A 57408-nucleotide genomic window follows, 5' to 3' on the forward strand; every position below is an offset into this window, starting at 1 on the left:
CAGCAAACCCCCCCCCCCCCACCCCCCAACCCCCCCCACCCCCCCCCCCCCGGCCTCCGGGCCCTTCGCATGTGTTGATCAAGAGGTTCGCGTCAAGAACCGCTCGATTTCTGACGCGAACCTCTTGATCACCGCGCCCGGGCGTCGGAATATGTAGCTAGACTACGTGTAGGGTTGCTACGACAAGGGAGCCAACAGCTAGGAAAGAGCCGGCCATGGACACGCTGCTCCTCGCTCGCCTCCAGTTCGCCACCACCACGTCGATCCACTTCCTGTTCGTGGTCGTCACGCTCGGCCTCGTCACCCTGCTGGTCGGCATGCAGACCGCCTGGGTGCTCACCGGCAATCCGAAGTGGGAGCGACTGACCCGGTTCTGGGGCCAGCTCTACGTGATCAACTACGTGCTCGGCATCGCCACCGGCATCGTGATGGAGTTCCAGTTCGGGCTGAACTGGAGCGGCCTGTCGCGCTACGTCGGCAACGTCTTCGGCGCGCCGCTGGCGATCGAGACACTCGTGGCGTTCTTCCTGGAGTCCACGTTCCTCGGCATGTGGATCTTCGGCTGGCACCGACTCGGCAAGGGCGTCCACCTGGCGCTGCTCTGGGGCGTGGCGCTCACCGCGTACGCCTCGGCCTTCTGGATCATGGTGGCGAACTCCTGGCTGCAACACCCCGTCGGGTACGAGGTCCGCGACGGCATCGCCCACCTCACCGACTTCGGCGCGCTGCTCACCAATCCCAGTCTCGGCATGGCGTTCGGGCACGTGGTCTCCGCCGCGCTCCTGGTCGGCGGGATGCTGATGGCGGCGGTCAGCGCGTGGCACCTGATCCGACGTACGCCCGACTTCGCGCTCTTTCGCACCTCGCTGCGGATCGGCCTGGTCACCTCGGCGTTGGCGATCAGCCTCGTGCAGGGCTTCGGGTTCGCCCAGTTCGGGCCGGTCGGCACGGTGCAGCCGACCAAGTTCGGCGGGAACAGTCCTGAGGCGCAGGCGCTGATCGGCGAGTGGACGACGCGGTTCGGCCCCGGCGACTACACCCCGCCGGCCCTGGCCAGCGTCGGGCTGGGCTTCATGATCCTGATCGGCTTCACGCTCGGCTGCGTCTGGTTCCTGCTGCCGCTGCTCTTCCGCGACTGGGTGATCCGGCTGCGCTTCCCGCTCTGGCTGATCCTGCTCGGCGCGCCGCTGCCGTTCGTCGCGGTGATCCTCGGCTGGATCGCCCGGGAGGTCGGCCGCCAGCCCTGGGTGGCATACGGGCTGCTCCCCACCGAACAGGCCGTCTCCGGGGTCGGCGCGCCGGTGATGCTCACCTCGCTGATCGGCTTCAGCCTGCTGCTGGGCACCCTCGCCGTCACCAACTGGGTGCTGCTCGCCCGGCACGCAAGCCGCGGCGCTGCCGACCCGGCTCTCGGCCGTCCGCCGGCACCACCCACCGAACCGGCTCAGCCGGAACCCGTGCTCGCCTGAGGAGATCACCCGTGGACCTCGCCTGGTACGCCCTGCTCGGCCTCTTCTTCGCCAGCTACCTCGTGCTCGCCGGCTACGACTACGGCGTCGGGCTGCTGCTCGCCCGGGGCGGCACCCCGGCCGGACGGCGGGCCGCGCTGACCGCCCTCGGCCCGTTCTTCCTCGGCAACGAGGTCTGGCTGGTCGCCGCCGTGGGCATCCTGTTCGGCGCCTTCCCGGTGTTGGAGGGCGAACTGCTCGCCGGCTGCTATCCGGCGGTCGCCGGCGCGCTGGTCGGGGTCGTCCTGGTCACCGCCGGGGTGCAACTGCGTAGCCGACCGGGCGACGAGCGGGTCCGCGCCCGCTGGGACCGCGTGATCGTGGTTGGGAGCGCGCTCGCCGCGCTGGGTTGGGGGGTGGTGCTGGCCGCGCTGTTGCAGGGCGTACCCCGCCAGGCCGACGGGCACGTCGCCGGGGTGTCGCACCTGGCCACCCCGTTCGCCGCCACCGCCGGGCTGGCCATGCTCGCCCTGGTCGCGGTGCACGGTGCGACGTTCCTCACGCTGCGCCTGCCATCCGACGCCGCCGCCGTGGCCGGACGCACGGCCCGTCGGCTGATGCCGGTGGCACTCGCCGCGGTCGGCCTCGCCACCGTCGTCGGCCTGCTCTCCGGCCGGGTACGCGACGCAGTCCAGCGACCGGCGGTGGCCGTACTCCTGCCGGTGTTGCTGGTGGCGGCGCTGCTGGCGGCCCGGACGGCGCTGGCGCGGCGGCGGCCGGGGTGGGCCCTGGTCGCCACCGGCGCGGCGCTGGCGCTGCCGGTGGCGCTCGTCGGCGCGGCCCTCTGGCCCTACGTACTGGTGTCCACGGCCGACCCGGGCGCCTCACTGACGGTGGCCGACGCCGCCGCCAGTGCGCCGACGTTGCGGCTGCTCGGCTGGGTGGCGCTGCCGCTGCTGCCGGCCCTACTAGGCTTCCAGGCGATGTGCTGGTGGGTTTTCCGGGGACGGACCGACGGTAGGGCACCGGTGTACTGGTGAACCGCCGTCCGTTCGACCCGCGTCTGCTGCGTCGGGTCCCTGCGGCCCGGCGCGACCTCGCCGTGCTCGCGCTGCTCGGCGTGGCCGCCGCCGCGTTGATCGTCGCGCAGGCCACCGCCCTGGCGACGGTGCTGGCCACCGCCTTCGACGGGCGCCTGAACCGGCCGGCGCTGGCGGGCTTCGTGCTCGCCGTCGCCGCCCGTTCGGCGCTGGTCTGGGCGCAGGGCACGGTGTCCGCGCGGGTCGCCGCCACGGTCAAGGCCACCCTGCGGGCCGACCTGCTCGGCGCGGTGGGCCGGCACGGGCCGGGCTGGGTGGCGGGGCAGCGGGCGGGCGAGCTGGCCACCCTCACCGGGCGCGGGCTGGACGCGCTGGACGCGTACTTCACCGGATACCTGCCGCAGCTGGTGCTCAGCGTGACGGTGCCGGTGGCGGTGCTGGCGCGGATCGTCCTCGCCGACTGGAGCTCGGCGCTGATCATCGCGTTGACGCTGCCGCTGATCCCGGTCTTCGGCGCGCTGCTGGGCTGGCAGGCGCAGGCCGCCACCGAGCGGCAGTGGCGGCGGCTCGCCCTGCTGGGCGGGCACTTCCTGGACATGGTCGCCGGGCTGCCGACCCTGCGGGCGTTCGGTCGGGCCCGGGCACAGACCGAGGTGGTGCGCCGGATGGCCGACGGGCACCGGGTCGCCACCATGAAGACGCTGCGGATCGCGTTCCTCTCCGCGCTGGTGCTGGAACTCGTCGCCACCCTCTCGGTGGCCCTGGTCGCGGTGCCGGTCGGCATCCGGCTGCTCGGCGGCGGGCTGGCCCTGCACACCGCGCTGCTGGTGCTGCTGCTCACGCCGGAGGCGTACCTGCCGCTCCGGGCGGCCGGCAGCCGCTTCCACGCCAGCATGGAAGGGCTGACGGCGCTGGACGAGGCGCTCACCGTCTCCGCCGCGCCGGCCACCCCCCGCGCCGCCGAGGGCGCGGCCGTCCCCGACGGGCGCGGTGCGATCCACCTTGAGGCCGTGACCGTGGCGTACGAGCGGACCACCGCGCTGCGCGACGTGACCCTGACCATCCGGCCCGGCGAACGGATCGCCGTCATCGGGCCCAGCGGCGCCGGCAAGAGCACGCTGCTCGGTCTGCTGCTCGGCTTCGTGACGCCGACCGAGGGTCGGGTCACCGTGGACGGGATCGACCTCGCCACCGCCGACCTGGACGCCTGGCGTCGACAGCTCGCCTGGGTACCGCAGCGCGCCCACCTGTTCGCCGCCTCGCTGACCGACAACATCCGGCTCGGCGCTCCGGACACCCGAGCAGAGACGGTCGCCACCGCGGTGCGGGACGCGGCCCTGGACGACGTGGTCGCCGGCCTGCCCGACGGTCTGGACACACTGCTCGGCGAGCGCGGCCACGGACTCTCCAGCGGGCAGCGGCAGCGGGTGGCGCTGGCCCGGGCGTTCCTGCGGGACGCGCCGGTGGTGCTGCTCGACGAGCCCACCGCGCGGCTGGACACGGCCAGTGAGGCGGTGGTGCTCGACGCCACCCGCCGGCTGGTGGCGGGCCGGACCGCGCTGCTGGTCGCGCACCGACCGGCGCTGCTGGCCGACGCCGACCGCGTCCTGCGCGTCGAGGACGGGCGGGTCACCGAGCTGACGCCCGAGCCGACTCCGAAGGTGAGGAGATGAACACCGTGCCAGAGCCGGTGGACCCCGCGCCGGAGGCCGACGCCGTACCGACCGGGCGGGTCGCCGCGGAGCGTGCCGTGCTGCGGCTGGCCCGCCCGTACCTGGGTCGCCTGGCCGGCGCCGGGCTGCTCGCCGCCGCCACGGAGTTCGCGGGTCTCGCCCTCATGGCCACCGCCACGTGGCTGCTGATGAGCGCCGCCGGCCGGCCTCCACTGGACCGCCTCACGGTGGCGATCGTCGCGGTCCGGGCCCTCGCCATCAGCCGGGGTGTCTTCCGGTACGCCGAACGGCTCGCCGGGCACGACGCGGTCCTCCGCATGATCACCGACGTGCGGGCCCGGGTCTTCGCCACCCTCGCGGCCCGTCGCCACACCCCACACCGCTCGGGGGACGTCCTGAGCCGGCTGGTCTCCGACGTCGAGGCCGTCCAGGATCTGCTGCTGCGGGTCCTGGTGCCCGGCGCGGCGGCAGCCCTGGTCGGGGTGCTGGCGGTGCTCGGGGCGGCACTGATCTCCGCACCGGCCGCCGGGGTGCTCGCCGTCGGCCTGGTCGTCGCCGGTGTGGCGCTGCCGGCGCTGGCCACCGTGGTCACCCGTCGCAGCGCGGCCGAGGTGGCGCCGCTGCGTGGCGCGTTGGCCACCGACGCCGTCGACCTCACCCACGGCGCCGCCGACCTGGCCGCGTTCGGGGCGACCGACGCCGCGCTGCGCGCCGCCGAGCGGCGGGCCGGTCGGCTGGCTCGCCTGGAACGCCGGTTGGCGGCCACCGGCTTCGCGGTGGACGCGGTCGGGGTGCTGGTCGCCGGGCTGACCGCCGCCGCCGTGGTGCTGGTCGCGTTGGCCGCCGACGTACGGGGTGTCCTCGTCGGGGTGCTGGCCGTCGGCACCCTCGCCGCCGTGGAGGTGGCGCTGGCCCTGGTCTCGGCCGCCCGGCAGTGGACCCAGTTGCGGCCCGGCCTGGCCCGGGTCGCCGCTCTCCTCGACGCCGCCCCGCCCGCCCCCTCGCCCTCCGCCGCCGGGGTGGACCCGTCCGGCCCGCACGACCTGCGCTTCGTCGAGGTGAGCGTGCGGTACCGGGTCGGTGCCGCGCCGGCGCTGGACCGGCTGAGCCTGGACCTGCCCGCCGGCCGGCGCATCGCTGTCGTCGGCCCGAGCGGCGCCGGCAAGAGCACCCTGGCCGCGGTGCTGACCGGTGCGGTCCGCCCCACCGCCGGGCACGTCACCCTGGCCGACCGCGACCTGTCCGCGTACGGCGAGCAGGAATTGCCCCGGGTCGTGGGTGGGCTGCTCGCCGAGGCGTACGTCTTCCACGCCACCGTCCGGGAGAACCTGCTGCTCGGCCGGGCCGGCGCGAGCGAGGCCGAGCTGACCGGGGCGATGACGGCCGCCGGCCTGCTGGACTGGGTCCACGCCCAGCCGGCCGGCTGGGACACCCTGGTCGGCGAGGAGGGCGGCCAACTCTCCGGCGGTCAGCGGCAACGGCTCGCGCTCGCCCGGGCCCTGCTCGCCGCGCCGCCGGTGCTGGTGCTCGACGAGCCCACCGAGGGGCTGGACCCGGCCGCCGCCGACGCGGTGCTCGCCTCCGCCCTCGCCGCCACCCCCGCCGGGCACTCGGTCCTGCTCATCAGTCACCGGCTCAGCGGGTTGGCCGGCCTCGACGAGATCGTCGTCCTCGACGGCGGTCGGGTGATCCAGCGGGGCCGGCACGCCGAGTTGGTCGCCGTCCCCGGCTGGTACCGGGACCAGTGGCTTCTTCAGACAGCGGCGGAGCGCGGGTACCTGGCGTTCGCGCCCTCAGGGCCTGTTTCATAAGAACTGGCCGGCCTGCGGCGGGCCCGAACGACGACCAGCGGCGTGTTTCGGGGACGGACCAGGGTTGTCCCCGACGTGGACGCCCGCGCGCCCGTGGCAGGGTGGTGCCATGCGGCATGCGGACGACTTCCTGGTCGAGGAGCACCTGCGGGACCTGGGGTCCCGGTTGCAGGGCCCGGCGCGGTTGAAGTCGGAGCTGTTGACCGAGGCGCGTCACGACCTGCTGGACGCCGTCGACGCGTACCGCGAAAGGGGTGTGCCGACCACGGAGGCGCAGCGCCGGGCGGTGGCCGAGTTCGGCGCGCCGGCGCAGGTGTTGCCCTCCTGGCAGGCGGAGCTGGCGGTGGCCGCCCTGCGCGGCCTCTCCCTGCGGATGCTGGCCGTGGCCGGGGTCCTGGTGGCGGCCGGCGACCTCACGTGGCAGGGGTCGAGCTGGAGCGCCGGTCCACAGCCGCCCGCGGCCTACCGGCTGCTGTCCGCCTCGGTCGACTGGATCTGGGCCGGCGGGCTGCTGCTCGCGGTGACCGGGCTGCTGGTGATCTGGGCGAGCGCACGGTCGTCGCGACCCCACCTGGCGGTGGCGCAGCGAGTGGTGGGCGTCGGTCTGACCGGCACGCTGGCCCTCGGCATGGCGGCCGGCGGCGCCCTCTTCGTGTGGTCGATCGACCTGTGGGACGCGGCGCTGACCTGGCCGCCGATGATCGTCGGCATGGTGGTGGTGGGTGCGGGAAACTTCTCGCTTACGCGGGCGGCGCGCAGCTGGGTACGGGCCACCGCCCGCTGACCCGGTCGCCGCTCAGGCGGGGGTGACGGGCGCGCCGCCGGGGTCGAGGAACCGACCGACCGTCACCCGGAACTCCTGCCACCCGGCCCGCTCCCCGGCCAGCGCGCGGCGGCCGGAGTCGGTGAGCTGGTACGTCCGCCGCTCCCGACCGTTGACGGTGCTCCAGGCGCTCGCCACGTGCCCGGCCCGCTCCAGCCTGCGCAGCGCCGGATAGATCGTGCCGGTGGGCAGGTCGAGGCTGCCGTCGCTGCGTGTCCGCAGGGACTCGATGATGGCGTAGCCGTGCAGCGCCCCCTGTTCGAGGACGGCGAGCAGAAGGGCGTCGAGGTGACCGTGCAGCGACTGGGCCTTCATGTGTAGCTACGCTACTTGTCCGGCGGCCGGTCCGCCACCATCGCGCACCCGCAGGTACGAGACGTTCCCCGGCCGGCCACCGGGGTGCGGGCTCCGGGCTTCCCGAGTCGCCGACTAGGGTATGTGCCCAGAGTCACTCGCCGGTCGGAGACCCCGGTGGGTGGGCAACCCGAAGCACACGGAGGTCAGCGTGGCCCGCCAGTCGCCCCAACGGCCCGACGCCGACGAGCCCGAGCTCGACGACACCACCGGCCCGGCCGAGCCAGACGAGGCCGACGAGGCCGACGACACCCCCCGCGCGGCGGTCGACAGGTCGCTCTGGGAAGAGCTGCGGATCGACCCGGTCGAGATCGCCCTACCAGCGGGTACCGGCTTCACGCTGCGCGCCTACCGGACGGCCGGCTCGCTGACCCCGACCGACGTGACCGAGCGCGACCAGGACGACCCGTTCCTCGCCCGCCGCCAGGTCATCGAGGAGGAGGACGACGAGACGGTCGTCATCCTCGACGAGGAGCTGGCCGAGGAGTTCGCCGACGCCGACGAGGAGGAGAAGTCCTCGCGCCGTCGCCGCGACGCCGACGCCGACGGTGATGCCGACGCCACCGCCGACGAGGACGCCGACGAGGACGAGGACGCCACCGACGAGGCGGACGACGAGGAGGTGCCGGTCTTCCTCAGCCACCGGGGCAAGCTGCTGCTGTTCAAGACCCCCGAGTCGCTGGTCAGTTTCGTCCGATCCGGCGCGCCCAACGATCTGTCCCAACTGGACAGCTGGAATGAATTGTCCGAACGGGTGGAGCCGGCCGACATCGTGCCGCTCGACGAGGACACCTACGAACTCGACCTCGTCGTGGAGAACCTGCGGGGCGGCCACGACACCTGGGACTCGACCCTGCTGATCGAGGCCGGCGAGGTCGCCCGCGACCTGTCGTACGCGTTGCGCCTGCCTGCGGTCCTGGACATGCTCTCCGCCGGCTCCAGCCTCGACGACCTGGACGAGGCGCTCCGCGCCACGGCCAACGGCGGCATCGGCGCCTTCATGGGCCGGCGACGGCTGAAGAAGATCGGGGCACAAACCGCGAGTTTGGGTTGGCGCACCATTGTCGGCAAGATCTCTGCGGTGGTGGACTGGCGCGACTGACCCGTACCGGGGAGCATCAGTTGCTGGCAGTAGGAAGACCTGTCCCGGGAGGAGGACGACGCCGTGGCGCTCGTGCGCGTGTACTGCGGTCTGGCCTCGGCGGATTCGGCTGACCGACCGGCCTCGGCCGGTTCGACGCTGACGTCCGCTGTGGTCGACGACGCAGGCCGTCTGCTGCATGTCTGCGAGATCGGCGACGACGCGGCCGGCTACGCCCAGCTCGTCGCGCTGCTCGTGGAGCGGTCGGGCGGGCCGAGCGGTGCGGCCATCGCCGCCGACAGCGACGACCACACGGTCACCTCGCTGTTGAGCGCGGCGGGTCGGCCCCTGGCGATCGCCGACGACGACTCGGTGGACGACTTCGCCGAGCGCTTCGCCGACGACGACTCGCTGGAGGAGATGCAGTCACCCCCGGCCGAGCGCCGGGCCGTCGGCCTGGCCCGCGCGTTGCAGGCCGGCGCTCTCTCCGCCGTCACACTGCCCGCTCCCCGGGACCTCGCCGGCTACAAGCAGGTACTCGCCGCCCACGCCGCCCTGGCCAGCGGCCGGCACTCCGCCGCCGTGGCGCTGCGCGAGGTGCTGCGGGAGCTGTATCCGGCGGCGCTGCGCGCATACCCGGACCCGGCCGAACCGGTGTCGCTGGCCGTGCTGGACGCACTGCCCGAGCCCGGCATGCTCGGCGGCACCATTGCCCGTGGCCGCGAAGTCTCCGTCGCCGCGGACGCCATCGCCGCTCACCTCGCGGCAGACGGGGTCGCCGACGCCGAGGAGATCAACGAGGCGGTCACCGCGCTGCGGGTCGCCATCTCGGAGACGCCACGTCGCGCCGCCGTCAACCGGGCGCTCACCTCTGCCGTGGCCGAGACGGTCCGGCAGGCCGTCGCCTCCGTACGGGCCTGCGACGCGGGCTGTGAGGCGCTGGTGAGCGCGCTCAGCGCCCGCGTCAGCACCCCCGCGCCGATTCCCGGCCGTCGGGCCGCCGCCCGACGCGGCGAAGCCGTCGGCGAGCTGACCGGTCTCGCCGGCACGGGCGCGGGCAGCGGCCTGCGCTCCGTCCGACCGACCCCGACCCCCGCCGAGCCCACGCCCGTCGGTGGCCGACGCAGCCGGCCGGAGCCCGCCCCGGGCAGCTCCCCCCTGGCCTCGCCTCGACCACTCGGCCCGCCACCGGTCGCACCCGCTCCGGTCACCCCGCCACCGGTCGCGCCCGCGCCGATCGCGCCCGCCGCCGTGGCCGGCCCGCCGGTGTCCGCGCCACCCGGTCGTGCCGAGCCGCTCCCGAGCCGGATCGACGGCCCGACCAACCGGCCGGTCTCGTCGCCTCCGCCCCCGCCACCGGGGATCACCCCGATCGCGCCGACCCAGCGGGGTGCGGTGCCACCGGCCGAGGCGGGCGAACCGTTCCGGCCCACGCTGACCACCGCCGCCATCAACAGCGCTCGGGCCGAGCGGCAGCGCACGGTCATCCCGCCCCGCCCGAAGACCAACGGCGAGCGGCAGGGCCACCCGCAGCGGCCGTCGGTCCAGGACCCACCCACCGGTGGGTTCAGCGTCACCGACCTCAGCATCCCGGTGCCCGCTCCCCGGCCGGAGCAGGAGTTGTCCGCCCCCCCGGGGTCCCGGGCGAACTGGCCTCTGGTCAACAACCCGGAGGACCCGGCCGACAGCTCGCCGAACAATCCGGTCGCCTACCCGTACGGCGGTAACCGGGGCGTCGAAGCCCCGACGGACCCGGGTCGGGCCGACGGGCGGGTCACGCCACCCTGGCTGGCCGATGACCTACCCCAGGAACCTCCCATGCTGCGGCTGGTCGAGCCGCCGCCGCTGGCCGACCGGGCGCTGCGGGAAGGGCTCAACCCACCCTCGGGCGAGCCTCGCCTGGACGCTCCGCCGCTGCGGCTGGTCGACCGTGAGCAGGCCAACCGCAACGGCCGTCCGGCACCGCTGGTCGAGCGGGCCGCCGAGCACCGGCCGCCGCCCCCGGTCGAGCACCGGCCGCCGCCGGTCGCCGACGAGGGTGACGGCGACCTGCTGATCTTCGCGCAGGCCAAGTCCGCCTGGTTCGTGGGCCACGGCGACGACGAGTCCGACCTGGACTGGTCGACCACCGCCGACACCGGATGGCAGGCCGCCGAGCAGGCCGCCCGCCCCGCGGTCGGCGCCGAGACCAACGCCGGCCTGCCGAAGCGCGTTCCGCAGGCCAACCTGGTCCCGGGCTCCCCGTTGCGCGAGGAGCGTCCACTCCGGATCGTGCGGGACGCGGCGAGCCTCGCGGAGAACACCACGGGTTACTTCCGTGGCTGGCGTCGCGGTCAGGAGATCGGCGGCTTCGCGGTGGGCGGTCGTCCGGGCCGCGAGGCCGCCGGCGGTTGGGACTTCAGCCGCGACCACGGGGACCGCGACGACGACCGCGAGTACGAGTACCGGTCGGCCGGCTACCAGTCCTGAGCGCCTCGGTAGCGTCCGTTCCTCCTCCCGCCCCCACCGCCGACATGGCTGGGGGCGGGAGTGCGTTCAGGAGCGAACTCGGCGGGCCGCGCCGTCACGGGCGGCACTGCCCGCGACGCACAGAATCCTGGAAGGGCCTCTGCGGGCCGTTCCAGGATTCTTGGTCGCGCGCGTGGGTGGGTGGGCAGCATCGCCCGCCCGGTGGCGGTCGGAACCACCACCGGGCGCGAAAGCCTACCGGTCAGGCCGGGGCGACGGCGCGGGTACGACGCATGGTGAGCACGTACTCGACAAGCGAGATCAGCACGTGCTTCGTCGACTCCCGGTTACGGGCGTCGCAGGCCACCACCGGCACGTCGCTCGAGATCGCCAAGGCGTCCCGGACGTCCTGCGGGTCGTGGTACTGCATCCCGTCGAAGCAGTTGATGGCCACCAGGTACGGCAGCCGCCGGTGCTCGAAGAAGTCGATCGCCGCGAAGCAGTCGGCCAGCCGGCGGGTATCCACCAGCACGACCGCACCGATCGCACCCCGCACCAGTTCGTCCCACATGAACCAGAATCGGGTCTGACCCGGCGTACCGAACAGGTACAGGATCAGGTCACGGTCGATCGAGATCCGGCCGAAGTCCATGGCCACCGTGGTCGTCGTCTTGCCCGGCACCTGCCGGGTATCGTCGACGCCCACGCCGGCCGAGGTCATGATGGCCTCGGTGGTCAGCGGCGTGATCTCCGAGACCGAGCCGACCAGCGTCGTCTTACCGACGCCGAATCCACCGGCGATAACGATCTTCGCCGACGTCACGCGCCCACTCGGGGTCGGTGGGCGGTGCGACATGTCAGAGCCTGCGAAGTCCACTCAGCACCCTCTCCAGCAGTTCAGTGCCCACCGCGTCGTCGGAGTCGTCCAGGATGGTCGGCTCGTGGACCGCGACCAGGCCGTCCGTCGCCATGTCGGCGATGAGCACCCGGGCCACACCGAGCGGCAGCTGCATCCGCGCCGCGATCTCGGCGAGCGATTGCACGCGTCCGTCACACAGCGCGGCGATGTACTGGTGTTCGCGGCCCTGGCCGCCGCTGCCATTGGCAGTGGCCCGGCCGCGCACCGTCGTCTCGACGAGCGCCTCCAGCGCGATGTCGAGCCGGGGACGGGTTCGACCACGGGTCACGGCGTATGGACGGACCAACGCTCCGGTCGGTTCGTCACGATCGGCCATGTCGCCGCTCACCTCCTTCGCACCCCGTACCGGCTCCCACCGGTGGAACTCGTCGTCCTTGTCGTATCAGTTGCGCCGACCGCACGATCGGCGAGACGTCAGCCCAGCATGCCCGCGGCCGCGCGCGGCTGCGGGGTCAGGGCGTCGCCCACCCGGTCGACCAGTAGCGCCATCTCGTAGCCGACCTGCCCGACGTCGGAGCTTCGGGCCGCCAGCACGGCGAAGGAGGAACCATCCGAGATGGACATCAGGAACAGGAAGCCATTGTCCATCTCCACGACGGTCTGCAGCACCGCGCCTCCCTCGAAGCAGCGGGCCGCTCCCTGGGTCAGGCTGACCAGACCGGACGCGATCGCGGCGAGCTGGTCTGCCCGGTCCCGCGGCAGGTCCCGTGACGACGCGAGGAGCAGGCCGTCCGCCGAGACGGCGACCGCGTGTGCGACACCCGGCACCCGATCGGCGAAGTTGGCCAGCAGCCAACCAAGATCCTGCGTAGTTGTCATCCTTCTTGCTCCTTCTGCCCGCTCCCGGCCGCTGAGCCTGAGCCAGACTGCGAGGATTGCTGCCCTCCCGGAGTCTCCTCCGGGCTGGTCGGGTTGTCCGAGGTGCTACGCCCTCGCTGCACGCCCCGATGGTAGGCGGAGAGCAGGCCACGGACCGCCTCCGGGGAGCGCCGCTGGACCGAGGTGACGGGCTTCTCCACCGCGCCCGGCACCAGCTGCGCCATCGGCTTGCGCTTGGGCAGGCCGGTCGTGGTGGTCTCGTTCACCGGCGCCGCGCTGGCCGCTGCCGAGGCGGCACGCCAGCCGTCGTCGGCGGCGGTCTGCCAGCCGTTGCTCGGCGATTGGGGCCGGCGGTTCGGTAGGCCCTCGGCGAGGTCGGGGCGTCCGCCACCGTTCGCTGTCGACCCGTTGTCCCGCGGCGCTCCTCCGGCCGTCGGAGTGTCTGCCATCGGTGTGTTACCTGTCGTTCCGGGTGGTGTCTTGACTGCCCGACCGGTGGCATCGACCGTGGCGAACTGTTGGGTCGCGTCGCCGCCGTTCGTCGACGGCGCGGCACCGGCCTCCTCCGAACCCGGACGGCGGGTACGGAACCAGGCGGACTCAAGCTCCCGGAAGATCGGCAGCTCCATCGTCTCGTCCGCGTACCGCTGGCGGTTCTGGGCCTGCGGCTGCTGCGGTGCCGGGCGGGCCGACGACGTCTGGGCCGGCGCGGCCGGCATCGACGATACCGGCGTCTGCGGGGCAGCGACCGGCGACGCCTGCGGCGCGGGAGCCGGCGGCTGGGCCGCGGTGGTCGGCTGCTCGCCAGGGCGCGGCACCCGGGGCAGCTCCGTCGTCATGTCCAGGGCGGCGGCGAGCCGCTCGGGCACCGGCGGGGTCTGCGTGTCCCGCTCGCCGCCGGGAACCGGCGGCCAGGCCGGCGGCGCCGGGGTGCCGGGCGCCGGTGCGGGCGGGGCGGACCGGGGGGTGAAGCCGCTGAACGACTGGCCGGAGACCGGCGGCGCCGAGTACGGCTGACCGGAGGCCGGAGAGGCCGAGACGGGCGCGGCGGACACCGGCGGACCGCCGTACGGCGCACCCGAGTACGGCTGGCCGGAGTACGGCTGACCGGACGCGGGCGAGGCGGAGACCGGCGGGCCGGAGTACGGCTGGGCGGAGTACGGCTGGGCGGAGACCGGCGGCGCGGAGTACGGCTGGGCCTCCGGGCTGCTGGGCAGCTGCCGGGGGATGGTCGGCTGCTGGCCGCCGTTCGGCTCGTCGCCGGCCCGGCGCTGCGGCAGTGGGTCGATGGACTGCCCGTTGGCCGAGCGCGGGGTGAACCCGTCGCCGCCGTTGACGCCGTTCGTCGCGCTCGCGCTCGCGCCGGTCAGGTCCGACCAGGCGGGCATCGAGCGGTACGCGCCGGTGTTGGCGGGCGTACCGGAACCGTTGCGCGATGCCGGGTCGAATGGCCGACCGCCGAGGGTGACCTGGTTGCCGGACTCGCCGGGGCGCGACCCGTTGCCCAGCGCGGGCAGCGCGCCGAGAACCGGCGACGGCGGGGTGGACTGCGGACCGGCGGCGGGCAGGGCCGGCGGCTGCTGGACCCGGCCGGAGAGCGCCCGGGGCACCAGCACCGAGGTGGGCATGGTCACGTCGGCGACCGTGCCACGGTCGGACCCGGGACGCAGCTCGACGCGCACGCCGTGCCGCGACGCCAGGCGGGCGACCACGACCAGGCCCATCATGCGGGAGACGGCCACGTCCACCTGGGGCGGCGTCGCGAGCTTGTCGTTGAGCTCGTGCAGCTGCTCGCGGCTGATGCCGATGCCGCGGTCCTCCACGTAGAGCGAGGCGCGGTCACCGACCCGGCGGGCCTCCACCATGACCTGCGAGTCCGGAGGCGAGAACGCGGTGGCGTTGTCGAACAGCTCGGCGACGAGGTGCACGAGGTCGTTGACCGCGTGCGCGGCGACCTCGATGTCCCGGTCGATGACGCCGAACTCGATACGGGTGTAGTGCTCGACCTCGGACTGCGCGGCGCGCAGCACGTCGATGAGCGCCGCCGGCTCGCGCTGCACGCGGGTGGAGTCGGCGCCGGCGAGAACGAGCAGGTTCTCGTCGTTACGCCGCATTCGGGTGGCCAGGTGGTCGAGCTGGAACAGCTCGGCCAGTCGGTCCGGGTCCTCCTCGCCGCGCTCCAGCCGGTCGAGGTGCCCGATGAGGCGGTCGACCAGGATCTGCGAACGACGGGCCAGGTTGACGAACATGGTCGCGACGGAGGCGCGCAGCGCCGCCTGCTCGGCGGCCGTACGGACGGCTTCGAGGTGGACGGCGTTGAACGCCTCGGTCACCTGACCGAACTCGTCCTTGCTCCGGACCGGCAGCGGCTCGGCGATCTGGTTGGCCAACTGCACCGGGGAGAGCTGCCCGACGACCTGCGGGTCGCGCAGTCGGGCCACCGCCTGCGGCAGGCCGTACTGGGCGACGGAGAGGGCGCCCTGGCGCAGTTCGCGCAGGGACCGGGCCATCGAGCGGGCGACCAGGTACGCGAAGAGGATGGCCAGCAGCAGCATGCTGAGCAGCAGGCCGGTCTCCAGGAACACCTGGCGCTGGACGTCCGACCGGATGTTGTCGGCCTCGGCGACCACGTCACCGTCGAGCTTCGTCTCGACGGCGCGGATCAGCTTGGCGTTGGCCGTCATGGCCGATTCCCACTGGTCCGGGCCGAACGGAGCGCCGCGCATGTCGCCGGTCGTGTTGCCGTCGATCCAGCCGATGTAGTTCTGCGCCTCGCGGCGGTCACCACCGGCGACCGTCTGGTCGTGGAACTTCGCCTCGTCGGGGCTGGCCACCGCCTTGAAGCTCTGCAGCGCCTGCTGCTGGCCGGTGCCGCTGGCGATGTAGTCGGTGCGCAGCGCCGGGGTCAGCCGCTGACCACCCTGCACGCCGAGCGCGCGGTGCACGACGACCCGCCGGAGCGAGAGGAACTCCTTCTCCCGGGCGACCGCCGCCGCGGCCCGCATCCGGTCGCTCAGCTCGTTGTTGCCGGCGAGCTGGGTGGCGGAGTCCCGGATGGCGAGCAGGTCGTTGATCAGACCCTCGTACGCCTGGACCGCCTCGGCGAGCTTGAGCTTGCCGTTGAACACCTGGCTGCGGACGCCCGGCAGGTCCTTGAGGTTCTGGTCGATGCCGCCGAGCACGCCCTCAAGGCTGCCCGGCAGGTCCTCGATGTCGCCCCGCTGCTGCCGGTAGGGGGACATCGCCTGGTCAACCCGGCTGTTCGCCCGGTTGTAGGCCTCCTGGTACTGCGCCTTCGGCTGCGTCCCGGTCGCCTGCAGCAGCAGGACGGCGGAGGTCCGCTCGTCCTGGAGCTTGTCGACCAGCTCACCCGAGTAGCTCGACAGATTGGCCAGGTCGCCGGCCCGGTTGGCATTGTTGAGCGTGTCCAGGTGGTCGACGAGACCACTGGTGCCCACAACGACCGTGGCGATGGTCGGCACGATCATGATGAGACCGAGCTTGGACCAGATCGGCATGTCCCGGAGTCGACTGGCCGGCCGGCGCAGTCGCGACAGGAAGGAGCCCGCCGTCTTTGGCCGTTTGCTCACGTCACCGCCCTCGCGATTACAGCTTGAAACGCGTTGCCCCGGGCAACGCCCAGCGACCGACCCGGCGGGTCGGACCCCCGAGATTCCATCACGCCGCTCGACAAGAAGAAAGCCCAGGTTGTCACCGGCCGAGAGTGTGATGAGATGTTGATGCGATTTGATAGCAGTCCGTCTGGCCGGAGTAACTGAAGGTAATGGATCATCCCCACCGTGTTGTCCTGCTCGCCGGCCCCTCAGGCTCCGGAAAGTCGTACATAGCGCAGCAAACCGGCTTACCTGTGCTGTGCCTTGACGACTTCTACAAAGACGGCGATGACCCTACGTTGCCGCGACGAAACGGCCAGGTCGATTGGGAATCGCCGCAGTCCTGGGACGCCTCCACGGCCGTCGAAACGATTGCGCGACTGGCCCGCGAGGGACGTGCCGATGTGCCGGTTTATGCGATCGGCGCGGATCGACGGGTGGCCACCCGGCCATTTGATGTCGACGGATCGCCACTTTTCGTGGCCGAAGGGATTTTCGCCGCCGAGATCGTCGAGGAGTGCCGCCGCCGTGGGCTGCTCGCCGGGGCGTACGCGCTGCGCCGCCCGCGCGGAGCGACGTTCCTGCGCCGACTGGCCCGGGACCTGTCCGAGCAGCGCAAGGCGCCCCGGGTGCTGGTCCGGCGCGGCGTGGCCCTGCTGCGGGCCGAACCCGAGGTGCTGCGCCGCCAGACCGGGTTGGGCGCCGAGGCGGCCCGGGCCCGGGAGGTGCTGCGCCGGGTGGCCGGCCTGCTCGCCGGCCACCACACCCACCACCGACAGGACCACCCGCACGGCTGACGAGGATCAGGCCAGCAGCTTGGCGTACGCCGGCTTGATCACCTCGTCGATGATCCGCAGCCGCTCGTCGAACGGGATGAAGGCGCTCTTCATCGCGTTGATGGTGAACCACTGCAACTCGCGCCAGCCGTAGCCGAACGTCTCCACCAGCAGCGACATCTCCCGCGACATCGACGTGCCGCTCATCAGCCGGTTGTCGGTGTTGACGGTGGCCCGGAACCGCAGGTCCCGCAGCAGACCGATCGGGTGCTCGGCGATCGAGGCCACGGCACCGGTCTGCACGTTCGACGACGGGCACAGCTCCAGGGGAATCCGCTTGTCCCGGACGTACGCGGCCAGCCGACCGAGCGTGCCGTCCGGGGCGATGTCGTCCACGATCCGTACGCCGTGACCGAGCCGGTCCGCGCCGCACCACTGGATCGCCTGCCAGATCGACGGCAGCCCGAACGCCTCACCGGCGTGGATGGTGAAGTGGAAGTTCTCCCGCTGGAGGTATTCGAAGGCGTCCAGGTGGCGGGTGGGCGGGAAGCCCGCCTCCGCGCCGGCGATGTCGAAGCCGACCACGCCGGCGTCCCGGTGCCGCACGGCCAGCTCGGCGATCTCCTGCGAGCGGGCCGCGTGCCGCATGGCGGTGAGCAGCGTGCCCACCCGGATGGTCAGGCCCGCCTCGGCGGCCTGGGCGGTTCCCTCGGCGAACCCGGCCAGCACGGCCTCGACGACCTCGTCCAGGGTCAGGTCCCGCTCCAGGTGCTGCTCGGGAGCGAAGCGGACCTCGGCGTAGACGACGCCGTCGGTGGCCAGGTCCAGCGCGCACTCGCGCGCCACCCGGCGCAACGCCGGTCCGGTCTGCATGACCGCCACGGTGTGCGCGAACGTCTCCAGGTAGCGCTCCAGCGACCCCGAGTCGGCGGCCGCGGAGAACCAGCGTCCGAGCGCCTCGGGGTCGGTGGTGGGCAGCTCGTGCCCCGCCTCGGCCGCCAACTCCACGATCGTCGCGGGACGCAGCCCGCCGTCGAGGTGATCGTGCAGCAGCGCCTTCGGGACCTTGACGATGTCCTCGTACCGGATAGTTGCGACCATGCCCAGACCCTAGTCACCTGCGGCGGTCGGCCACGCCAGCCCGCTCATCCAAGCCAGCCGTAGACGCGGTCGACGGCGAGTCGCAGGACCACCCGCCCGTCGGCGACCATCGCGGCGCGGTAGTCCGCCCAATCCGGGTGGTCGCCGCGGATCCCCCGGTAGACCTCGACCAGTTCGTCGACCTCCGCGTCGCCGGTCGCCGATGCCGGCTCGGTGAGCGTCACGGTTCCCTCGGCGACCGCGTACGCGCCGCCGTCCGGCGTGGTCACGTGGAAGCTGGCCCGGGGGTCACGGCGCAGGTTGCGCACCTTGGCCCGGTCGCCCGTGGTGGAGCAGCGGATCAGCCCGGGTTCGGCCAGGTAGTCGAGGTTCGACAGTTGGGGTCGGCCGTCGCGGCGCAGGGTGACGAGCACGCCGCGCCCTCGGGCGCCGAAGAGGTCCCACAATTTGGTTGACATGTCATCGACCGTAGGAGGCGATTCGATGACATGTCAACCAAGACGTTAGGCTGAGCGGCATGGAAGCGACCCGGTGGCTGGACGAACGCCAGGACCGCGCCTGGCGGGGCTACCGCCGGATGCGTCGCCTGCTCGACCTGGAACTGGCCCGGGAGCTGACCCAGGACGCCGGCCTGTCCGAGCCGGACTACGACGTGCTCTCCGACCTCTCCGAGACGCCGCAGGGCCGGCTGCGTCTCAGCGAACTTGCCGACCGGATGCTCTGGTCCCGCAGTCGACTCTCGCACCACCTGACCCGGATGCAGCAGCGCGGCCTGGTGACCCGGCAGGAGTGCCCGGACGACGCCCGTGGCGCGATCGTCGTGCTCACCCGGGCCGGTCGGAACGCCATCGAGGCCGCCGCCCCCGGCCACGTGAGCGCCGTCCGGCAGCACTTCCTCGACCTGCTCACCCCGGCCGAGGTCGAGGCGCTCGGCGCGTTCACCCACCGGGTCGTCGACCACCTCGCGCAGAGCCGCGCGCCTCGTCCCCGCCGGGGCCCGGAGGCCTGACGTGGACCCGCGCATCCTCGACCGGCTGAGCTGCCCGGTCTGCGGCGAACCGCTGGCCGAGACCGCCGCCGGCAACGCCCGTGCGCTGCGCTGCCCACGCCGGCACACCTTCGACGTCGCGCGTCAGGGCTACGTGAACCTGCTCACCGGTCGGGCGCCGCACGTCGGCGACAGCGCCGAGATGGTCGCCGCACGCGCGGAGTTCCAGGCCGCTGGCCACTACGACATCATCTCGACGGCGCTCGCCGCCGCCGCGACCGAGGCAGTCGCGCGGCTTCGCGCCACGCCCGCTTCCGATGAGCCAACAGCAGGGGTACGCATCGAGCGCTCTGACGCGTACCCCCTGGTGGTGGACGCCGGCGCGGGCACGGGCCGCTACCTCGGCGCGGTGCTGGCGGCGCTGCCGGACGCCGTGGGTCTGGCCCTGGACGTCGCCAAGCCGGCGCTGCGACGCGCGGCGCGGGCGCACCCCCGGGCGGCTGCGGCCCTCGCCGACACCTGGCAGCGGTTGCCCCTGGCCGACGGTGCGGCGGCGGTGCTGCTGAACGTGTTCGCCCCGCGGAACGGCCCGGAGTTCCACCGGGTGCTCGACCGCGCCGGCACGCTGCTGGTGGTGACGCCCGCCGACGAGCACCTCACCGAGTTGGTGGACGCCCTACGCCTGCTCCGGGTGGACCCGGACAAGGCCGACCGGGTGACCGCCACCCTGGGCGGCCACTTCACGCCGGTCAGCTCGACCGTGCACCGCGCGGAGCTGACCCTGACCCGGCCGGAGATCGCCACGCTGGTCGGGATGGGTCCGAGCGCCTGGCACACCGACCCGGCCGCGCTCGCCGAACGGCTGGCCGCGCTGCCCGAGCCCGCCCGGGTGTCCGTGGCGGTCCGGCTGGACGCCTACCGGCCCCGCTGACCTCAGGTCGAGAGGTCGACCTCTTCCCAACCGGGCGGCTCGTCGTGGTACGGCCCGCGCAGGATCACCGCCCACTCCAGCGCCCAGCGCCGCTGCCCGATCGCGTTGGCGTCGACCAGGCCCGGCAGGGGGCGACCGTTGCGCTCGGTCTCCAGGTACGCCCAGTCCAGGCAGTAGTGCAGGTCGAGCAGGGCCGCCGCGTCGGCCGGATGCTGCGGCGCGGCGAGGATGCGGGACTGCCAGCGCCCGAAGGTCTCCCCCTCGGCGATGTGCGGCAGCCGCTCGACCAGCCGATCGTCCACCGCCAGGGTGGGGTCGAGCTGCTTGCTCAGCCCCAGCACCCAGGCCAGCGCGAAGAGCGCGTCGTGGTGCAGCACGAACGAGCGGTGGTCACCCTTGCCGCCCATCACGAACTGCCACTCGGGTGGGGTGACCATCTCGACCAGGTGCGAGCCGAGCAGCCAGCTCATCGCCGCCTGCGGGGGCATCCCGAAGCAGCGGGCCAGGATGAGGTGCAGCACGGCGATCCGGGCCTCGATCTCGGCCCGGGGACGCAGCTCGATCGCGTCACCCGGCTCCCACACGAGCGGAAACTGGGCCGGTGGCAGCGGCAGACCGAGCCGGGACAGCTCGTCCAGGCTCGCCTCGCGCACCTCGCGCGGGTCGGGGGCAGGTACGGTCACGGGGCAACTTCCTGTCTGCACGCGACGCCTTTGGCCTGCGACAATAGCGCTCCCAGGTGACTGGCACCACGCCGGCCCGACCCCGGCCCGGTCAGCCGATCCGCTCGATGACCAGCGGTGCCGCGCTCGGCGCGGTCGGCGCAATGTGCACCGCGCGACTTGCCTCCGCCAGAGCCGCCGGAATTCGGGTCGAATCCTCCGCGCGCAGCTCGTAGAGAGGGTCGCCGGCCCGCACCGCGTCGCCCGGCCGCCGGTGCAACACCACACCGGCCGGCACGCTGACCGGATCCTCCTTGCGGGCCCGGCCCGCGCCGAGCCGCCAGGCCGCAACCCCCATGGCGTACGCGTCGACGGCCGCCACGTATCCGTCCCGGTCGGCCCGGACCACCTCGACCTCGGGGGCGGCCGGCATGGGCGCGTCCGGGTCGCCGCCCTGCGCCCGGAGCATCGCCCGCCAGGAGTCCATCGCCCGCCCGTCGCGCAGGGCGGCCTCCGGGTCGGCGTCCGGCAGGCCGGCGGCGTCGAGCATCTCCCGGGCCAGCGCGAGGGTCAGCTCCACCACGTCGGCGGGGCCGCCCCCGGCCAGCACCTCGACCGACTCGGTCACCTCGACCGCGTTGCCGATGGCCAGGCCGAGCGGGGTCGACATGTCGGTGAGCAGAGCGACCGTCCGGACGCCGTGCGCGCCACCCAGCTCCACCATCGTGCGGGCCAGCTCGCGCGCCTGGTCGACGGACTTCATGAAGGCGCCCGAGCCGACCTTGACGTCGAGGACCAGCGCGCCGGTGCCCTCGGCGATCTTCTTGCTCATGATCGAGCTGGCGATCAGCGGGATCGCCTCGACGGTGCCGGTCACGTCGCGCAGCGCGTACAGCTTGCGGTCGGCGGGAGCCAGCCCCGCGCCCGCCGCGCAGATCACCGCGCCGACCTCGCCGAGCTGGCTGATGAACTCGTCGTTGGTCAGCGCGGCCCGCCAGCCCGGAATGGACTCCAGCTTGTCCAGCGTTCCGCCGGTGTGCCCGAGGCCGCGCCCGCTGAGCTGCGGAACGGCCGCTCCGCAGGCGGCCACCAACGGGGTGAGCGGCAGGGTGATCTTGTCGCCGACGCCGCCGGTCGAGTGCTTGTCGACGGTGGGACGCCGGACGGCCGAGAGGTCGAGCCGCTCACCGCTGGCGATCATCGCGGCGGTCCACCGGGCGATCTCCGGGCCGGTCATGCCGTTGAGCAGGATGGCCATGGCCAGCGCCGACATCTGCTCGTCGGCGACGATCCCGCGGGTGTAGGCGTCCATCACCCAGTCGATCTGCGCGTCCGACAGCACACCCCCGTCCCGCTTGACCCGAATAACATCAACAGCAGCAAAACTCATCAGAAGATCTTCCTAGTTCTCTGGGGAACCGGCCGCGTTCCGTTAGCAGGTCAGGGATTGGGCCGACGTGCCCGGCGGAGGGATCAAGCCTGACCGCCCGGAGCCGGGCACGGTCGGCCCAATCCCCAAAGCTCAGCCCCAACGAACCGGGATCTCCAGAGGCGGCTCCCCCTCGCCGGCCCAGAAGATCGTGCCGGTCTCGTCCACCACGACGACCCGGGGCGTCCGGGCCATTCCCCAGGTGATCGCCTCGGCGGGATCGTCCCAGCTCGGCGCCTCCTCCAGCACACCGGTCTCGGCGCCCGCGTCGTCCCCGGCCGACCGCTCCCAGTACGCCGTCCAGACCTGCTGCCCGGCGGACATGTCCGGGTGCACGAAGACGGTGCCGCGACCGCGCCAGGCGGCCAGCCGCTCCGGGACGACCGGCACCGGCGTCTCACCGGTGACCGCCTCCAGGTCCTGGACGCCGAAGGCGTGCGGCAGCAGCTCGGCCATCCGCAGCGGGCGGGTCTTCGTCTCGATCAGGCACTCCGGGCCGCCGTTCTCCCAGAGGAGTTGCCGGCACCGGCCGCACGGCATCAGCGGCTCGCCGGTGGCGTCGACGCAGGAGAGCGCGACGAGCCGACCGCCACCGGTGGCGTGCAGGCTGGACACCACTCCGCACTCGGCGCAGAGCGTCACCCCGTACGCGGCGTTCTCCACGTTGCATCCGACCACCACACGACCGTCGTCGACCAGCGCGGCCGCGCCGACGGGAAAGGTCGAGTACGGGGCGTACGCGTGCCGCATCGCCTCAACGGCGGCAGCGCGCAACCGCGCCCAGTCAATGTCGCTCATAGCACCATTCTCCGGAAAAACCCCCAACCCCTGCAGCGGTGATCAAGAGGTTTGCGTCAGGAACGGCGATGTTCCTGACGCAAACCTCTTGATCAACACAACGAGGGTGGGTGTCAGCCCTTGATGTACGGCTTGCCGTCGGCGGCGGGCGCCCGGACCCGACCGACCAGGCCGGCGACCGCCAGGATGGTCGCCAGATAGGGCAGCATGGCCAGGAACTGGCTGGGGATCGAGCTGTTGATCGCGCTCAGGTAGGTGGCGAGCTGGTCGGCGAAGCCGAAGAAGAGCGCGGCGAGCAGCGCCCCGGTCGGGTTCCACCGGCCGAAGATGAGCGCGGCCAACGCGATGAAGCCCTTGCCGCCGATCATGTTCTTGGTGAACGAGTAGAGCGCCAGCGTGTACGACGCGCCGCCGATACCGGCGACCACACCGGCCAGCAGCACGTTGCGGTAGCGCACCCGCAGCACCCTGACCCCGAGCGTGTCGGCGGCGATCGGGTGCTCGCCCACCGATCGGGTCCGCAGCCCCCACCGGGTCCGGAACAGCCCGATGTGGATCACCAGCACCAGGAGCAGGCCGACGTAGAGGAAGATGTTGCCGCGGAACAGCGCCGGCCCGAGCACCGGGATGTCCTTGAGCAGGGGGATCTCCCAGTTGCTGAAGCGCGGCGCGCTGTTGTACTTCTCCGCGTCGGTCTGCATCAGCCGCTCGTAGAGGAAGCCGGTGACGCCGACCGCGAGCAGGTTCAGCACGATGCCCATGACGACCTGGTCCACCAGGTAGCGGATGGCGAAGACGGCCAGCAGCAGCGAGATGAACGCGCCACCGATGGCGGCGGCGACCAGGCCCACCCAGACGTTGCCGGAGAGGCTGCCGAACAGGGCGCCGCTGAACGCGCCCATCAGCAACTGCCCCTCGATGGCCACGTTGACCACGCCGGACCGCTCGCAGAGCACACCGGCGAGCGCGCCGAAGATCAGCGGCAGGGCCAGGATGAACGTGCCCCGGATGATGTTGACCAGCGGCATGAAGTTCTGCCCGGTCGGCGCGGCGGAGACCTGCCAGCAGAGGAAGGAGAGCACGAAGGCGACCAGCCCGACGCCGAGCACCGGCAGGAACCAGCGCTTCGGCACCCCGGCGAGCAGGGCCGCGCCGGCGGCGATCGCGATGATCCCGAACAGGATCGCGCCGATCGTGCCGTTGATCTCCAAGGCGGCGCCGGCCGCGTCGTCGCTGAGCGTGAACCGGGCCTGCTGGTCGGTGGCGAGCGCACCGAACAGCACCGCCGCCAGCAGGCCGAGTGCCGTCAGCGTGAGGCCGACCTTGCGGGTCCGGGTCCAGAAACCCTCGTCGACGCCGACCGCGACGTCGGGGACAGCCATGGTGGACATGCGTTACCAGCCCTTCGCCAGGCTCGTCTGCAACCGGGCGGCCCGTGCGGCCCGGAGCTGGAAGATCGCCTTCACCAGGGCGGGTGCGGCGATGAAGATGACGATCAGCGCCTGAAGCACGGTCACCAGCTCCAGCGAGATGCCGGAGTACGACTGCATCCGGTTACCGCCGGCCTGGAGCGCACCGAACAGCAGCGCGGCGAGCAGCACTCCCCACGGCTTCACCCGGCCGAGCAGCGCCACCAGGATGCCGTCGAAGCCGATCTGCGCCACCACCAGCGGCGTCAACGCGCTGGCCGTCGAGCCGAGCACCATGTTCGAGCCGCCAAGACCGGCCAGGATCCCGGAGAAAACCATGATCAAGATGTACGTCCGGGTCACGCTGATGCCGGCGGTCCGCGCGGCGTCCGGGTTGGCGCCGACCGCCCGCAACTCGAAGCCGAGGGTGGACCGGTTCAGCAGCCAGGCGACCGCCCAGGTGGCCAGCACGGCGAGCAGGATGCCGGCGTGCACCCGCAGGTTGTCACCGAGCAGACGGGGCAGCTGGGCGGAGGTGTCCACCGCCTTGCTGATCGCGTCGGTCCGGGTCGGATCCTGCACGCCGTTCTGCACGATGAGCCAGGTCAGGAAGTACGTGGCGACGTAGTTGAGCATGATCGTGTTGATCACCTCGTGGGCGCCCGCGCGGGCCTTGAGGATGCCCGGGATGAAGCCCCAGATCGCCCCGCCCAGCGCGCCGGCGAGCACCGCCACCAGCAGGTGCAGGCCGGGCGGCAGCGGCAGCAGGAAGCCGGCCAGTGCGGCCAGGATGACGCCGACGGTCGCCTGACCCTGCGCGCCGATGTTGAACAGGCCGCCACGGAAGGCCAGCGCCACCGCCAGGCCGGTGAAGACCAGCGGCGCGGCGTACGTCAGCGTCTCGGAGATCGGCGCGAGCACCGCCTGCCAGCCGTTGCTGCCGTTCACCCAGCCGGAGAACGCCTCGGGGTCGAAGATCGAGCCCTTGAACAGGTTGGCGTACGCCTCGCTCACCAGCGTCCAGCTCGAACTGAACGCGTCCGAGGGGCGGGCGGTGATGTAGGTGTAGGTGTGCAGCACGTCCGGGTCGGAGACGACCATCAACACCGCGCCGACGACGATCGCCAGCACCAGCGACAACAGGGTCACCGTGAAGGTGTTGGCCGCCCAGAGGTTGTCCAGGAAGAGCCGGCCCAGGGACGGCTTCGGCTCCGGCGTCTTCTCCGTCGTGGTCGTGCCGGCCCGCTCGGTGTTGCCGAGGGCGTTCTGCGCCGCCTGCGCCTCGCTCGCCGGCTCCTTGTCCGGAGAGCCCGACTGCGGATTGGGGTTGGTCATGCCTCGTCCTCGCTCGCGGGGCCGTCGGCGCGCGCCGGACCCCCGTCGGCCGCGCCACCAGCGGTAGCCGTGCCGGGCTGGGCTGCGGTGCCGGCGGTGGTCGCGTCGGGCTCGGCCGGCGTGCCCGCGCCCGCCGCGTCCGGGTGGATGCCGGCCATCAACAGACCGATCTCCTCACGCGGGGTCTCCGGGCCGACGATGCCGATGATCCGTCCCCGGTACATCACCGCGATCCGGTCGGCCAGCCCGACCACCTCGTCCAGCTCGCTGGACACCACCATGACGGCGGTGCCGATGTCCCGCTCGTGGATGATCTGGCTGTGGATGAACTCGATCGACCCGACGTCCACGCCACGGGTGGGTTGGGCGGCGATGAAGAGCTTCAGCGGCCGGGACAGCTCCCGTGCCACGATCACCTTCTGCTGGTTGCCACCGGAGAGGGTGCCCACCGCCGCGTCCGCCGATGAGGTACGGACGTCGAACTGCTCGATCCGCTCCCGGGCCGACGACGCGATGGCGTCGGGCTTCAGGGCGAGCCCGCTGCCGAAGGGTGGCCGGTCGTAGATGTCCAGCACCAGGTTCTCGGCGACGCTGAACTCCTTGACCAGGCCGTCCACGCTGCGGTCCTCGGGTACGTAGCCGACGCCGGCCCGGAGCACCCGCTTGGGCGTCCAGCCGTCGATCCGGTCACCGCCCAGGCTGACCGTGCCGGCGAGCACCGGGCGCAGACCCATGATCGCCTCAATCAGCTCCGTCTGGCCGTTGCCCTGCACGCCCGCCACGCCGAGCACCTCGCCCGCCCGTACGGTCAGGTCCACGCCGTCGACCGCCCGGATCTGCCGGTCGTCGTCGACGACCAGCCCGGCCACCTCCAGCACCGGCTCGCCCGGCGTGGCCGGCGACTTGTCGACCGTGAGGCGCACGCTGCGGCCCACCATCAGCGCGGCCAGCTCGTCGCGGCTGGTCTCCGGGGAGGCCGCGCCGACCGTCTTCCCGCGTCGGATCACCGTGATCCGGTCGGCGATCGCCTTGACCTCGCCCAGCTTGTGGGTGATGAAGACGATCGACTTGCCGGCCGCCTTGAGCGACCGCATGACCGTCAACAGCTCGTCGGTCTCCTGCGGGGTGAGCACCGCGGTCGGCTCGTCCAGGATGAGCAGGTCGACGTCGCGGGTGAGGGCCTTGACGATCTCCACACGCTGCTGGATGCCGACCGGCAGGTCCTCGATCACCGCGTCGGGGTCGACCCGCAGGTTGTAGCGCTCGGACACCTCCGTGACCTCGCGCCGGGCCCGCCGCCGGTCCAGGAAGCCGGCGATACCGCCCCGGACCTGCTCCGCACCGAGCATGATGTTCTCGGCGACGGTGAACACCGGCACCAGCATGAAGTGCTGGTGCACCATGCCGATCCCGGCCGCGATGGCGTCGGACGGCCCCTTCAGCCGCAGCGGCGTGCCGTCGACCAGGATCTCGCCCTCGTCGGGCTGGTAGAGCCCGTAGAGCACGTTCATCAGGGTCGACTTGCCCGCGCCGTTCTCGCCGAGCAGGGCGTGAATCTCTCCAGGCTCCACCGTCAGATCGATGTGGTCGTTGGCGACCAGATCACCGAACCGCTTGGTGATGCCGCGCAGTTCGAGTCTCAGCGCAACCTCCTGGAGTGCGAGCGATGGTGCAGCCTAGCTGCCGTCGAACGGGCCGGAACGCCTGGCCGACGCGGTGCGCGATCGGCCGCTCCGACCCCCACGGTCACCGCGGGGCCGAAGCGGCCGATCGGTCGTACCTGTGCCCACCGACCTCTCCGATGATCTCACCGGAGAGGTCGGCCGGACGTCACTTGGTCGGCTGGGCCTTCGAGGTGACGGTGATGGTGCCGGCGGCGATGTCCGCCTTGATCTTGTCGACCTCGGACTTCAGCTCGGCCGGAACCTTGCTGTCGAAGTCGTGGTACGGGGCGATCGAGACACCGGTGTTGGCCAGGGTGCCGACGAAGCCGGGGTTGGCCTGCAGCTTCTCGCCACCGGCGGCCTTGACCACAGCCTCCTTGACGGCCTCCGGGATGTTCTTCACCACGGTGGTGATGATCGCGCCGCAGTCCGGGGTGCTCTCGCAGCCGTCGACGTCCACCCAGATGGTGTTGTACTTGCCGCCGGAGGCCTTGGCCGCCGCGGTGGTGCCGAGGCCGGAGCCGCCGGCGACCGGCATGATGATGTCCGCGCCCTGGGCGACCAGCGCGTCGGAGACCTTCTTGCCCTCGTCCTGCTTGGCGAAGTCGTTGGTGAAGGAGCCCTTCTGGGTCTCCTTGTTCCAGCCCAGCGCCTGGACGTTCTTCTTCTTGGTGGTGTTGTAGTACGCCACGCCGTCGACGAAGCCGTCCATGAAGATCGTCACCGGCGGGATCGGCAGACCGCCGTAGGTGCCCACCTTGCCGGACTTGCTCATCCCGGCGGCGAGGTAACCGGCCTGGAACGCGGCCTGGGCGGTGTCGAACTGCATCGGGTAGATGTTGGCGTCACCCGGCTGGGCGTCGACGATGCCGAACTGCTGGTTCGGGTTCGCCTTGGCGATCTTGGAGGTGGCGTTGGCCATCAGGCCACCGACGGCCAGGATGAAGTCGCACTTCTGGTTGACGTACTGCGTCAGGTTGGGCTCGTAGTCGGCCTCGGCCTTCGACGCGACGTACTTGATGTCGATGTTGTCGTTGGCGGCCTTGGCCTCCTGCAGGCCCTTCCAGGCCGAGGTGTTGAACGACTTGTCGTCGATGCCGCCGACGTCGGTCACCATGCAGGCGCTGAACTTCTTGGCGCCACTGCCGGCGTTCTTGTCATCATCCGGAGCCTCGCCACACGCGGCGGCGCTGAGCACGAGCCCACCTGCCGCGAGGATCGAGGCGATCCGCATCCCACGCACCGAGCGCAAGACGTCTCCTTCCCATTGCACACCGCGCCTAGTGCGGTGGCAGCCCATCAGCCGACCTGCGGGTGTGCCGCCGGCTGTCCCACGTTACGGACGGGAGCGTACGCCCGCGCCCACCCACCGGCCGACAATCGTGCACGACTGTTGAGTGCCTGTTACCCGGGTGTAACCCTTGCGTGGGGCAGATCACTCTTCGTGCTGCTAACCGAGCCCCCAGGTGTCGCGGAAGTCCGGTTTCCGGGGTGCGGTTCCCCCCTCGGACGCTACCGCCAAAAGACCGCCACCGCCGCGTTCACCAGGGTCAGGCCGACGATCGCGAGGAAGTGGCCACGGTTGACCACGTCCCGCTTACGGGAGAAGAAGACCATGACGAAGATCAGCAGCGCGATCACCAACTTCGTCACAAGTTTCGCCGGGTTCGGCTCGTCGTCACCGCCACCGCGCAGGGGCGCGGAGAGCCCGAGGCCGGTCAGCAACTGGATCACGGCGCCCCAGAGCATGGCGGGGTTGATCCGCAGCTTCCCGCTGACGTACTGGGCGATCGAACCGCCGAGCAGCAGGGCGAAGCCGATGAGATGGACATAGAGGAGGATGAGTCGCAGTGCTTCCACGCCGCCCATCCTCCCCTATCAACGACACTTTGTAGTAGTGGGGCCGGCCGGCCGGCGCGTCGAGGGGCTCATCCCTTGACCGCTCCGGAGGTGAGGCCGGAGACGATGAAGCGCTGGAGGAACTGGAAGACCAGCACGGTCGGGATCGCGGTGAGCAGGGTGCCGGCCGCGAAGATGCCGAAGTTGGTGTTCCGCTCGGCGCCCTGCAACATGCCCCGCATGCCGACCGCGAGGGTCTTGGCGTCCGTGTCGGTGAGGAAGACGCTCGCCATCAGGAACTCGTTGATGGTGTTGATGAAGGCGAGCAGCCCGGTCACCGCGAGGATCGGCGCCACCAACGGCAGCATGATCCGGAAGAAGACCTGCGCGTGCGAGGCGCCGTCCACGGTGGCGGACTCGTCCAGCTCGCGGGGCAGGGTGTCGAAGAAGCCCTTCATCAGCCAGGTGTTCACGCCCAGCGCACCACCCAGGTAGAGCAGCAGCAGGCCCCACGGGGTGTTGAAGCCGACGGCCGGCCACAGGTCGGTGATCATGCCGAAGATCAGGAAGATCGCCACGATCGCCAGGAACTGCGGAAACATCTGGATCAACAGCAACGACAGCAGCCCCACCCGTCGACCCGCAAAGCGCATCCGGGAGAAGGCGTACGCCGCGAGCGCCGAGAGGAACACCGAGGCGAACGAGGCGCCGCCGGCGATGAGCAGCGAATTCAGGAACCAGTGGGCGAACGCGGTACGCGCGAACAGGTCCCCGAAGTTCTCGAACGACACCCCGCCGGTCGGCACCAACTCGGTGGACGAGAGGGTGCCGAGCGGGTTGAGCGCCGCCGAGACGACGAACACGAGCGGGAAGAGGCTGAACAGCACGCCGAGCAGTCCGACCAGGTGCCGCCAACCGACCTGGGCGAACCAACGGCTCCGCCGCCCTCGGACCCGGCGGTCGAGCGTTGTCGGGCGGCTCGGGTTGATGAGCGTGGTCACGCGTACACCTCCTCCTGTTGACGGGTCCGCCGGAAGCTGATGGCCGACACCACGGCGACGATGGCGAAGATGAACAGCGAGATCGCCGCGGCGAAGCCGAACTGTGCCGCCTGCCCACCGAACGCCAGCCGATACGTGTAGGTGATCAGCAGGTCGGTGGCGCCGTTGCCGGGGTTGTCCGCCGGGAACGGCGCACCCTCGGTGGTCAGGTAGATCGCGTTGAAGTTGTTGAAGTTGAACGCGAACGACGAGATCAGCAGCGGCGAGAGCGCGACCAGCAGCAGCGGCAGCGTGACCGCACGGAAGGACTGCCAGGGTGAGGCCCCGTCGACCGAGGTGGCCTCGGTCAACTCCCGGGGGATGGCCTGGAGCGCGCCGGTGGCCACCAGGAACATGTACGGGTAGCCGAGCCAGAGCTGCACCAGGATCACCGCGGCGCGGGCCGTCCAGTCCTGGCCGAACCAGTCGACGCCGAGCCCGAACAGGTTGTTGATCAGCCCGAAGTCGGTGTTGAACATGTCCCGCCAGACCAGCAGCATCGCGAACGACGGCATGGCGTACGGCAGGATCAGCAACATCCGGTAGAGGTTGGTGCCCCGCATCCGGGGCGAGTGCAGCGCGAGCGCGATCAGCAGACCGAGGACGAACGTGCCGCCGGTGGAGCCGATCGCGAAGGCGAAGTTCCAGACCAGCGTGCCGAGGAACGGCCCGGAGATCCGCTCGTCGGTGAGTATCCGGGTGAAGTTGGACAGCCCGACGTTCACCTTCCACCCCTGGGCCAGCCGCTCGCCGTCGGCGGCGACGAACGCGCCGGCTCCGCCGTCCGCAGTCCAGGTCCTGCCGCTGTCACTGTCCCGGACGCAGTCGCAGCCCGCGTCGTACGCCCGCACGGCCCTGCCCTCGTACGCCCGGGACAGGCCGGACGAGCGCAGCGCGCCGCCGGCGGTCGGCACCACCAGGTCGGTGATGTCCCTGCTGCGCGCGCTGGCCTGACCGACGTTCAGCACCGTGTAGCCGTCGGCGGCGGTGACCTTCCCACCGGGGGCGACGGTGACCCTGCCGGGGTCGAGCGGACGCAGACCGCCGCTGTCGCCGACGGAGACGGTGTCGGTCGCCGGGTCGGTGACCAGGAAGACCAGGGCGCCGGTGGCGGGGTCGCCCTTCGTGGCGACGGACATCGGGTACTGGGCGGAGCCCGCGACCTGCCGCACCGAACTGCTCTGGATCGCGACGATCGCGTCCTCCTTGCTGCCCCGGTGGCCGTCGCCGAAGTTGGTGAAGGCCGTGCTCGCGGTGTAGAGGACCGGCACGATCTGGAAGGCGATCAAAAGGAGCGTGCCCGGGACGAGGTACTTCGCCGGGACGTGCCGGCGGCCCGCGTACAGGTAGAACAGCGCGGCGGTGGTCAGCGCCAGCACCGCCAGCCCGATCCACTGTCCGGCCTCCACGAGCGGGAACGCCGCCCAGATCGCGATCCCGGCCACCAGGCCGAGCAGGATCACCTTCGCGGCGAGGCCGGCCGCGGTGATCGGCGCGTGGTTCCGCGCGGTACGGGACGTGCGCGGGGACCCGGTGCCCACGGGCCCCCGGCCCGGAGCCTGCTGGGCAGTCCCCGGGCCGGACAGCGGCGTACTCATTACTTGATCGAACCGGCGATCGTCCGGCCGGCCGCGGTGACCGTGCTGGTCGGATCGGCGCCGCCGATGACGGCGGCCTCCGCCTTGCCGAACGGGTCCCAGATCGCGGCCATGGCCGGGATGGCCGGGAGCACCTGGCCGTTCCTGCCGGCCTCGATGAACTTGGCCAGGTCCGGGTCGCTGCCCTTGACCTGGTCCAGCGCGGCGGTCAACGCCGGCGGACGCGGGTCGGCCTGGTAGAGCGCCACCGCCAGTTCCTGCTTCGCGACGTGGTTGACGACGAACTCCTGGGCGAGCGCCTTGTTCTTGCCCTTGGCCGCCACGTAGAAGGACTGCACGCCGATGAACGGAGCGGCCGCCTTGCCGCCAGCGAAGCCGGGTACGGCGGAGATGTCGTACGCGATGCCGGCCTTCTTCACGTCGGCGGTGGCCCACGGCCCGGAGACCAGGAAGGCGCACTTCTTGCCGGTGAAGGTCGCGGTCGCGTTGGTGTCGGCGATGGATCGCTTCAGCACGCCCTCGCCCTTCTCGCCGAGCGCGGCGATCTTCTTGAACGCGGCGATCGACTCCGGCTTGCCGACGCCGAGGTCCTTCGGGTCGTAGTCCCCGTTCGCGGTGGTGCCGAAGAGGTAGCCGCCGGCAGAGGCGTACAGCGGGTAGATGTGGTACGCGTCGCCCTTCTGTCCGACCTGGAGGCAGAGCGTCTCGGTGACCTTCTTCTGCGCCTTGAGCTGCTTGCCGGCGGCGACCAGGTCCTCGATCGTCTTCGGGGCCTCGGGGGCCAGGTCGGTGTTGCGGATCAGTGCCAGGTTCTCCTGGGCGTACGGCACGCCGTAGAGCTGGCCGTTGAACGTGACGGCCTTGACCGCGCTCTCGCTGAAGGCTGCCTTCTGCTCGGCGGGCAGTTGCACCGGATCGATGGCGCCGTTCTGGACCAGGTTGCCGATCCAGTCGTGCGCGCCGATCACCACGTCCGGGCCACCGCCCTGGCTCGACACGGTGACGAAGTTGTTCTGGAGGTCCTCGTTCGGGACGGCCTGCACCTCGACGGTGACGCCGTTCTCCTGGCCGAACTTCTCGGCGAACGGCTTGAGCGCCGCGGTCCGCTTGTCGTCGGCCCAGATCACCAGTTTGCCGCCGGCGGCCGTGGGGGTTTCCTTCGTGGCCGGCTCGTCGCTGTCGCCACCACAGCCGGAGGCGGCGAGCGCCAGGCCGAGAACGGCAACCACACCCGCGGTACGGATGCGCATCGGTACTCCTGTCGTCATGGCGGGTCCGCCGGGGGAAGGACGCCCCGCCAGTGGAAAGCTGAAAGTTCTTGCTGATTGGCGCAGCGATATTGCCCCGCCGCGCTCGTATGTTGCGGGGACGTTAGCAAGACGTTGCAGACAATGGAAGGGCTTGCAGAGCACCCCGCAAGAACTTGCCGATGGACTACAGTGCCGCCATGCGCGCTCGACTGTCCGACATCGCCCAGCAGGCCGAAGTCAGCGAGGCCACGGTGTCGCGGGTGCTCAACGACCGCCCCGGCGTGGCACCGGAGACCCGGCAGGCCGTTCTCACCGCCCTCGACGTACTCGGCTACGAGCGCCCGGCGCGACTGCGCAAGCGCAGCGCCGGCCTGGTCGGCCTGGTGGTGCCGGAGCTGGACAATCCGATCTTCCCGGCGTTCGCGCAGGTCATCGAGTCGACACTGGCGCAGAGTGGGTTCACCCCGGTGCTCTGCACCCAGACCGCCGGCGGCGTGACCGAGGACGAGTACGTGGAGATGCTGCTGGACCGGCAGGTCTCCGGAATCGTCTTCGTCTCCGGCCTGCACGCCGACACCGCCGCCAACCACGACCGCTACCGGGCGCTGATCGCCCGGCCGCTGCCGGTCGTAATGATCAATGGGTACGTCCCCGACGTCGCGGCGCCCTTCGTCTCCTGCGACGACCGGGAGGCCGCCGACCTGGCGGTGGCCCACCTCGTCGCGCTGGGACACCGGCGGATCGGCCTGATCACCGGCCCGGACCGGTTCGTGCCGGTGCGGCGCAGGGTGGCCGGCTGGCGGGCGGCGATGACCCGGCTGGCCGGCGTCGCCGAGGCGGATCTCGGCCCGCTGGCCGAGCTGACGCTGTTCGGTGTGGAGGGTGGCGAGGCGGCGGCCGGCCGGCTGCTCGACCGTGGTGTGACCGGGCTGGTCTGCGGCTCCGACCTCATGGCGCTCGGCGCCGTGCGGGCGGCCCGGCAACGCGGCCTGTCCGTTCCGGGAGACCTCTCGGTGGTCGGCTACGACGACTCGCCGCTGATGGCCTTCACCGACCCGCCGCTGACCACCGTGCGGCAACCGGTCACCGCGATGGCGGTGGCGGCGGTCCGGGCCCTGGTGGACGAGATCAACGGGCACGGCGCCCCGCACTCCGAATACCTGTTCCGCCCCGAGTTGGTCGTCCGCGGCTCCACGGCGGTGGCCCCGGCCGCCGTGCGGTTTCCTTACGCAAGATCTGCTTGACTCTTGCAAAGGCGGCCGGCATATTGCTCGCACAGCCGCGCCCGAGCCTGAGACAGACGGGGAAACATCACCAATGACCGTCAGCACCACCATCACCCTGCCCCGCACGGACGACGACTGGTGGCGCTCCGCGGTCGTCTACCAGGTCTACGTGCGCAGCCTCGCCGACAGCAACGGAGACGGCGTCGGCGACCTGGCGGGCATCCGGGAACGCCTGCCGTACCTCCGCGACCTCGGGGTGGACGCGCTCTGGCTGACCCCCTTCTACACTTCGCCGATGGTCGACGGCGGGTACGACGTCGCGGACTACCGGGACGTCGACCCGATGTTCGGCACACTCGCCGACTTCGACGCGATGATCACCGACGCGCACAGCCTCGGCCTGCGGATCATCGTCGACCTGGTGCCCAACCACACGTCCAGCGCGCACCGCTGGTTCGTCGACGCCCTCGCCGCCGGTCCCGGCTCGCCCGAGCGGGCCCGCTACCTCTTCGCCGACGGCAAGGGCGCGCACGGCGAACTGCCCCCCAACGACTGGGAGAGCATCTTCGGCGGCCCCGCCTGGACCCGGATCGCCGACGGCCAGTGGTACCTGCACCTGTTCGACCCGGCCCAGCCGGACCTGAACTGGCGGCACCCGGAGGTTCGCGCCGAGTTCGAGGACGTGCTGCGGTTCTGGCTGGACCGGGGCGTGGACGGCTTCCGCGTCGACGTGGCCCACGGCATGATCAAGGCCGAAGGGCTGCCGGACGTCGGCTTCAGCACGGCGACGACCGGGCAACGCCAGGTCGAACTACTCGGCAAGGGTCGCCTGCCCTACTTCGACCAGGACGAGGTCCACGAGATCTACCGCGCGTGGCGGCCCATCCTGGACAGCTACCCGGGCGGCCGGATGGCGGTCGCCGAGGCGTGGGCCGAGACGCCGGAGCGGCTGGCCCGCTACATCGGCCCGGACGAGCTGCACCAGGCGTTCAGCTTCGACTTTCTCGACGCCACCTGGTCGGCCGACTCGTTCCGCAAGGTGATCGACACCGCCCTCGCCGAAGCGACGGTGGTCGGCGCGCCCACCACCTGGGTGCTGTCCAACCACGACAAGCAGCGGCACGTCACCCGCTACGGCGACGGCCCCGACGGGCTGCGCCGGGCCCGTGCCGCCAGCCTGCTGATGCTCGCGCTCCCCGGCTCGGCCTACCTCTACCAGGGTGAGGAGTTGGGCCTGCCCGAGGTTCTCGACCTCCCCGACGAGCTACGGCAGGATCCGGCGTTCCTGCGTACGGGTGAGAGCCGCGACGGCTGCCGGGTGCCGATTCCGTGGAGTGGAGAGCTGGCGCCGTACGGCTTCGGGCCGGCCGGCAGCGAGCTGAGCTGGCTGCCCGCCCCGGCGACCTGGCGCGCCCTGTCGGTCGCCACGCAGGCCGGCGCCCCGGGCTCGACGCTGGAGCTGTACCGGACGGCCCTGCGCATCCGCCGCGAGCACCCGGCGCTGGCCGCCGACGCCGGCGAGGTCACCTGGTCGCAGACCGAGCCGGGCGTGTTGGCGTTCTCCCGCGGCGCGGGTGACACCGTGCTGACCTGCGTCGTCAACCTCGGCGCAGCGCCCGTGGCACTCGACGGGTACGGCACGCCGGTCGTGGCGAGCGCGCCGCTCACCGACCACCTGTTGCCCGTCGACGCGGCCGCCTGGTTCGAACGGCGCTGAGCGGGTAAGCCAATCTCGACCTGGTCGTCCGTCGTGCCCCGCGCCAACGGGCGACTGGGCTGCCGACCCCTTGTGGTGGGGGGTGAGGTGCACCGGCGCCACGCGGAACGGATTCCGCGCGGCGCCGGTGCTCGTGTGACGCCCGTGGTGCGCTCCGGCCCCGGGCCCTGACCCGCCGCGTCACTTCGCGGTGAGCAGCGCCGCGATCCGGGTGAAGCCGGCGCGCACCTCGGCCTCGTCCGGTGGCTCGGCGGGCTCGCCGTGACCCGCCTCGTCGGCCGCCGCGTCCAACTCCTCGTCGATCACGTCCTCGAAGTCTCCGTACAGGTCGGCCCCCTCGACCTGCCGGGCCTCGTCCTCGGCGGCCACCTGCGCGGCGGCGATCTCACTGCGGATCTCGTCGGCCGACAGCGCCGGCAGCAGCGGTTCCACCACGGCCATCAGCTGCTCCTCGGCCACCACCGCCTCGGCCAACGCCAACGCGTGTGGCCGTTCGTACGGCCCGCAGACCACCGGCTCCCACTCGTCCAGGTCACCGAGCGGCCCGAAGGTGATGATCCACGGCAAGCCGAGCATCGGCGAGTCGGCCGGCAGGTCCAGTGTCATGAGTGCGCCCACGGGCTCATCATGGTCCGCGAACGTGAGCGCCGGTGCCGTTCTGCTCAGTTACCGCCCGTCCGGCGGTCGATGAGAGACCGGTCGGCTCAGTCGTGTCGGGTGGCGTCCAGGGCGGCCCGCACGAGAGCGACAGCACGATCCGGGGTCACGCCGAGCCGCCGCGCCTCGGCGGCGTAGTCGACGGCGAACCGGTGCAGCCGGTCGACGGCGTCGTCCCGCCCGGGAGCGACGAAGGTGCCGTTGCGTCCCCGGGTCTGCAACAGGCCGGCCGCCTCCAGCTCCCGGTAGGCCCGCGCCACCGTGTTCGCGGCCAGTCGCAGGTCGGCCGCGAGCTGCCGGACGGTGGGCAGGCGGCTGCCCACCGGCAACCGGCCGTCGCCGATCAGCTCGGCGAGCTGCACACGCACCTGCTCGTACGGCGGCACCGGCGAGTCCTGGTCGACGGTGATCAGCACGTCGGACATCTCCACCCTCACCCCGCACCGCCCGGGGCGCCGGGGTCGGTGTCCTCGTCGACATCCACCACGGGGGCGCCCGCCGCCAGGTCTACCACGCGCCCACTCCGGCTGGTCGCGAGCAGCGCCGCGCCGAACAGCACCAGTTGGTTCAGCAGGTAGAGGTAGAGCAGCAGACCGACCGCACCGGCCACCACGGTGTACGCCGGGTTCCGCTCGGTGCGCACCACGTAGTACCGCCCGAGCGTGTTGAGCAGCGTGATGCCGACCGCGACCAGCAGCACCACCGGACGCAGCCGGGACCGGCTCATCCGCAGCCGGGGCACCGCGAGCAGCAGCGCGGTGGCGAGCACCGCGTTGACCAGCACGCTGAGGACGGCGCTGACGGTGGTCAGGCCGACCGACCCGGTGCTGCGCAGCAGAAAGCGCAGCAGGGATTCCAACGCGTCCACCGCCGCCACGGAGAGACCGAGCAGCACGAAGACGCCGATCATCACCCCGAGGTCGACCAGCCGCCGGACCACGAGGTTGCCGGGCTGCTGGTTGAGCGCGTACATGAGCCGCTGCGAGGAGCGGATCGCCTCCACCCAGCCGATCCCGGTGAACACGAGGATGACCAGGCCGACCACACCGACCGTGCCGCTGGAGTTCGCGATCTGCTGCGCGTCCAGGAACGGCAGGTTCTCCTTCAGGAACCCGGTCGCCGCCTCGCTGACCTCGTCGTTGTCCTCCAGGATTGCGCCGAAGACGGAGTACGCGACCAGGGCGAGAGCGAAGACGGCGAAGAAGCCGTAGTACGCGATCGCCGCGGCGAGCCTTCCTGCCAGCACGTCGGCGTAGAGCGTCCCGGCACGCCAGACGTGGTCGAACAGGCCCGACCGGGCACGCGCGGCACCCACCCAGCGGTCGATGCCCGCCTCGATCCGGCCGATCACGTTCACGCGATCATCCTCGCCGATCTCCCGCCGCCGTCCCGGCAACCAGTACAAGACCGCTCGCCAGCCGGCGCGCCGCCGAACGTCAGTCGCCGAGGCGGAAGTCCCGGCGGGGCTGCCACCGGGCCGGCCCACTGTGCGAGAACAGGGTGAACGCGTCGACCTCGAACATCGCGGAGAAGTCGGCCAGATCCTCGTACACCTTGTCCAACGCCTCCGGAGCGACGTCATGCGCGACGGTGACGTGCGGATGGTACGGGAAGCGGGTCTGGCGGTGCAGACCCGGCGCGGCCGCGATGGCCGCGGCCAGCAACTCGCATTCGCTGATGCCGGCGGCCACCGCGACGAACACCACCTGCGTCACCGGCCGGAACGTGCCGGTCCCCCGCAGGTGCAGCGTGAACGGCAGATGCGCGGCGGCCACGGCGGCGAGGTGCCGCTCGATGCCCGGCAGCACGTCGGTCGGGATCTCGGTCGGGCCGAGCAGCGTCACGTGCGCGGGCACCGCGAGGGGATCACCCGCCTCGACCCGTCGCCGGGTGAGCTGTGCCCCCCACGGCTCCGGGATGTCCACCGCGATGCCGATCTGCACGGTGTCGCCCGGCGGGGGCATCCCGCCGCTGCGATCCACGCTCCGTGCCGCCACGTCGGCCACCGATTCGCCCACCCGTCCCCGCAGCGCTATTCGCCGCGCACCGGCGGGAAGAAACCGACCCGCTCGTACGCGGACCGCAGCGTCGCGCCGGCCACGGACCGGGCCTTCTCCGCCCCGGCGGCGAGCAGCTTGTCCAGTTGGGCGGGGTCGTCGAGGTACGTGCGCGTGCGCTCCTGGATGGGACGGACGAACTCCGCCACCTGATCGGCCAACTCCTTCTTGAGGTCGCCGTAGCCGCGACCGGCGAACGCGGACACCAGGTCGTCGATGCCACGCCCGCTGAGCGCCGAGTAGATGGTCAACAGGTTGGACACGCCCGGCTTGGTCTCGGCGTCGAAGACGATCTCCCGACCGGTGTCGGTCACCGCGGAGCGGATCTTCTTCGCCGAGCGGGCCGGGTCTTCCAGCAGGTCGATGATGCCGGCCGGCGAGGACGACGACTTGGACATCTTGGCCGTCGGGTCCTGCAGGTCGGTGATCTTCGCGGTGTCCTTGACGATGTGCGGCGCGGGGATCGTGAACGTCGCGCCGAACAGCGAGTTGAACCGCTGGGCCAGGTCGCGGGAGAGTTCCAGGTGCTGACGCTGGTCCTCGCCGACCGGCACCGCGTTGGCCTGGTAGAGCAGAATGTCGGCGGCCTGCAGGACCGGGTAGGTGAACAGCCCGACGCTGGCCCGCTCGTTGCCCTGCTTCTGCGACTTGTCCTTGAACTGCGTCATCCGGCTGGCCTCGCCGAAACCGGTGATGCAGCCGAGCACCCACGCCAGCTGCGGGTGCTCGGGCACCTGCGACTGTACGAACAGGGTGCTGCGGTCCGGATCGATACCGACCGCGAAGAGCTGGGCGGCCGCCACCCTGGTCCGCTGGCGCAGCACCGCCGGATCGTGACCGGCGGTGATCGCGTGCAGGTCCACCACGCAGTAGAACGCGTCGTGGGTGTCCTGCAGGGCCACCCAGTGCCGCACGGCTCCCAGGTAGTTGCCGAGGTGGAACGAGTCGGCCGTCGGCTGGATGCCGGAGAAGACGCGGGGTCGCTCGGGAACGTCGGGCATGGCGATAATTCTGTCAGCAAGCATGCGGAGCCGTCATGACGGGCCGGCGCGTCGGCCCCGGCCAGCCGGTGTCGGGGCGCTGACCTCGCGTGGCCCGCTCGTCCCCGGCCGTGGACCCGGCCCGACCGCGGTGCCCCGCTGCTGTCCCGCCGCGCCCCGGTCCGCCTCGCGCTGATGGCTGACGGCGGGATCGCGCCGCTGCTCCGGCATCCGGGCCGCCGTCACCGCGAGCCGGGCGACCCGGCGTCCGTCCAGGGCCAGCACGCGCAGGAGCCAACCGTCGGCCGGTGCCGCCGGATCGGGCCCGCCGCCGTCGGGCGGCTCGCCGGGCACCGGCACCTCGTCGCCGGTCAGCGGCAGGCGGCCCAGGACTGCCATCACGTACCCGCCGACGGTCTCGTACGGACCGGCGGGGAGCGCCACACCGGTCCGCTCGGCGAAGTCGGCGAGGTTGAGCCGGCCGTCGACCACGGCCGGCAGGCCGACGTGGCTCGGGTCGGGCGGCCTGCCGTACCCGTCGTGGATCTCTCCGACGAGTTCCTCGATCAGGTCCTCCAGGGTGACGATGCCGGCGGTTCCGCCGTACTCGTCGACCACCACCGCCAGGTGGTGCCCTTCCCGGCGCATCTCGGTCAGCGCGGCCAGGACCCGCTTGCTCCCCGGCACCTGCTTGACCTCGCGGGTCAGCTCGCCCACCGTGGCGCAGGGGTCGGCGTCCGGACGGAGCAGCACGTCCCGCAGGTGCACGAACCCGACCACGTCGTCCTGGGTGCCGTCGGTGACCGGGTACCGCGAGTGCGTCTCGGCCCGTACCAGCCGGGCGGCCTCGGCGATGGTCAGCCGGGCCGGCAGGAAGACCACCTCGGTACGGGGCATCATCACCTCGCGGACGAGACTCGCCCCGGCCACCAGCACCTCGTCGATGATCCGCCGCTCGTCCGGGTCGAGCACCGTGTTGACCGCCACGAGGTCCCGCAGCTCGGCCTCGGAGATGCGTTCCCGGCCGGCCGCCGGGCCGGTACCGAGCAGATCGGTGACGAGGCGGGTCGCGCCGTCGGCGGTGCGCACCAGCACCCGGGCGACGGCCCGCGCGAGCGGCCCGGGGTCACGGCGGGACCGTTTCCGCACCCGCCGCCGGAGCCCGGAACGGGCTGCTTCCCGCATGAAAGAGATGGTAGACACCGGGTGCCCGCCGCACCGGAGATGTGCGGCTCTGTTTAAACGTGAGAGATTATGATGGAATGGCGTGCGGCGCGATCCACACCGCTCCCGAGCGCCGCCGTAGGGTGATCACCAAGGGCCACGTCCCGGCGGGCCAGGCAGGAGGCAACGACGTGAAACTGCTCGTCACCGGGGGTGCCGGCTTCATCGGCAGCGTGGTGACCCGGATGCTGCTCGACGCCGGCCACCAGGTCGTCGTCCTGGACGACCTGCGCACCGGTCACCGCGAGGCGCTCGCTCCGGACGCGACGCACGTCGAGGCGTCCATTCACGACGCCGCCCAGGTCCTCACCCCCGACGCCGGCTTCGACGGGGTGCTGCACTTCGCCGCCCTCATCGCCGCCGGCGAGTCGATGGTGAAACCCGAGCTGTACTGGGAGAACAACACGGTCGGCACGCTCGCCCTGATCAACGCGGTCCGGGCCGCCCGGGTGCCCCGGATGGTCTTCTCCTCCACCGCCGCCGTCTACGGCAACCCCACCGAGCTGCCGATTCCGGAGACCGCGGTCAAGGCGCCCACCAACACGTACGGCGCCACCAAGCTCGCGGTCGACATGGCGCTCACCTCCGAGGCCGACGCGCACGGGCTGGCCGCCGTGTCCCTGCGCTACTTCAACGTGGCCGGAGCGCACCTCGCCGGCGACGTCGCACTCGGCGAGCGGCACGACCCGGAGACGCACCTCATCCCGATCGCCCTGGAGGTCGCCGCCGGCCGGCGGGAGAAGCTCCAACTCTTCGGCGACGACTACCCGACCGTGGACGGCACCTGCGTACGCGACTACATCCACGTCGCCGACCTCGCCCGCGCGCACCTGCTCGCGCTGGACGCCGCCACCGCGGGTCAGCACCGCATCTACAACCTCGGCAACGGAAACGGCTTCACCAACCGCCAGGTGGTCGACGTGGTCCGCGAGGTCACCGGCCACCAGCTCCCGGTCGAGGTCGCGCCGCGCCGCGAGGGCGACCCGGCCGAACTGGTCGCCTCCTCCGCGCTGGCCCGTGACGAGCTGGGATGGGTGCCGCGCAAGCCCACCCTGCACGACATGGTCGGCGACGCCTGGGCCTTCTACCGCGCCCACGTCCTGGAGCAGTCGTGAGCCCGCCGAGTGAGCCGGGTGTGCGAGCCCCGCAGTGCCGAACAAGGAGGCACCATGACCAGCCCCACCGGTGACGTCGCCGAGCGGGCCGCCGCCGGCTTCACCGACCAGTACGACGCCTCGGCCGCCGGCCTCTGGGCCGCGCCCGGTCGGGTCAACCTGATCGGCGAGCACACCGACTACAACGACGGGTTCGTGCTGCCGTTCGCGCTTCCCATGCGTACCGTGGTCGCCGCCGACCGGCGGGACGACGAACGCTGGACGGTCTGGTCCGAGCTCTCCGACGAGACGATCACCTTCGAGGCGGACGACGTGGCCGAGCCCGGCCGGGTGACCGGCTGGGGCGCGTACGTGGCCGGGGTGGTCTGGGCGCTGCGCGACGCCGGCCACGCGGTGCCCGGCGCCCGGCTGGCCATCGCCTCCGACGTGCCGCTGGGTTCCGGGCTCTCCTCGTCGGCCGCGCTCGAGTCCGCCGTGCTCGCCGCCCTGCTCGACCTCGCGGGGCTGGAGCTGCCCGCCGAACGACAGCCCCGGCTGGCGCAGCGGGCGGAGAACGTCTACGTGGGCGCGCCGACCGGCATCATGGACCAGTCCGCGGCGATCCGCTGCCGCGCCGGGCACGCGCTCTTCCTCGACTGCCGCGACGAGTCCGTCGAGCACATCCCGTTCGACCTGGACGCCGCCGGGCTGACCGTGCTGGTCGTCGACAGCCGCGCGCCGCACCGGCACGCCGATGGTGAGTACGCCGCCCGCCGCCGCTCCTGCGAGGCCGCCGCCAAGGCGCTCGGGGTGCCCGCGCTGCGCGACGTGACCGTCGACGAGCTCGACGCCGCCCTGGCCCGGCTCGACGACGCCGAGACCCGGCGCCGGGTCCGGCACGTGGTCACCGAGGACCAGCGCGTGCTCGACACCGTCGCGCTGTTGCGCGCCGGCCGGGTCCGGGACATCGGCCCGCTGCTCACCGCCTCGCACGTCTCGATGCGCGACGACTTCGAGATCACCGTGCCGGAGATCGACACGGCGGTCGAGGCGGCGCTGTCGGCCGGCGCGTTGGGCGCGCGCATGACGGGCGGCGGATTCGGTGGCTGCGTCCTCGCCCTGGTCGAGACCGACCGAGTCGAAGCGGTAGCCGACGCAGTCAGGCTCGCCTACGCCGAGCGCAATTACCCGGCCCCCACCACGACCCCGGTCCTGCCCTCCCCCGGCGCAACCCGCCTCCCCTAACCCCACCCACCGCCCCACCCCACCCCACCACCCGCGTCCAGCCCGGTGATCAAGAGGTTCGCGTCAGAATCTGCGCGATTTCTGACGCGAACCTCTTGATCAACACGACGTGGGGTGGGGGGGTTGGGGTTTGGGGGTTGGGGGTTAGGCGGCTTCGACGATCATGGCGGCGCCTACCGTGCGGTTGGTGGTCTCGTCGATGATGACGAAGCCGCCCGTCGTACGGTTGCGGCGGTACTCGTCGGCCAGCAGCGGCACCGTCGTGCGCAGCCGGACCCGACCGATCTCGTTGAGCCGCAGCTCGTCCGCCGACTCGTCCCGGTGCAGCGAGTTGATGTCCAACCGGTAGTGCAGCCCGCGCACGATCGCCCGTGCCGAACGGGTGGTGTGCTTGATGGCGTACCGGCCACCGACCCGCAGCGGGGCCGTCTCGTCCATCCAGCAGACCATCGCCTCGATGTCCTGGGCGACGGCGGGCGCGTTGTTCGGCCGGCAGATCATGTCGCCCCGGGAGATGTCGATCTCGTCGGCCAGCCGTACCGTCACCGACATGGGCGGGAACGCCTCCGCGACCGGCCCGTCGGCGGTCTCGACGGCGGCGATCCGGCTGGTGAAGCCGGACGGCAGCACCATCACCTCGTCGCCCGGTTTGAGCACACCCGACGCGACCTGACCGGCGTAGCCGCGGTAGTCGGTGACCGTGGTCGACTGCGGGCGGATCACGTACTGCACCGGGAACCGGACGTCGACCAGGTTACGGTCACTGGCGATGTGCACCCGCTCCAGGTGGTGCAGCAGCGACGGGCCCTCGTACCACGGCATGTTCTCCGACCGGGCCACGATGTTGTCGCCCCGCAGCGCGGAGATCGGCACCACCGTCAGGTCCGGTACGTCGAGCTTCGCGGCGAACGCGGTGAACTCGTCGGCGATCCGCTCGTAGACCTCCTGCGACCAGTCGACCAGGTCCATCTTGTTGACGCACAACACCAGGTGCGGCACCCGCAGCAGCGAGCAGAGGAACGCGTGCCGGCGGGACTGCTCGACCAGGCCCTTGCGGGCGTCGACCAGGATCAACGCCAGGTCGGCCGTGGAGGCGCCGGTGACCATGTTCCGGGTGTACTGGATGTGCCCGGGAGTGTCCGCGATGATGAACTTGCGCCGGGGCGTGGCGAAGTAGCGGTACGCCACGTCGATGGTGATGCCCTGCTCCCGCTCGGCGCGCAGGCCGTCGGTGAGCAGCGCGAGGTTGGTGTACTCGTCGCCCCGGGCCGCGCTGACCGCCTCCACGGCCTCCAACTGGTCGGTGAAGAGCGACTTGGTGTCGTACAGCAGCCGGCCGATCAGGGTCGACTTGCCGTCGTCCACGCTGCCGGCGGTCGCGAACCGCAGCAGGTCCATCGCCCGTGCCTCGGGCGCGGTCTCGGTGCCGGCGGCCGGGGCCACGATCTCGGTGCTCATCAGAAGTAGCCCTCCCGCTTACGGTCCTCCATGGCGGCCTCGCTGACCCGGTCGTCACCACGGGTCGCGCCCCGCTCGGTGATCCGGGTGGCCGCCACCTCCTCGATGACCTTCTCCACGGTGTCCGCGTCCGAGCGGACCGCCGCGGTGCAGGAGGCGTCGCCGACGGTGCGGTACCGCACCTGGGCCTTGAACCGCTCCTCGCCGGCGCGCGGCCGGAAGAACTCGTTGACCGCGTAGAGCATGCCGTCGCGCTCGATCACCTCACGCTCGTGGGCGTAGTAGATCGACGGCAGCGGGATGCGCTCGCTGGCGATGTAGTGCCAGACGTCCAGCTCGGTCCAGTTGGACAGCGGAAAGACCCGGATCGACTCGCCCGGGTGGTGCCGGCCGTTGTAGAGCGACCACAGCTCCGGGCGCTGGTTCTTCGGGTCCCACTGGCCGAACTCGTCGCGGAAGCTGAACACCCGCTCCTTGGCCCGCGCCTTCTCCTCGTCCCGGCGGGCGCCGCCGAACAGCGCGTCGAAGCGGTGCTTCTCCACCGCGTCGAGCAGCACGGGCGTCTGGATCCGGTTGCGCATGCCGTCGCCGGACTCCCGGACCATGCCGCTGGCGAGGGCCTCCGGCACGCTCGCCACCACGAGCTGCAACCCCAGCTCGGTGACCCGCTGATCGCGGTACTCCAGCACCTCGGGGAAGTTGTGCCCGGTGTCGACGTGCATGACGGGGAAGGGGATGTTGGCCGGAGCGAACGCCTTCTGCGCCAACCGCAGCATGACGATCGAGTCCTTGCCGCCGGAGAAGAGCAGCACCGGACGTTCCATCTCGGCGACAACCTCACGCATCACGAAGATGCTCTCCGCCTCAAGAGCGTCCAGGTGGGAGACGCGGTAGGCCGCGGGGGAGGTCATGACACTCGCTCGCTCATCCGATTTCCAGACCTTTCCGGTCGGACATGTCAAGAAGTGCGCTCAGGCTACCCGGAATGCCTCTGCAGCGCTGCAAGCAACCGGCTGGCGAGATCCTTGCGACAGACCAGCAGGTCCGGCAGGCGCGGATCCGCCTCGTTGTATCGAAGCGCAGAACCGTCGATCCGGGAAGCGTGCAGTCCGGTGGCCGTCGCCACAGCGACCGGCGCCGCCGAGTCCCACTCGTACTGCCCGCCGGCATGGATGTACGCGTCCACCTCGCCGGTCACCACCGCGGCGATCTTCGCCCCGGCGGAACCCATCGGCACCAGGTGCGCGCCCACATCCTCGGCCAGGTCGGTGAGGAACACCGGCGGTCGACTCCGACTCGCCGCCAGCCGGATCTTGCGCTCGCCGGCGGTCGCCGCCTCGACCGTCATCGGCGGGTACGCCGGCGGATAGTCGGTGCCCAGCACCCGGTGCTGCGCCGGCAACCCCACCGCACCGGCGACCAGCCCGTGCGGGCTCGGCGCGCTCCGCGCCCAGAGCGCCACGTGCACCGCCCAGTCCGAGCGGCCCTCCTCGGCGAACTCCCGGGTGCCGTCCAGCGGATCGATGATCCAGACCCGGTCCGCGGTCAGCCGGGACACCGCTCCCGCGTTCACCTCTGCCGCCCAGGCCAACCGCGAGCCCTCGTCCTCCTCGGAGAGCACCGCGTCCCCCGGCCGCCACCGCGCCAACTCCGTGCGGATCAGGTCGTGCGACACCTTGTCCCCGGCCGACTTCAGCGCCCCGGTGTCCGAGAAGCCCAACTCCGTACGCAGGTCCAGCAGCGCCTGACCGGCCCGGGAGGCCAACCACCGGGCGAACGCCCCGTCGATCATCGGAGGACTGCCCATCTGCCCGCTCCCGTCGCCTCGCCGCGGCCGTGCCCGCACGCACCGATCGGCCGCGACCCGCGTCGCCGGTCACGGCACGCCGAAAGGCGCAGACTACCGGCCCGGCGTTTCCAATCCGGTACGCACCGCCCGACTCAACCCCCGTGATACAGGTTCTGGGTCGGCTCCACGCCCTTGACGATCACCGACTCCACCACGTCGGCAGCCCGGTCCACCAGGAAATCGAGCTCCTTGCGCTCCGCCGCGCCGAAATCCGACAGCACGTAGTCCGCCGGATCCTGCCGCCCCGGCGGGCGACCCACCCCGAACCGCACCCGGACGTAGTCCTTGGTGCCCAACGACTTGGACATCGACCGCAGGCCGTTGTGCCCGCCCTCGCCGCCACCGAACTTGATCCGCACCTGGCCGAACTCGATGTCCAGCTCGTCGTGCACCGCGACCACCTGCGCCGGGGGCACCTTGTAGAACTGCGACAGCGCCGCCACCGGCCCACCGGAGAGGTTCATGTACGTCAGTGGCTTCACCAGCACCAGCTTCGGACCACCGAACCCCAGCCGCCCCTCGGCGACCTCGGCCACCGCCCGCTTGTGCCGACCGAACCGCGCGCCGACACGCCCCGCCAGCAGCTCGGCCACCATGAACCCGACATTGTGCCGGTTCCCGGCGTACTCCCGCCCCGGGTTGCCCAGGCCGACCACCAGCCACGGTCCCGCCTCGTCCGTCACGATCCGCCCCTCAAAACGTCTGCGCCGACTCCCGATACACCGACAGGCGCCCCCGAAGCTCGGGGACGCCTGCCAGCAGAGTACGAACCGATCAGGCCTCGGTACGCGCCTCGGTGTTCTCGTCGCCCTCGGCGGCCGGGGCGGAGTCCGCGCCCTCGGAGCCCTCGGTGGTCTCGCCGACCTCGGCCTCGGCCTCGTCGGTGGCCGTCTCGACCTCGGGCAGCGTCGCCTCGAGCTGCTCCGCCGTCGGCGCGGCGGTCACCGAGGCGACCGGCAGCTCCGAGTCGGCGGCCAGCTCCACGCCGGAGGGCAGCTCGACGTCGGCGGCGGTGATCGTGGTGCCCGCCTCGGCGCCCTCGATCGACGCCTCCAGGTGGTCCGGCACCTTGGTGGCGTCGGCGGTCACCGAGAGGGTGTCGTGGTCGTGCACGATCAGGGTGTCCTTCGCGGCCTCACCGGTCAGCTGGACCGGGACCTCGACGGTGACCTTCTCGCCGCGGCGGACCAGCAGCAGGTCCACGTGCTCGAAGGTGTCCTTGATCGGGTCACGCTGGATCGCCTTCGGCAGCGCCAGCACCTGGGTGCCGTCGGTGATGTCGATCGCGAAGAGCTGGTTGGCACCACCCTTGCGGATCGCGGCGGCGAACTCCCGCGACGGCAGCGCGATGTGCTTGGGCTTCTCGCCGTGGCCGTACAGCACGGCGGGCACCTTGCCGGCCCGGCGGGTACGACGGGCACCACCCTTGCCGAACTCGGTGCGGGGCTCGGCGCTGATCTTTACCTCGGACACGGGGAAACTCCTGATGCTTCGCTGCGGCGGCTTGTCGTCTGGCGGTGCTGGGGCGAGGGGCTCGCTGGGGCTCATGCGTCATGAACGACTGCCCGGAGCACCGCGTCGATGACGGTGCCTCCGTGCGGCGCTCTTCAGCGGCCCGCCGGGCACCCTCGCCGTGGCAACCGCACCAGTCTACCCGAGCCAATTCCCAGGTTTCCGGCAGTCCCCGGTCACGGCGCCGGACTGATCCGCCGGCGGTGTTGCCCGCTGGCGGATCAGCCCGTTTCGACCAGTTTGTCAGCTTTGCCCGCCGGACCTGGCCCGGTTCAGCTCAGACCACCGAACAGGGTGGTCACCGAGCCGTCGTCGAACACCTCGCGGATCGCCCGCGCCAGCAGCGGCGCGATCGACAGGACGGTCAACTTGTCGAGCTGCTTCTCGGGCGGCAACGGCAGCGTGTTGGTCACCACGACCTCGCTGATCGGGCTGTTCTTCAACCGCTCCGTGGCGGGGTCGGACAGGAGCGCGTGGGTGGACGCCACCACGATCTCCGCCGCCCCCGACTCCTTGAGGATGTCCGCCGCCTTCGTGATCGTCCCACCCGTGTCGATCATGTCGTCGACGATCAGGCAGACCCGACCCTCCACCTCACCGACCACCCGGTTAGCCACCACCTGGTTCGGCTTCATCGGGTCACGGGTCTTGTGGATGAACGCCAACGGGCAGCCGCCCAGCCGGTCGGTCCACCGCTCGGCCACCCGCACCCGGCCCGAATCCGGCGCCACCACGGTCATCGGCCGACCCGCGTACCTGTGCTCCACGTACTCGGCGAGCACGTCCATCGCGAAGAGGTGATCCACCGGCCCGTCGAAGAAGCCCTGGATCTGCGCGGTGTGCAGGTCGACCGTGAGGATCCGGTTCGCACCGGCGGTCTTCAGCAGGTCCGCCACCAGGCGAGCCGAGATCGGCTCCCGACCACGGTGCTTCTTGTCCTGCCGCGCGTACGGGTAGAACGGCAGCACCACGGTGATCCGCTTCGCCGAACCGCGCTTCAACGCGTCGACCATGATCAGGGTCTCCATGACCCAGGTGTTCACTCCGTGCGTCACGGACTGCACCACGAAGGCGTCCGAACCACGCACCGAATCCTTGAACCGTACGAAGATCTCGCCGTTGGCGAACTCGTACGCGTCAGCCGGCGTCGGTGCCACGCCGAGCACCTCGCCGATCTCCTTGGCCAACTCCGGGAAACCCCGTCCGGAGAAGAGCATCAGGCTCTTGCGGTTTTCGGCGACGATGCTGCCCATGGGCCCGTCTGCTCCCGTTTGTCGGCGGTTCCCGGCCCGGTGGTGGTGGGTCGGGGACTATTCGGTTGCAGTATCTCCCGCGCCGGACGCACCGCCCACCGTCTCGGCCCGCCCGTGCATTGCCTCACTGTCACTTGCGGTCCCGGTCGCCTCCGACGCACCCTTCGCGTCGCCGGATCGCTGCGCACCCTTCGCGTCGCGGGCACGCTGCGCGGCCTCGGCCGCCGCCGTACCGGCCCGCCGCATCACCACCCAGCCCTCGATGTTGCGCTGCCGCGCTCGGGCGACACCCATCGCGCCCGGCGGCACGTCGTCCACGATCACCGAACCGGCCGCCGTGTACGCGCCGTCGCCCACCTCGACCGGCGCCACGAACATGTTGTCCGCGCCGGTCCGGGCGTGGCTGCCGATCACCGTACGGTGCTTGTTGACCCCGTCGTAGTTCACGAAGACCGACGCGGCGCCGATGTTGCTCTGCTCGCCGATCGTCGCGTCACCCACGTAGGTCAGGTGCGGCACCTTCGAGCCCGCCCCGATCTCGGAGTTCTTCACCTCGACGAACGTGCCGACCTTCGCCTTGTCGGCGAGGCGCGCGGCAGGCCGCAGGTACGCGTAGGGCCCGACGCTCGCGCCCGCGCCCACCTCGGCGCCGACCGCGTGGCTGCGCACCACCGACGCGCCCTCGCCGACGATGGTGTCGACCAGCGTGACGTCCGGCCCGACCAGCGCGCCCGCGCCGACCACCGTGGCACCGCGCAGCTGGGTGTTCTGGTCGACCACCGCGTCGCGGTCCAGAGCCACCGTCACGTCGATCCAGGTGGTCACCGGGTCGAGCAGACTCACTCCGGTACGCATCCACGCCTCGTTGACCCGATCGCGCAGCAGCCGGCGCAGCGACGCCAACTCCACCCGGTCGTTGCAGCCCAGCGTCTCGACATGGTCGACGGCCACGTGCACCGCGACCGGCTCGCCGGCCGAGCGGAGCAGGCCGAACACGTCGGTCAGGTACTCCTCGCCCTGGTCGTTGTCCGTGGAGAGCTTGCCCAGGGCGTCACGCAGCCGGACCGCGTCGAAGGCGTAGATGCCGGCGTTGATCTCGCGGATCGCACGCTGCGCCGCGTCGGCGTCGCGCTCCTCGACGATCTGCTCCAGCCGGCCGTCGGCGTCCCGGACGATCCGCCCCAGCCCGGTCGGGTCGGGCACCTCGGCGGCCAGCACGGTGGCCGCCGCGGCGGCCTCCTCGTGCGCGGTCACCAACGCGCCCACCGTCTCCGGGCGCAGCAACGGCACATCTCCGTTGATCACCACGACCGTGCCGGCGCCCTCCGGCACGGCGTCCAACGCGATCCGCACGGCGTGCCCGGTGCCGAGCTGCTCGGCCTGCAGCACGGGCGTGGCGTCGGGGGCGATCTCGGTGAGATGCGCACGAACCTGGTCGGCGCCGTGACCCACCACGACGACGGTCCGGTCGGCGGCCAGCGGCGCTGCCGCGCTCAACACGTGGCCCAGCAGGGTACGACCGAGCAGGGGGTGCAGCACCTTGGGCAGCGTCGACTTCATCCGCTTGCCCTCACCGGCGGCAAGTACGACGACGGTACGAAGGTGGGGCTGGGGCACGACGTGGCTCCCGTCGGGACGGCGGACACTCTCGCGGCCATGCTAACCACGAGGCCCGGCACGGTTCCCTCTTACCCCCAGGAGAACCCAAAGCGGACTTTCAGGGATAGCTCGGCCGCCAGGGTTCGAACCTGAAATACGGGTACCAAAGACCCGGGTGTTGCCAATTACACCACGGCCGATCGCATCGTCAAGAAGGACGACGCGGCAGGATGCGCATCCCGCCGCTACACCTTAACGCCCGACCTCGTCGACGCCAGCACTCATATCCCTCATGATCCCCTCGATCATCCACGACGTTCGGGCACCGCGCCCCCGTCCGCGGCGATGGCGGCCCCCGCTCAGAAGACGTTGGAGACGGTTGCGCCCGATGCCGCGGCGGTTGAAAATCCGCGCGACGGAAAGCTGTTCAACGGGGCGTACGCGAGGCACCTCGACGGCGAGCAGATCGGTCATGACCAGCAGTTTGGTACGGGCGTGCGACGGTTCTTCGAAAGTTCCTCGTGCGATCTACCGGGCCGTAAGTTACGGTGACGTAGGCGTAGGTTAGTGATCTTTTCCCCGTCCCCCCTGCGAGGTGTCATGTCCACCACCGTGCTCGAACCCAACACCACCGGCCCCGGCCCGAAACCGCTCACCGACGGCACCCAGTCCTCCGGGATCCTGGCTGCCCTGTGGGCGTTCGTCGTGATCCCCTTCGTCGCGCTGCTGGTCGCCGTGCCCGTCGCCTGGGGCGGCTGGCTGGGCTGGACGGACGTGATCATCGGCCTGGTCTGGTACGTGGTCTCCGGGCTCGGCATCACGGTGGGTTTCCACCGCTACTTCACGCACGGCTCGTTCAAGGCCAAGCGGTGGCTGCGGGTGACCCTGGCGGTCGCGGGTTCGCTGGCGGTGCAGGGCGAGATCATCCAGTGGGTGGCCGACCACCGGCGGCACCACGCGTTCTCCGATCTGGAGGGTGACCCGCACTCGCCGTGGCGTTTCGGCACGAGCGTCTGGGCGCTGACCCGGGGCCTGTTCCACGCCCACGTGGGCTGGCTGTTCCGCCGCGAGCTGTCCAACCGGGAGCGTTTCGCTCCGGACCTGATCGCCGACCGGGACATCAGCCGGGTGGACCGGCTCTTCCCCGCGCTGGTGGTCATCTCGCTGCTCGGCCCGGCGCTGATCGGGGGCCTGGTGACCTGGTCGTGGCAGGGCGCGCTCACCGCGTTCTTCTGGGCCGGGCTGGTCCGGGTAGGCCTTCTGCACCACGTCACCTGGGCGATCAACTCGGTCTGCCACGTGTACGGCGAGCGTCCGTTCGCGATGCGTCAGGGCGACCGCGCGTCGAACTTCTGGCCGCTGGCGATCCTGTCGTTCGGTGAGAGCTGGCACAACCTGCACCACGCCGACCCGACCAGCGCGCGGCACGGTGTGCTGCGGGGTCAGGTGGACATCTCGGCGCGGGTGATCTGGTTCTTCGAGAAGGTCGGCGCGGCGTCGCAGGTGCGCTGGCCGAAGCCCGAACGCCTCGCGGCCAAGCTCGTGAAGCCGGTCGCACCCCAGTAAACCGGGCGGTGCCACGGCGGGTCGCCTGGCAGGATGGCCGGATGACCGAGCGACGCGGGGGGACCGGACGGCTCGGCGGACGAGGGCCGCGCCCGATCCGGGTACGGTCGCACGGCACGGCAGGGCGGTCGGGGCCGCCCGCCAGTGAGGCGACGACGTGAACGGGCACAGCGGAGACACCATTCCACGGCAGGGCGTGACGGAGCGCCAGCGAGGCGGCGACATGCCCGAGGTGACTGACGAGCCGGCCGGCCGGCGGCCGGCACCGGCCGCGGCGGCGAAACCCAAGTCCACCTCCCGGGTACGGATGTCGGCGGCGCAGCGTAGGGAGCAGTTGATCGCGATCGGCAGGCAGCTGTTCGCCGAGCGCGGTTTCGACGCCACCTCGATCGAGGAGGTGGCGGCCCGCGCCAAGGTCTCCAAGCCGGTGGTCTACGAGCACTTCGGCGGCAAGGAAGGGCTCTACGCGGTCGTGGTCGACCGGGAGGTCCGGGCCCTGCTGGACCGGATCACCACAGCGCTGACGGCGGGGCATCCGCGGGAGTTGTTGGAGCAGGCGGCGATGGCCCTGCTGGGCTACATCGAGGAGGAGACGAGCGGGTTCCGGGTGCTGGTCCGCGAGTCGCCGCTGATGTCCGGCACGGCCACCTTCAGCAGCGTGATGAACGACGTCGCCCACCAGGTCGAGCACATCCTCGGCGCCGAGTTCAAGAGCCGGGGGTACGACCCGAAGCTGGCCGAGCTCTACTCGCAGGCGCTGGTGGGCATGGTCGCGTTGACCGGCCGCTGGTGGCTGGAGGTGCGCAAGCCGCGCAAGGAGACGGTGGCGGCGCACCTGGTCAACATGGCGTGGAACGGGTTGTCGCACCTGGAGGCGAAACCCACGCTGATCACCGCCCGCCGGCACTGACCCCGGTCTCAGCTCCGGTGCGCGTCCGCCACCGGGTGTTTGCGGCGTTCCAACTCCGCCTCGGCGTGCTCCGACGGGCCGACCTTGTCGTAGAGGCCGGTGCCGAGCAGGATCAGACCGAACAGCATCGACACGATCACGGTCGACATCGAGAAGTTGAGGAAGTTCGCGTCGGTCTGCAGCACGGACATCATCAGGATGCTGGTCACCAGGAACACCACCCCGGCGGTGAGGTTCATGTAGTGGCCGAGGTTGGTGCGCCGGGACGCCCCGATGATCAAGACGACTCCGAAGACCACCGAGGCGAGCGAGAAGGCCAGGTTGGTCCGTAGCCCGAGGGCCCAGGTGCTGCTGCGGGCGAAGAGCGGGTCACCGATCGTCTCGGCCACCCCCCAGACGCCGAAGACCAGGATGTACACGCCGATCAGCCCGGAGAGCACCCGGTAGAGCGGCCGTGCCGGATGGTTGACCGGAAAGTGCGGCATACCCGAGACCCCATCCACCTGAGTTCGACCGTTTCAGGAGGATTGTCACCCAGGGCAGACCCGGCTGTCCGAAGAACCAGGAAGCCGGAACGGTCCGCCGAATGGCTGGACCAGGTCAGGTTTTCGCCGGAGCCCGAGCTGCGCAGGGATCAAGCCTGACCGCCCGGAGCAGCTCGGGCTCCGGCGAAAACCCACGGCCGCAACCACGAAAGCGAGCAGAAAGCCTCAGAGAACGAGCCGAGCCTTCTGGAACGCCTCCGCCTCCTCGTCCGTGCCGACCTTGCCGTACATGCCGGCCATGAGCAGCACCAGGGAGGCCGACAGCAGCACCATCACCGTGACGACGCTGAAGTTGAAGAGGTTGGCGTCGGTACGGATGAACGCGAGACCGCCGAGGCCGATCACCATCAGGGCGTACGCGAGCCACTGGTTGACCGCCACGTCGATGTTGCGGCCGAGCGCGGCGCCGACCAGGACGACGAGCCCGAGCAGCACGCTGAGCAGCGAGAAGCCGAGGTTGGTGCCCTGACCGAGGACTCGGGTGTCATCCTGCGCGAGGACCTCGTTGCCGGCGCTCGCGATGATGCCGAGCACACCGAAGACCACCAGGTACAGACCGGTCAGCCCGCCGATCGCCCGGTAGATCGGCCGCGCGGGGTGGTTGATGGGGGTGTGCGCCATGTCTGGGTCTCCAACGCCGTGGGGTGAGGTGTCGCCGATGATTGTCCCGCATGTGCCGGTGTGACGCCGCACACGGCCCCCGCGCCGGCGTGCCCGGGGCAGGTCAGCCCTCGGGCAACTCCTCGGCCAACGTCATCCAGCTCTCCTCGATCCGTTCCCGTTCGGCGCGCAGGTCCTTGAGCTGGGTGTCCAGCTCGGCGACCCGGGCGTAGTCGGTGGCGTCGGCGGCGAGTTGGCCGAGCAGGGTCACCTCGCGCTGGTCGAGCTTGCCGAGTTGCCGTTCGAGGCGGGTGAGCTCCTTGCGGCCCTGGCGTACCTCGGCGGCGGACATGCCGCTCGTGGCCGGGCCGGTGGGCGCGGCGGTCGGGGTGCCGCCCGCCCGGGTGGAGCCGGCCCGCTCGGCGGTCCGGGCGAGGTACTCGTCGACGCCACCGGGCAGGTGCACCAGCCGGCCGTCGCCGAACATCCCGTACGCGGTGTCGGTGACGCGTTCGATCAGGTAGCGGTCGTGGCTGGCCACGATGATCGTGCCCGGCCACGAGTCGAGCAGGTCTTCGAGCGCGGCCAGGGTGTCGGTGTCCAGGTCGTTCGTCGGCTCGTCGAAGAGCAGCACGTTGGGCTCGCCGGCGAGCAGCCGCAGCATCTGCAGACGGCGACGCTCACCGCCGGAGAGGTCGCTGACGGGCGTCCAGAGCCGGCGGTCGTCGAAGCCGAAGACCTCGGCGAGCTGTGCGGCGGAGACCTCACGGTCGCCGAGCTGCACGCGCCGGGCGACCTCCTCGACGGCTTCGAGCACCCGCAGGTGGCCGGGCAGCTCGACGAGTTCCTGGGACAGGAACGCCGGGCGGACAGTGGAGCCGGTGGTGAGGCGGCCGCCGTCGGGCCGGGTGATGCCGGCGAGCATTCGCAGCAGCGTGGTCTTACCGGCGCCGTTGGCGCCGAGGATGGCGATCCGGTCACCGGGGCCGATCAGCCAGGTGGCGTCACGCAGAATCTCCTTCGGGCCGGCGTGCAGCTCGACGTCCGTGAGCTCGTACACCTGCTTTCCGAGGCGGGAGACGGCCATGCGCTGCAACGACATGGTGTCGCGGGCCGGCGGCACGTCGGCGATCAGCGCGTTGGCCGCGTCGATGCGGAACTGCGGCTTGGAGGTGCGGGCGGGTGGGCCACGCCGCAGCCAGGCGATCTCCTTACGGAGCAGGTTCTGCCGGCGGGCCTCCACGGCGGCGGCGACGCGTTCCCGCTCCACGCGGGCGAGGGTCCAGGCGGCGAAGCCACCCTCGTATGCGCGGACGGTCTGGTCGGCGACCTCCCAGGTGGTGGTGCAGACTGCGTCCAGGAACCACCGGTCGTGGGTGACCACGACGAGGGCGCCCTTGCGGCCGACCAGGTGCCGGGCCAGCCAGTCGACACCGCCGACGTCGAGGTGGTTGGTGGGCTCGTCGAGGATCAGCAGGTCCGAGTCGCGCACGAGCAGCGCGGCGAGCGCCACCCGCCGCCGTTCGCCACCGGACATCGGGCCGACCGGCTGGTCGAGGCCGAGGTGCGGCATGCCGAGGCCGTCCAGGATGTTGCGGACACCGGCGTCGCCGGCCCACTCGTGCTCGGCGCCCATGCCCTCGCCCAGCCAGGCGGTGCCGAGCACCACGTCCCGGACGGTGGCCTCGGGGGCGAGGGTGAGCTGCTGCGGCAGCCAGAGCACGCGCAGGTCGCGACGGTGGGTGACCCGACCGTCGTCGGGGTCCTCCTGCTTGGTGAGGAGCCGCAGCAGGGTGGACTTGCCGGCGCCGTTGAGGCCGACCACACCGATCCGGTCGGCGTCGTCCAGGCCGAGCGAGACGTCCGTGAGCAGCCGCCCGGCGGCGCCGTACCCCTTGGACACCCGGTCCAGATTGACGATGTTGGCCACGTTCCACCCTTCAAGATCAAGGCGTCCGGGTGCCGGCGGGCACCTCGGGACGCCTGACCCAAGGGTACGCGGACGTCCCGGCCGGCCGCGCCGGCCGGGGAGCACCGTCAGACGACGCGCGCGCCCGCCACCGGGCCGTGTGCGACCCGCGCCTCCCGGCACACGCCGGCGCTGGTCAGCTCGGCGGCGATCCGTTCGGCGTCGGCGGCGTCGGTGGCGAGGAAGACGCAGGTGGGGCCCGAGCCGGAGACGATGCCGGTGAGCGCGCCGGCAGCCTCGCCGGCCTTCAGGGTGTCGGTCAGCGCGGGGCGCATCGCGAGCGCCGCGTCCTGGAGGTCGTTGCCGAGCGTACGGGCGAGAACCCGGGGGTCGCGCTGGCGCAGCGCGCCGAACAGGGCGTCGGTGCTGCCCAGCGGCGTGCTGGCGGTGCCGGAATCGCGCAGCCGGTCCAGCTCACGGTACGCGGCCGGCGTGGACAGACCGCCGTCGGCGATCGCCACCACCCAGTGCCAGGACATCGGCCGGACCAGTACCGGGCTGACCGCCTCGCCGCGTCCGGTGCCCAGCGCGGTGCCCCCGTAGACGAGAAACGGCACGTCCGAGCCGAGGTCGGCGGCGATCCCGGCCAGCTCGTCGCGGGACAACCCGGTGCCCCAGAGCGTGTCGCAGGCCACCAGCGCGGCGGCCGCGTCGGCGCTGCCGCCGGCCAGCCCACCGGCGAGGGGGATCTGCTTACGCAGGTGCAGCCGGGCGTGCGGCAGGACACCGGCGTAGCCGGCCAGGGCGTGTGCCGCCCGGATCACCAGGTTGGAGTCGTCCAGGGCAAGCTCACCGGTGCCCTCGCCCTCCATCGTGAGGGCGAGGGTGTCGCCGCGGCGGGCGGTCAGCTCGTCGTAGATGGAGATCGCGTGGTAGACGGTGTTCAGCTCGTGGTAACCGTCGCGGCGCAGCGGCCCCACCCCGAGGTGCAGGTTGACCTTCGCGGGCACCCGCACCCGTACCGGGCCGATGGCCCCGCGCCGCTCGTCCTCGTCGTCCGGTCGCCAGGCCTCGGTCACGGGGCGAGGTCCCGCACGCGCAGGCGGATGTCGAACGGCTTGGCCACGATCAGCTCCTCGGCGTCCTGGGCGGGCACG

52 protein-coding genes and 1 tRNA gene are annotated in these 57408 nt (G+C 71.7%); 16 read left to right on the top strand and 37 right to left on the bottom strand.

The annotated features are described in order from the left end of the window. The first annotated feature begins 215 nt into the window (after positions 1-215). The 5 genes from AB0B55_RS13695 (at position 216) to AB0B55_RS13715 (ending at position 6756) form a co-directional block, all read left to right on the top strand. Positions 216-1469 carry a cytochrome ubiquinol oxidase subunit I gene (locus AB0B55_RS13695; protein ID WP_357130358.1) on the top strand — a complete coding sequence of 418 codons (1254 nt, stop codon included), beginning with the start codon at positions 216-218 and terminating at the stop codon, positions 1467-1469. An 11-nt stretch (positions 1470-1480) separates the two neighbouring features. Continuing rightward, the gene (locus AB0B55_RS13700) at positions 1481-2488 is read left to right on the top strand and encodes a cytochrome d ubiquinol oxidase subunit II (RefSeq protein ID WP_357171833.1); all 1008 of its coding nucleotides are present in this window, start codon (positions 1481-1483) and stop codon (positions 2486-2488) included. Next, positions 2485-4161 (top strand): thiol reductant ABC exporter subunit CydD, encoded by a 1677-nt coding sequence (gene cydD, locus AB0B55_RS13705; RefSeq protein ID WP_357171834.1) that lies wholly within the window; start codon positions 2485-2487, stop codon positions 4159-4161. The genes AB0B55_RS13700 and cydD overlap by 4 nt, the downstream gene beginning before the upstream one ends. After that, positions 4158-5972: a thiol reductant ABC exporter subunit CydC gene (gene cydC, locus AB0B55_RS13710; protein ID WP_357171835.1), complete on the top strand. Its 1815-nt coding sequence runs from the start codon at positions 4158-4160 to the stop codon at positions 5970-5972. The genes cydD and cydC overlap by 4 nt, the downstream gene beginning before the upstream one ends. A gap of 109 nt (positions 5973-6081) precedes the next feature. Next, the gene (locus tag AB0B55_RS13715; RefSeq protein WP_357171836.1) at positions 6082-6756 is read left to right on the top strand and encodes a permease prefix domain 1-containing protein; all 675 of its coding nucleotides are present in this window, start codon (positions 6082-6084) and stop codon (positions 6754-6756) included. 12 nt (positions 6757-6768) lie between these two features. On the opposite strand, the gene AB0B55_RS13720 is transcribed toward AB0B55_RS13715, so the two are convergent. After that, positions 6769-7110, bottom strand: a complete 342-nt coding sequence (locus AB0B55_RS13720) for a helix-turn-helix transcriptional regulator (RefSeq protein WP_357130377.1) — start codon at positions 7108-7110, stop codon at positions 6769-6771. 160 nt (positions 7111-7270) lie between these two features. On the opposite strand from AB0B55_RS13720, the gene AB0B55_RS13725 reads away from it, so the two are divergent. Both AB0B55_RS13725 and AB0B55_RS13730 read left to right on the top strand, forming a co-directional pair. Then, positions 7271-8251 carry a DNA primase gene (locus AB0B55_RS13725; protein ID WP_357171837.1) on the top strand — a complete coding sequence of 327 codons (981 nt, stop codon included), beginning with the start codon at positions 7271-7273 and terminating at the stop codon, positions 8249-8251. A gap of 39 nt (positions 8252-8290) precedes the next feature. Next, complete coding sequence (locus AB0B55_RS13730) at positions 8291-10699, top strand: transposase (protein WP_357130434.1); 2409 nt, start codon at positions 8291-8293, stop codon at positions 10697-10699. Positions 10700-10940: 241 nt separating this feature from the next. Here the strand turns inward: AB0B55_RS13730 and AB0B55_RS13735 are convergent, their stop codons facing one another. From AB0B55_RS13735 to AB0B55_RS13750, 4 genes are all read right to left on the bottom strand, one after another. After that, the gene (locus AB0B55_RS13735; RefSeq protein ID WP_334628720.1) at positions 10941-11534 is read right to left on the bottom strand and encodes an ATP/GTP-binding protein; all 594 of its coding nucleotides are present in this window, start codon (positions 11532-11534) and stop codon (positions 10941-10943) included. A 1-nt stretch (position 11535) separates the two neighbouring features. Beyond that, positions 11536-11913 carry a DUF742 domain-containing protein gene (locus AB0B55_RS13740; RefSeq protein WP_357130437.1) on the bottom strand — a complete coding sequence of 126 codons (378 nt, stop codon included), beginning with the start codon at positions 11911-11913 and terminating at the stop codon, positions 11536-11538. A gap of 98 nt (positions 11914-12011) precedes the next feature. Then, positions 12012-12416, bottom strand: coding sequence for a roadblock/LC7 domain-containing protein (locus AB0B55_RS13745; RefSeq protein ID WP_007455462.1), 405 nt, complete (start codon positions 12414-12416; stop codon positions 12012-12014). Further along, entirely contained in the window at positions 12413-16006 is a 3594-nt protein-coding gene (locus AB0B55_RS13750; protein WP_357130383.1) for a nitrate- and nitrite sensing domain-containing protein, read from the bottom strand. The genes AB0B55_RS13745 and AB0B55_RS13750 overlap by 4 nt, the downstream gene beginning before the upstream one ends. 503 nt (positions 16007-16509) lie before the next feature. Between AB0B55_RS13750 and AB0B55_RS13755 the strand changes: the two genes are divergently transcribed. Next, positions 16510-16827, top strand: coding sequence for a hypothetical protein (locus AB0B55_RS13755; protein ID WP_355048938.1), 318 nt, complete (start codon positions 16510-16512; stop codon positions 16825-16827). Between the two features lie 6 nt (positions 16828-16833). Here the strand turns inward: AB0B55_RS13755 and AB0B55_RS13760 are convergent, their stop codons facing one another. Then, positions 16834-17907 (bottom strand): adenosine deaminase, encoded by a 1074-nt coding sequence (locus AB0B55_RS13760; RefSeq protein WP_357130386.1) that lies wholly within the window; start codon positions 17905-17907, stop codon positions 16834-16836. A gap of 44 nt (positions 17908-17951) precedes the next feature. Next, entirely contained in the window at positions 17952-18365 is a 414-nt protein-coding gene (locus AB0B55_RS13765) for a PPOX class F420-dependent oxidoreductase (protein WP_357171838.1), read from the bottom strand. Between the two features lie 59 nt (positions 18366-18424). Between AB0B55_RS13765 and AB0B55_RS13770 the strand changes: the two genes are divergently transcribed. Together AB0B55_RS13770 and AB0B55_RS13775 are read left to right on the top strand one after the other, a co-directional pair. After that, positions 18425-18916 (top strand): MarR family transcriptional regulator, encoded by a 492-nt coding sequence (locus AB0B55_RS13770; protein ID WP_357130392.1) that lies wholly within the window; start codon positions 18425-18427, stop codon positions 18914-18916. A gap of 1 nt (position 18917) precedes the next feature. Beyond that, a complete protein-coding gene (locus AB0B55_RS13775; RefSeq protein ID WP_357171839.1) occupies positions 18918-19826 on the top strand; it encodes a putative RNA methyltransferase in 909 nt (302 codons plus the stop codon). 2 nt (positions 19827-19828) lie between these two features. Here AB0B55_RS13775 and AB0B55_RS13780 read toward each other — a convergent pair whose 3' ends face one another. From AB0B55_RS13780 to AB0B55_RS13830, 11 genes are all read right to left on the bottom strand, one after another. Next, positions 19829-20509 (bottom strand): DUF4272 domain-containing protein, encoded by a 681-nt coding sequence (locus AB0B55_RS13780; RefSeq protein WP_357130398.1) that lies wholly within the window; start codon positions 20507-20509, stop codon positions 19829-19831. A 91-nt stretch (positions 20510-20600) separates the two neighbouring features. Then, positions 20601-21881, bottom strand: a complete 1281-nt coding sequence (locus tag AB0B55_RS13785) for a thymidine phosphorylase (protein WP_357172023.1) — start codon at positions 21879-21881, stop codon at positions 20601-20603. Between the two features lie 129 nt (positions 21882-22010). Further along, positions 22011-22715, bottom strand: a complete 705-nt coding sequence (locus AB0B55_RS13790; protein ID WP_357171840.1) for a cytidine deaminase — start codon at positions 22713-22715, stop codon at positions 22011-22013. A 113-nt stretch (positions 22716-22828) separates the two neighbouring features. Next, positions 22829-24106 carry an ABC transporter permease gene (locus AB0B55_RS13795; RefSeq protein ID WP_357171841.1) on the bottom strand — a complete coding sequence of 426 codons (1278 nt, stop codon included), beginning with the start codon at positions 24104-24106 and terminating at the stop codon, positions 22829-22831. 3 nt (positions 24107-24109) lie between these two features. Next, a complete protein-coding gene (locus AB0B55_RS13800) occupies positions 24110-25459 on the bottom strand; it encodes an ABC transporter permease (protein WP_357124626.1) in 1350 nt (449 codons plus the stop codon). Further along, positions 25456-27102 (bottom strand): ABC transporter ATP-binding protein, encoded by a 1647-nt coding sequence (locus tag AB0B55_RS13805; protein ID WP_357172024.1) that lies wholly within the window; start codon positions 27100-27102, stop codon positions 25456-25458. The genes AB0B55_RS13800 and AB0B55_RS13805 overlap by 4 nt, the downstream gene beginning before the upstream one ends. A gap of 187 nt (positions 27103-27289) precedes the next feature. Then, positions 27290-28357 carry a BMP family ABC transporter substrate-binding protein gene (locus AB0B55_RS13810; protein ID WP_357124713.1) on the bottom strand — a complete coding sequence of 356 codons (1068 nt, stop codon included), beginning with the start codon at positions 28355-28357 and terminating at the stop codon, positions 27290-27292. Between the two features lie 278 nt (positions 28358-28635). Continuing rightward, the gene (locus tag AB0B55_RS13815) at positions 28636-28983 is read right to left on the bottom strand and encodes a hypothetical protein (protein WP_355048948.1); all 348 of its coding nucleotides are present in this window, start codon (positions 28981-28983) and stop codon (positions 28636-28638) included. Positions 28984-29051: 68 nt separating this feature from the next. Further along, the gene (locus AB0B55_RS13820; RefSeq protein ID WP_357172025.1) at positions 29052-29951 is read right to left on the bottom strand and encodes an ABC transporter permease subunit; all 900 of its coding nucleotides are present in this window, start codon (positions 29949-29951) and stop codon (positions 29052-29054) included. A gap of 8 nt (positions 29952-29959) precedes the next feature. Then, positions 29960-31600 (bottom strand): ABC transporter permease subunit, encoded by a 1641-nt coding sequence (locus AB0B55_RS13825; protein WP_357171842.1) that lies wholly within the window; start codon positions 31598-31600, stop codon positions 29960-29962. After that, positions 31600-32850 carry a maltose ABC transporter substrate-binding protein gene (locus AB0B55_RS13830; protein WP_357124617.1) on the bottom strand — a complete coding sequence of 417 codons (1251 nt, stop codon included), beginning with the start codon at positions 32848-32850 and terminating at the stop codon, positions 31600-31602. The genes AB0B55_RS13825 and AB0B55_RS13830 overlap by 1 nt, the downstream gene beginning before the upstream one ends. A 179-nt stretch (positions 32851-33029) precedes the next feature. On the opposite strand from AB0B55_RS13830, the gene AB0B55_RS13835 reads away from it, so the two are divergent. Both AB0B55_RS13835 and AB0B55_RS13840 read left to right on the top strand, forming a co-directional pair. Next, the gene (locus AB0B55_RS13835; RefSeq protein ID WP_357124613.1) at positions 33030-34094 is read left to right on the top strand and encodes a LacI family DNA-binding transcriptional regulator; all 1065 of its coding nucleotides are present in this window, start codon (positions 33030-33032) and stop codon (positions 34092-34094) included. 73 nt (positions 34095-34167) lie between these two features. Beyond that, positions 34168-35793: a glycoside hydrolase family 13 protein gene (locus tag AB0B55_RS13840; RefSeq protein WP_357171843.1), complete on the top strand. Its 1626-nt coding sequence runs from the start codon at positions 34168-34170 to the stop codon at positions 35791-35793. A gap of 180 nt (positions 35794-35973) precedes the next feature. Here the strand turns inward: AB0B55_RS13840 and AB0B55_RS13845 are convergent, their stop codons facing one another. The 6 genes from AB0B55_RS13845 to AB0B55_RS13870 all read right to left on the bottom strand — a co-directional run bounded on the left by AB0B55_RS13845 (position 35974) and on the right by AB0B55_RS13870 (position 40672). After that, positions 35974-36411, bottom strand: a complete 438-nt coding sequence (locus AB0B55_RS13845) for a hypothetical protein (RefSeq protein WP_089017805.1) — start codon at positions 36409-36411, stop codon at positions 35974-35976. Between the two features lie 86 nt (positions 36412-36497). Next, a complete protein-coding gene (locus tag AB0B55_RS13850) occupies positions 36498-36875 on the bottom strand; it encodes a GntR family transcriptional regulator (RefSeq protein ID WP_357124606.1) in 378 nt (125 codons plus the stop codon). A gap of 8 nt (positions 36876-36883) precedes the next feature. After that, complete coding sequence (locus AB0B55_RS13855; RefSeq protein ID WP_357124603.1) at positions 36884-37807, bottom strand: YhjD/YihY/BrkB family envelope integrity protein; 924 nt, start codon at positions 37805-37807, stop codon at positions 36884-36886. A gap of 79 nt (positions 37808-37886) precedes the next feature. Further along, positions 37887-38414: a 2'-5' RNA ligase family protein gene (locus AB0B55_RS13860; RefSeq protein ID WP_357124707.1), complete on the bottom strand. Its 528-nt coding sequence runs from the start codon at positions 38412-38414 to the stop codon at positions 37887-37889. A gap of 68 nt (positions 38415-38482) precedes the next feature. After that, positions 38483-39508 (bottom strand): tryptophan--tRNA ligase, encoded by a 1026-nt coding sequence (gene trpS / locus AB0B55_RS13865; protein WP_357124600.1) that lies wholly within the window; start codon positions 39506-39508, stop codon positions 38483-38485. 33 nt (positions 39509-39541) lie between these two features. Beyond that, positions 39542-40672, bottom strand: coding sequence for a hemolysin family protein (locus tag AB0B55_RS13870; protein ID WP_357124597.1), 1131 nt, complete (start codon positions 40670-40672; stop codon positions 39542-39544). A 170-nt stretch (positions 40673-40842) separates the two neighbouring features. Here AB0B55_RS13870 and galE point away from each other — a divergent pair, with 170 nt between their 5' ends. Both galE and galK read left to right on the top strand, forming a co-directional pair. Further along, positions 40843-41826 carry a UDP-glucose 4-epimerase GalE gene (gene galE, locus AB0B55_RS13875; RefSeq protein ID WP_357124594.1) on the top strand — a complete coding sequence of 328 codons (984 nt, stop codon included), beginning with the start codon at positions 40843-40845 and terminating at the stop codon, positions 41824-41826. A gap of 54 nt (positions 41827-41880) precedes the next feature. After that, positions 41881-43050 carry a galactokinase gene (galK, locus tag AB0B55_RS13880; RefSeq protein WP_357124591.1) on the top strand — a complete coding sequence of 390 codons (1170 nt, stop codon included), beginning with the start codon at positions 41881-41883 and terminating at the stop codon, positions 43048-43050. A gap of 144 nt (positions 43051-43194) precedes the next feature. On the opposite strand, the gene AB0B55_RS13885 is transcribed toward galK, so the two are convergent. From AB0B55_RS13885 to AB0B55_RS13925, 9 genes are all read right to left on the bottom strand, one after another. Next, on the bottom strand, positions 43195-44508 hold the full coding sequence (locus AB0B55_RS13885; RefSeq protein WP_357124588.1) for a GTP-binding protein: 1314 nt from the start codon (positions 44506-44508) through the stop codon (positions 43195-43197). Beyond that, entirely contained in the window at positions 44508-45419 is a 912-nt protein-coding gene (gene cysD / locus AB0B55_RS13890) for a sulfate adenylyltransferase subunit CysD (protein ID WP_357124584.1), read from the bottom strand. Before cysD ends, AB0B55_RS13885 begins: the two co-directional genes overlap by 1 nt. Positions 45420-45484: 65 nt before the next feature. Further along, entirely contained in the window at positions 45485-46315 is an 831-nt protein-coding gene (locus AB0B55_RS13895) for an inositol monophosphatase family protein (protein WP_357124581.1), read from the bottom strand. A 134-nt stretch (positions 46316-46449) separates the two neighbouring features. Beyond that, a complete protein-coding gene (gene pth / locus AB0B55_RS13900; protein ID WP_357124578.1) occupies positions 46450-47040 on the bottom strand; it encodes an aminoacyl-tRNA hydrolase in 591 nt (196 codons plus the stop codon). Between the two features lie 91 nt (positions 47041-47131). Beyond that, positions 47132-47830 carry a 50S ribosomal protein L25/general stress protein Ctc gene (locus tag AB0B55_RS13905; RefSeq protein WP_357124575.1) on the bottom strand — a complete coding sequence of 233 codons (699 nt, stop codon included), beginning with the start codon at positions 47828-47830 and terminating at the stop codon, positions 47132-47134. 311 nt (positions 47831-48141) lie between these two features. Then, positions 48142-49122 (bottom strand): ribose-phosphate diphosphokinase, encoded by a 981-nt coding sequence (locus AB0B55_RS13910; RefSeq protein ID WP_355048964.1) that lies wholly within the window; start codon positions 49120-49122, stop codon positions 48142-48144. 57 nt (positions 49123-49179) lie between these two features. Continuing rightward, positions 49180-50739, bottom strand: coding sequence for a bifunctional UDP-N-acetylglucosamine diphosphorylase/glucosamine-1-phosphate N-acetyltransferase GlmU (gene glmU / locus AB0B55_RS13915; protein WP_357171844.1), 1560 nt, complete (start codon positions 50737-50739; stop codon positions 49180-49182). Positions 50740-50849: 110 nt separating this feature from the next. Beyond that, positions 50850-50921: transfer RNA gene (locus AB0B55_RS13920), tRNA-Gln, on the bottom strand. Between the two features lie 52 nt (positions 50922-50973). Further along, entirely contained in the window at positions 50974-51195 is a 222-nt protein-coding gene (locus tag AB0B55_RS13925) for a hypothetical protein (protein ID WP_357171845.1), read from the bottom strand. A gap of 126 nt (positions 51196-51321) precedes the next feature. On the opposite strand from AB0B55_RS13925, the gene AB0B55_RS13930 reads away from it, so the two are divergent. Together AB0B55_RS13930 and AB0B55_RS13935 are read left to right on the top strand one after the other, a co-directional pair. Continuing rightward, positions 51322-52287 carry an acyl-CoA desaturase gene (locus AB0B55_RS13930; protein WP_357124565.1) on the top strand — a complete coding sequence of 322 codons (966 nt, stop codon included), beginning with the start codon at positions 51322-51324 and terminating at the stop codon, positions 52285-52287. A 223-nt stretch (positions 52288-52510) separates the two neighbouring features. After that, positions 52511-53197, top strand: coding sequence for a TetR/AcrR family transcriptional regulator (locus AB0B55_RS13935; RefSeq protein ID WP_357124562.1), 687 nt, complete (start codon positions 52511-52513; stop codon positions 53195-53197). A gap of 8 nt (positions 53198-53205) precedes the next feature. On the opposite strand, the gene AB0B55_RS13940 is transcribed toward AB0B55_RS13935, so the two are convergent. The 4 genes from AB0B55_RS13940 to AB0B55_RS13955 all read right to left on the bottom strand — a co-directional run bounded on the left by AB0B55_RS13940 (position 53206) and on the right by AB0B55_RS13955 (position 57330). Beyond that, positions 53206-53682, bottom strand: coding sequence for a DUF4383 domain-containing protein (locus tag AB0B55_RS13940; RefSeq protein WP_357124559.1), 477 nt, complete (start codon positions 53680-53682; stop codon positions 53206-53208). 225 nt (positions 53683-53907) lie between these two features. Next, on the bottom strand, positions 53908-54363 hold the full coding sequence (locus AB0B55_RS13945; protein WP_357124556.1) for a DUF4383 domain-containing protein: 456 nt from the start codon (positions 54361-54363) through the stop codon (positions 53908-53910). A gap of 103 nt (positions 54364-54466) precedes the next feature. Beyond that, positions 54467-56272 carry an ABC-F family ATP-binding cassette domain-containing protein gene (locus AB0B55_RS13950; RefSeq protein ID WP_357124553.1) on the bottom strand — a complete coding sequence of 602 codons (1806 nt, stop codon included), beginning with the start codon at positions 56270-56272 and terminating at the stop codon, positions 54467-54469. Between the two features lie 107 nt (positions 56273-56379). Next, on the bottom strand, positions 56380-57330 hold the full coding sequence (locus AB0B55_RS13955; RefSeq protein ID WP_357171846.1) for a 4-(cytidine 5'-diphospho)-2-C-methyl-D-erythritol kinase: 951 nt from the start codon (positions 57328-57330) through the stop codon (positions 56380-56382). Positions 57331-57408: the final 78 nt, after the last annotated feature.

This window comes from Micromonospora sp. NPDC049107, assembly GCF_040648595.1.
In the GTDB taxonomy this organism is placed as follows: Bacteria; Actinomycetota; Actinomycetes; order Mycobacteriales; family Micromonosporaceae; genus Micromonospora.

Coding starts and splice junctions, on each gene's coding strand:
- AB0B55_RS13795 (WP_357171841.1), bottom strand. CDS start 24,106: ATGTCCACCATGGCTGTCCCCGACGTCGCGGTCGGCGTCGACGAGGGT.
- AB0B55_RS13715 (WP_357171836.1), top strand. CDS start 6,082: ATGCGGCATGCGGACGACTTCCTGGTCGAGGAGCACCTGCGGGACCTG.
- AB0B55_RS13830 (WP_357124617.1), bottom strand. CDS start 32,850: ATGCGCATCCGTACCGCGGGTGTGGTTGCCGTTCTCGGCCTGGCGCTC.
- AB0B55_RS13860 (WP_357124707.1), bottom strand. CDS start 38,414: ATGCCCCCGCCGGGCGACACCGTGCAGATCGGCATCGCGGTGGACATC.
- AB0B55_RS13925 (WP_357171845.1), bottom strand. CDS start 51,195: ATGACCGATCTGCTCGCCGTCGAGGTGCCTCGCGTACGCCCCGTTGAA.
- AB0B55_RS13720 (WP_357130377.1), bottom strand. CDS start 7,110: ATGAAGGCCCAGTCGCTGCACGGTCACCTCGACGCCCTTCTGCTCGCC.
- AB0B55_RS13885 (WP_357124588.1), bottom strand. CDS start 44,508: ATGAGCACCGAGATCGTGGCCCCGGCCGCCGGCACCGAGACCGCGCCC.
- AB0B55_RS13695 (WP_357130358.1), top strand. CDS start 216: ATGGACACGCTGCTCCTCGCTCGCCTCCAGTTCGCCACCACCACGTCG.
- trpS (WP_357124600.1), bottom strand. CDS start 39,508: ATGCCCGACGTTCCCGAGCGACCCCGCGTCTTCTCCGGCATCCAGCCG.
- AB0B55_RS13940 (WP_357124559.1), bottom strand. CDS start 53,682: ATGCCGCACTTTCCGGTCAACCATCCGGCACGGCCGCTCTACCGGGTG.
- AB0B55_RS13790 (WP_357171840.1), bottom strand. CDS start 22,715: ATGAGCGACATTGACTGGGCGCGGTTGCGCGCTGCCGCCGTTGAGGCG.
- AB0B55_RS13935 (WP_357124562.1), top strand. CDS start 52,511: ATGCCCGAGGTGACTGACGAGCCGGCCGGCCGGCGGCCGGCACCGGCC.
- AB0B55_RS13910 (WP_355048964.1), bottom strand. CDS start 49,122: ATGGGCAGCATCGTCGCCGAAAACCGCAAGAGCCTGATGCTCTTCTCC.
- AB0B55_RS13840 (WP_357171843.1), top strand. CDS start 34,168: ATGACCGTCAGCACCACCATCACCCTGCCCCGCACGGACGACGACTGG.
- cydC (WP_357171835.1), top strand. CDS start 4,158: ATGAACACCGTGCCAGAGCCGGTGGACCCCGCGCCGGAGGCCGACGCC.
- AB0B55_RS13760 (WP_357130386.1), bottom strand. CDS start 17,907: ATGGTCGCAACTATCCGGTACGAGGACATCGTCAAGGTCCCGAAGGCG.
- galK (WP_357124591.1), top strand. CDS start 41,881: ATGACCAGCCCCACCGGTGACGTCGCCGAGCGGGCCGCCGCCGGCTTC.
- AB0B55_RS13930 (WP_357124565.1), top strand. CDS start 51,322: ATGTCCACCACCGTGCTCGAACCCAACACCACCGGCCCCGGCCCGAAA.
- AB0B55_RS13745 (WP_007455462.1), bottom strand. CDS start 12,416: ATGACAACTACGCAGGATCTTGGTTGGCTGCTGGCCAACTTCGCCGAT.
- AB0B55_RS13810 (WP_357124713.1), bottom strand. CDS start 28,357: ATGCGGATCGCCTCGATCCTCGCGGCAGGTGGGCTCGTGCTCAGCGCC.
- AB0B55_RS13870 (WP_357124597.1), bottom strand. CDS start 40,672: ATGCGGGAAGCAGCCCGTTCCGGGCTCCGGCGGCGGGTGCGGAAACGG.
- AB0B55_RS13825 (WP_357171842.1), bottom strand. CDS start 31,600: ATGAGTACGCCGCTGTCCGGCCCGGGGACTGCCCAGCAGGCTCCGGGC.
- cysD (WP_357124584.1), bottom strand. CDS start 45,419: ATGACCTCCCCCGCGGCCTACCGCGTCTCCCACCTGGACGCTCTTGAG.
- AB0B55_RS13765 (WP_357171838.1), bottom strand. CDS start 18,365: ATGTCAACCAAATTGTGGGACCTCTTCGGCGCCCGAGGGCGCGGCGTG.
- AB0B55_RS13800 (WP_357124626.1), bottom strand. CDS start 25,459: ATGACCAACCCCAATCCGCAGTCGGGCTCTCCGGACAAGGAGCCGGCG.
- AB0B55_RS13740 (WP_357130437.1), bottom strand. CDS start 11,913: ATGGCCGATCGTGACGAACCGACCGGAGCGTTGGTCCGTCCATACGCC.
- AB0B55_RS13895 (WP_357124581.1), bottom strand. CDS start 46,315: ATGGGCAGTCCTCCGATGATCGACGGGGCGTTCGCCCGGTGGTTGGCC.
- AB0B55_RS13835 (WP_357124613.1), top strand. CDS start 33,030: ATGGACTACAGTGCCGCCATGCGCGCTCGACTGTCCGACATCGCCCAG.
- AB0B55_RS13945 (WP_357124556.1), bottom strand. CDS start 54,363: ATGGCGCACACCCCCATCAACCACCCCGCGCGGCCGATCTACCGGGCG.
- AB0B55_RS13735 (WP_334628720.1), bottom strand. CDS start 11,534: ATGTCGCACCGCCCACCGACCCCGAGTGGGCGCGTGACGTCGGCGAAG.
- AB0B55_RS13770 (WP_357130392.1), top strand. CDS start 18,425: ATGGAAGCGACCCGGTGGCTGGACGAACGCCAGGACCGCGCCTGGCGG.
- AB0B55_RS13850 (WP_357124606.1), bottom strand. CDS start 36,875: ATGTCCGACGTGCTGATCACCGTCGACCAGGACTCGCCGGTGCCGCCG.